This window comes from Mesorhizobium sp. M0664, from assembly GCF_040320565.1.
Classification (GTDB): domain Bacteria; phylum Pseudomonadota; class Alphaproteobacteria; order Rhizobiales; family Rhizobiaceae; genus Mesorhizobium.
The window spans coordinates 1-54,532 of sequence record NZ_JAMYPW010000025.1 but is presented as its reverse complement, the minus strand read 5'-3'; the positions used below and the strand labels follow the sequence as shown (position 1 = coordinate 54,532).

Here is a 54,532-nt window from a genome sequence, read left to right as displayed (position 1 = left end):
GGTGAAGGGCCTGGTGCTGAAGACCGAGTTTTTGAAAAAGGCGTGATCGCCTCGGCACCCTTCGCTTCGCTTCCATATCAGTGGCTCTCGAATCGCTCGTGTGAGTGAACCGCCCACGCGAGGAACTGGAGGAGCCGCGCCCTCCCCCTATGTTGCACTGCGTTAGATTTGTTGCATTGCAATATCGTCGCATCGGGTCGAGCCTCTGCGAGGTGGGCATTCCTTGCATGAGGTGATTGTGTCGGCATCATTTCGGCCTGACATCGAAGGGCTGCGCGCGCTGGCGGTGGCGGGTGTCATCGCCTTCCATTTTGGTCTGTCTGGCCTGCCCGGCGGCTTTGCCGGCGTCGACATCTTCTTCGTCATCTCCGGCTATCTGATCACCCGCCACCTGGTTACGGAAATTACCGAGACCGGGCGGCTGAACCTCTGGCGCTTCTACGCCCGGCGCGCCCGGCGCCTGTTGCCGGCGGCACTGTTCGTCATCCTCGCCACGCTGTTCGCGGGTTACTTCATCCTGTCGCCGGAGGAACAGGCGCTTTATTCGAAAGGCGCCATGTTCGCCTCCGCCTACATGATCAACCTTTGGCTGATCCGCTGGTCGTTCGACTATTTCGCCGCCGACGCCACCAACAACCCGTTCATCCACTTCTGGTCGCTCTCGGTCGAGGAACAGTTCTATTTGGCATGGCCGGCGCTGCTTCTTGCCGCCGCCTGGCTGCGTCCCGGCAAGCGCGCCGCTATAATCGTCATCGGCGTCGCCGGCGCGGCCTCCTTCGCCGCCTGCGCCTGGCTGACGGAAGTGTCGCAGCCCTGGGCCTTCTATTTCTCGCCGCTCAGGGCCTGGGAATTCGCCGCCGGCGGCCTCGCGACCATGGCGCCGGCAAAGATCTGGCGCGACCGGCCGCTGCTGGCCACGCTCCAGGCATGCCTCGGTCTGGCGCTGATCGCCTGGGCCTATCTGATGCTGGACGAAGACTCGCCATTTCCCGGGGTGAATGCGCTGGCGCCTGTTGTCGGCACCGTGCTGCTGCTGCTCAGCGGCAGCGGCGGCCGCAATCTGCCGAGCGCCCTGCTGGCGCTGCCGCCCATGCAATGGTTGGGCCGGCTGTCCTATTCGCTTTATCTCTGGCACTGGCCGGTCATCGTCTATGCGGCGATGGTGGTTCCCAGCCTGTCCATCCTGGACCGCCTTGCCTGCGCGGCGCTGACGCTGTTTCTGTCGATGTTCACCTATCATTTCATCGAGAACCCGATCCGCCGCAACGGCTGGCTGATGGCCGGAGCAGCGCGGGCGCTGGTGCCCGCCGTCGCGCTGACCGGCGCCGGCGTGGTCGCGGCCTATGGCAATGCGCGCTTTGCCGAGCACAATCTCAGCCCCGAACAGCACGTCATCGCCGACAGCGCCGCGCAGCTCTCCACTGTGCGCGCGAGCAATGGCGGCTGCGTGCTCGATTTCGAGACCGTCAAGCCAAAACCCTGCATGTTCGGCCGCAAGGATGCCCAGCGCTCGGTCGTGCTGTTCGGCGACTCGCATGCCGACCATTGGTCGACGCCGCTGATCAAGGCGGCCGAGAAGAACAATTTTCGCGTCGTCACCTTTCTCAAATCCTCCTGCCGGGCTTCGCGGGTGACGACCTGGAACTGGCGGCTGAAGCGCGACTACACCGAATGCGACCAATGGCGCGAGCAGTCGGTCAAGGACATCATCGCGCTCCACCCCCAACTGGTGGTGATCTCGGAGTTCTCGATCGGCAATGTGATGAAGGAATCGCCCGAGGAGTTGAGGCACGCCGATTGGCAAGCGCAGTGGCGGACGGGCCTCACCTGGACGCTTCAGGCCTTCAGCCAGGCCGGCATCAAGGTCGCGGTCATCAGGGACGTTCCCTACAATGCAAGCTACGCCGACAAGTGCGTGGCGCGGGCGCTGTGGCGGGGCCAGACGCCCGCGACATGCGACACGCCGAGGATCATGGCGGCAAACGACGACATCGCCACCATCGAGCGCGATATCGTGCGCTCGACACCGAACGCTGCTTACATCGACATGACCGACCGCTTTTGCGACCAGACCACCTGCCACGTCTTCATCGACGGCAAACTAGCCTTCCGCGACCGCCACCACCTGGCGACGCCCTTCGCCGAAACGCTGGAACCGGCGGTGGAGCGGGCGCTGTTTTCGGATGTGATGGCGGCGGCTGTAAAGTAACGGTTCCGGATCTTATCGGATCACGACCCAGCCCCTCGGCAAGGAACCATGCGGGGTCAGCTAAGGATGAGACCAGCCAGTAAAACGGTAAGGATAAGCGACAGCGGAACTGCAAGAAGGCAGCACAGCTCGAAAGTATTGGCTGGCCAAGAAGTCATTGGGCGCTTTTCCATATTGGCCTCCTCCCTCAACGGCCAGACCTGACGGCAGTTCCGCTTAGATGGTGCTCATCCCCACCACTCATCATGCAATTGGCGAAGCTCGTTCCGCTTCCTGGTCATCCATCGTGCACGCGCCAGATGTGTCGCCCACGCCCGGAAAGCCCTGTCCGGCTCCTGCTCCGGATCAATGTGCAGAACGATGCGGGCGACCTCACGCCAATCAGTCCCTTCAGCCGACGCGTCGAGCAGCCGGATATAAGTAAGCATGCGATCTTCGTCATAACCGGTCGGCACCGAAGACGTCGGCGCTGCGTTCGCGATATGAGAGTTTGGCTGCTTTGGCATTGCGACCTACCAGCAATGGCGCACCGTAGCAGCCTATAAAGAAGCCCGCGCCGTTTGATCGGAGGATGCGCCGATCGAGATTCGCCTCGACGGTCGGCAAATGGGGGCCTCAGGCGGAGTTCCCCGCCCAGCTGGGCTCACGCCTCACCACGTCGTGATCGGGTCGAGGCAATCTATCTATTTTAGTGGAACCTAATTTAGTCGACGCAATTATGCGTGCGTGAGAAAGCGTGAAATCCAGACCGTCACTGAAAGCCGGCTATCGCGGGATCAGTTGGCCGATGATCCAGTGATTGCAGTCGATTTGACGGAACGGATATTACAGGCGGCCGACAACGACAGAATTGTTTGCCTCGTCGTGGCAACGGAGGAGCTGGAAACCGACCGCATCGAGAAAACGGAACCTAAGGAGACCAGGATTGCCGCAAGCTTCGTCCGGGACTTTGAGGTAATGCTGCTTGTTCTTTATGCGGCCTACGCCCTCGCTGTGCTGGGTGCGACCGCGTTCGTTTTGCTTGAATTGGGCCATGTTCTGTAGGCAGACGTCGGCAAAAAACGGGACTGACGCGCGATTGCCGCTGTTTGATGAGAGGAGCGGCCACGCTGCGTCGACGATCCGACCCCGGCGCAGCCAGCGGCGTTTTCGCGCCAGCAGGCGCTAAACTTCGGGCTCGTCCGTTCGTTACATCTTGCCAATCTATGGAACGAGGCTGCCCCTCGGGGGTTTTTCTATTAGAGGGACGTTAAAGAAGGAGGTAGCTATGAAGAAGCTCCTGCTTGCCTCGGTGATCGCCATCGCATCGGCGGCTTCCGTGATCGGCCCGGCGAATGCCGGCGGCAGCGTCACAATCGGCATCGGCAACGGCTATGACGACGACGACTATTACTATCGCCACCATCGGTATTCCGATTACGACGATGAGTACGTCCCCCGTTACCGCTATGATGTCTATAACGAGGACTACGCGCCGCGCTACCGGTACCGGTACCACCGGCGCTGCCACACCGAAGTCATCAGGCACTGGCGTCATCACCACCGGATTATCGAAAGAATCCGTGTCTGCCGTCGTTGACGGATCGATCCGGCCGGTAGTGCCGGCCGGATCGGCGGGGCTTCTCACCTCGGCTTGCGCATCAGCATCATGCCGTAATGCACGGCCAATATGTCGAGCCCGATCTTGAGTAGTTTCACCACCACGTCGCGCGGCTCGCCGGCCTGTTCGGCCAGGCTCTTGACCGTTGCGTCGGCACAGCAGACCTTTTGCACGATGCCGGCGATCTCCCAGTGGGCAAGCGCCCTGGTGGCCTCGGCATGGTCGCGGCCGGCGGACAGGATGTGTTCGGCGACGCCGCTGCCGGTGCGGCCGCCGTCGACGCGCTCGGCCCAGGCCATCGGCTTGGCGGTTGCCTCGGACGAGTTGCGGAAATCCTGGCGGTAGCGCATGCCCGCCTCGCGCTGCTGGCGCGACAGCGAGGTGAGGCCGCTCAGCGGGTCGACGTTGCGCACCCGCACGATGCCGCCGGCCGCTGTGTGGCCGTCATTGGAGACCTCATAGAGGCGCGCTCCTTCCTGCGTCCCCTTCGCCAGCCGCTTGCGGCCGAACCGATCGTCCTTCAGTGCGAAATCATGGCCGATCTCCTTGCGGATGCGCACCTGCTCGGCCTCGCCTTTCGGCAATCTCGGTGGCCTGGCTTTGACCTTTTGGGCGGTTTTGGTGCTCATCGGCTCGGTCCTCCTGGGTTTTGGTCGTCGGGCTCTGGCTAACTTCCAGCCTCATTGCAGCGGGCTCAAATCGCTTCGGCCGGCAGCGTGCGCAGGAAGCGCGCAGCGTGATAGGCGCAGTAGCTTTTCGATGGGTTCGTGCGCATTCCGCAGCACAGCATGTCCAAACCTGGCCGGCTGCCGGGAGCGTCGTTTTCCGCATCCTCCTGCGGCGTCGTGTCGAGCGGCGCGCGGCAGCGCTCGAACAGGCAATCGATGAAGCGCATGGCGGCGAAATGCGGCTGGCGGCCGCTGGCGGCGATCGGGCGCGGCGCCGGCATTTCGAGCGGTGCGCCATCGGTCCCGGTGATCCGAGCCGGACCCGGCTGCCAGGCCGGCGGCGCCAGCCTGGCCGACAGCCTTGCCGGGCGGCAGCGTGGCTCGGCCTTCGGAGCCGACTCCGCCTGATCAGCAGTGCTGGATGGCTCAGGCGCCGAATTTCCGAGCCGGCCGCCAGAGCGTCCACCACACCAGCCCTTCGATCTGGCAAGGCCGATGATGCGCAAACGGGCGGTGCGGTGGACGATGCCGATGATGGCTGCACGCGAGGCCGGGCGGCCGCGCAGCGCGGTCAACCGGGTGGCGATCTTCGCGGCCGACAGTCCGCTCGTCAGCCAGTTCTCGATTTGTTCCAGTTCCAAGGCGGAATAGCGGGCGGCCATGATGTTTCATTCCCTGCAAAAATGGCTGTGTGCGGCGCCGGCTTTGCCGGCCTCAGGCTCGAAAGCCGGTCAGCCTTCGCGTGGTCTGCTGCGATCGAGCTTCATCTCGGCCGCCCTGCCTTGTTGCGCCGGACGCTGCCTTGCCCGTCCGCTTGTCGAAGGCGATGACCGTGCCGTCTTCGGTGCGGATGCAGGAAACCGCGGCTTCCGCATTGCCGGCCGGCAGGCAATTCGTGGCCGGAGCCGTGAGGGGAACGGCTCCGGCCGTTCCGGCCGCTTGCGCTGCCGGATCCGAGGCGCGAGCCTCGGGCATCGTCCCGGCCGGGGAGGAGGACAGCCGCGACGAAGGGGAAAGGGTTGGCACATGCATGGCCCCGGCGATCGGTTGCGCTACCGCCTCCAGGCGAGCGCTGCCGGCGCGCTGAACGGCGGATTCAAGGACCGAAAGCTGGCGAAGCGACTTGTGCATGCCTACATAAGAGCATAACTCAAATCATAATGCAAGCGATTCTTGCATAGACGAAACCGAATCTTATGCCTCAGATGGAGCCATGGCGAAAACTGCACTGTCGATCAAGGTCGGAGCGGCGATCCGCCGGGCGCGCAAGCAGCGCGGCCTGGTGATGCGTCACATTGCCGAGCACAACGACACCGACGTCGCTGCCGTCGGCAATTGGGAGACCGGGCGCAACCTGCCCAAGACCGAGAACCTTTTGAAGACCGCCGCTTTCCTGCGCGTCGACCCGGTGGCGCTCGGCAAGGGCGAGGTCGTTTTCCTCGAAGATGCCGGACCGGTCGCCGATGCCGAGATCGTCACCGATCCCGGCCCCCTGCCCGCCGGGCCGATGGACATCCAGCTTCTCGGTACCGCCGTCGGCGGCGACGATGGCGACTTCACCTTCAACGGCCAGCCGGCCGGCTATGTCCAGCGGCCGCCGGGGATCCGGCATCTGCGCAATGTGTTTGCGCTGCACGTGCTGAGCGATTCGATGGTGCCGCGCTACGAGCCCGGCGAGATGATCTATTGCGGCGGCCGCGAAGCGTTGCCCGGCGACCATGTGGTGATCGAGACCCTGCCCGAGGAGAACGAGCAAAACGGCAAGGCCTTCATCAAGAAGCTGGTCAAGCGCACCGCCGCCGAGCTGATCGTCGAACAGTACAACCCGCCCAAGACGCTGTCCTTCAACCGCTACGCCATCAAGAACGTCTTCCGCGTCATCCCGCTCAAGGAACTGCTGGGGTATTGAGGGCTTGTTGCCTTCTCCCCTTGTGGGAGAAGGTGGATCGGCGCACAGCGCCGAGCCGGATGAGGGGTGCTGGAAGGAACGCGGCGGAGGAAATGTAGAAGCGATTTTTAAGCACTTACGCCATCAAGGTAGCGATCCGTCCAACACCCCTCATCCGACCGAGCTTCGCTCGGCCACCTTCTCCCACAAGGGGAGAAGGGAAGAGCAGCACGCCCGCCCCCTCAAGCCCGCCTCGACTGCAGCTCTCGACCGTTGAGCAGGCGCGCCTCGGCGCGGGTCCGCTGCCGGTCGTCGATGAAGGCGGCCTGGATCGAGACGGCGGCGCCCGGCAGGCCGTCGGCCCGGCAGGCCTTGCAGATCAGGCGCCCCGAAAGTGCGGCCAGCGGTGTCTCCGGCCTCACCCCATGCCGCTTGAGTTCGGCCGGTTTCCACCACCTGTTGCGGCCGCAATCGATGCACTCGACGGCAATCGAGACAACATCCGCGATCGTCGCTTCCCTGCCCGCTAATGCCATAGCCATCCCCATCATTGTTCCTGCTTTGTTCACATCATTATCGGTTTTCGGGGCGGAGTCGAGTCGGTTCCGCTTGCACCAACGTGAAAGTTTCACTTGTTCAGGTACTTGAGTTATGCTTCTATCTCGTGCAGGGCTGGAAATCGGCGCGAGCAACAGAACCGCGGCCGCTCCGTCGGCCGGCAAGCAAGGGAGTGACGATGGACCTCGCCCAGTTCGCCCAGGCCTGCGGTTATGCCGGCCACAGCCCGGCCATGCTTGCTGCCTTCGCAGCCATCCGCCAGGACGGCATCCGCACGGCGCGCCAGGGCCATGGCCAGCGCAAGTCGGCGATCGACCGGATGAAGCCGAGCCGCGCTTTGTTCCTGGCGGCGATCCGCCCGGCGCAGTCGGCCGAGGAGGCGATCGAGGACGCCGCCCGCTTCCTGTCGATGTTCCGCAACATGCCGCGCTGGCGACAGGAAAGGCGCACCGCCGACTTCGCCCGCGCCAGGCAGCAACGCCTCTTCGCCCGCTTCTTCCGCCGCTACGGCCATCGCCTCTGGGCGCTCGAGGCGACCTGAAGGCGCGCGGGCCTCCCTTGCAAAACGGATGTTGCGATCGCCGACACCGCGCCGTATGTCTCCGCGCGATGAGCGAGATCGAATTCCGTCGCGCGCAGGCGCCCGACCTGCCGGCGATCGTTGCAATGCTTGCGGACGATGTGCTCGGCGCAGACCGGGAAGACCCGTCCACGCCGCTTGCGCCATCCTATCTCGATGCCTTCAGCGCAATCGATACCGATCCCAACCAGTTGCTGGCCGTCGCGGTCAACGCCGGGCAAGTGGTCGGAACGCTGCAGCTCAGCTTCCTTCCAGGCATTTCGAGAAAAGGCGCCTGGCGCGGCCAGATCGAAGGCGTTCGCGTCGCCCGGCAATGGCGCTCGCGCGGCGTCGGCAAGCTGATGATCGAATGGGCGATTGAAACATGCCGTTCGCGCAATTGCAGCTTCGTCCAGCTCACCACGGACAAAGGTCGACGGGAGGCCCACGCTTTTTACGAGCGCCTCGGCTTCACCGCCAGTCATCTCGGCTACAAGATGGCGCTGTAGATCAGCATTTCATCGCATTCAGCGCCGACCGCTCATCTTCGCTACCCACTCTGGATGGAGCATTGACAAGCCGGCCTTTCGCCCTGCTCCATCCGCCCATGATTTACGACCGAACCTGGCTTGAGAAAACCTTTCGCGCAAAGCCCCGGCAGAAGTTCCTGTTCTTCTGGGGCCATCAGCCGTCTAAGGACGGCCGAATAAGCACGTCGTGCTTCAGCCAGTGGTGGCATGCGCCTTTTACCGTCGATGGCTTGAGCTATCCGACTGCCGAACACTGGATGATGGCCGAGAAGGCACGACTGTTCGGTGATGCTCCGACGGCAACACAAATCCTCAGGGCGGCGAGCCCCAAGCAGGCAAAGCAGCTTGGCCGCCAGGTGAGCGGCTTCGATGGCACCAAATGGGATGCAGACAAATATCGCATCGTCACTGAAGGGAGCTTTCAGAAGTTCCGTCAGAACGCGGCGCTGCGCGAATATCTGTTGTCGACGCATGACCGGGTGCTGGTCGAGGCGAGCCCTGTCGACCGGGTGTGGGGTATCGGCCTTGCGGCGGATGACGAGAGGGCGGTGAACCCGCTGCTGTGGCGCGGCGAGAACCTGTTGGGATTCGCGCTGATGCAGGCGCGCGATCGGCTGCGCGGCTGAACATTTGCCGTGCGCTCGTCATCTGCGGCAGCCTCCGCGCTGCTTGACAATCCACCCACAATGTTCTCTTTATGTTCTCACCACAACTCGAGACAATGCGGCGTTCGAACCGCCGCGGGCGAACGGGCCGGATGGAAGCCAACATCCTCCACGCGGATCTGGATGCCTTCTATGCCTCGGTCGAACAGTTGCTCGACCCGGCCTTGCGCGGCAAGCCGATTGCCGTCGGCGGCGGGGTAGTGCTTGCCGCATCCTATGAAGCCAAGGCGTTCGGCGTGCGCGGCGGTATGCCGGGACGGCGGGCGCGGGAACTCTGCCCGCAACTCGTCTTCGTCGGCGGCCATTTCAAGGACTATCAGCGGCTGGGCGATGCGGCAATCAAGGTGCTCGGCGATTTCACGCCGGTGGTCGAGCGGATTTCGATCGACGAGGCCTTTGCCGACGTCGCCGGCTGCACCCATTTGTTCGGCTCGCCGGCCGAGATCGCCGGCAAGATCCGCCGCCGCGTGCGGGCCGAGCTCGGCCTGCCGATCTCGGTCGGCGTAGCCCGCACCAAGCATCTGGCCAAGATCGCCTCACAGGTCGCAAAACCGGACGGGCTGGTGGTGGTCGATCCGCGCCACGAGCTGGAATTCCTGCACCACCTGCCGGTCGAGCTGATGTGGGGCGTCGGCCCGGTCACCAGGCAGCGGCTGGCCGGCATCGGCGTCAACACCATCGGCGAGCTGGCGAAGACCAATGGTGGGGCGCTTGAGCGCCTGCTCGGGTCGGCGGCGGGAGAGAAACTCAACGCGCTGGCGTGGAACCGCGATCCGCGCAAGCTCGAGACGCAGCGCCGGGCGCGCTCGGCGGGTGCGCAGTCGGCGCTTGGCCGAAAACCGGCCGAGGAGCAGGTCTTCGTGCCGGCTTTGCTGCATCTGGCCGACAGGGTCGCCACAAGATTGCGGGCGAAATCCCGGCCCGGCCGTACAGTGACGGTTCGCGTCCGCTTTGCCGATTTGCGCTCGGTGACGCGCTCGATCACGCTCGATCAGCCGATTTCGGCGACCGCCATGCTGGCCGAGATCGCCGAGGCGCTGGTGCGCAAGGTGCTCATCGACCATCCGCACGAAAAGACAATCTCGCTGCTGGCGATCGCCGTATCGCATCTGGAGCAGCATGCCGGCCTGCAACTGGAACTGCCGCTCGGGCTCGACGACGATCGCCGCCGCCCCGGCACCAGCAAGGGCGCGGCGCGCTGGACCGCGGATCGCGCCGTCGACAAGATCCGCGACCGCTTCGGCTGGGAGGCGGTGGGCTACGCCTCGGTCGCGCTCGAGCTACAGCGGTCGGTTCCCGACGCGTTTCGCGAGCTGGCCGAAAAGGAATTGTGAGCCTCGATTACACTTTGGTTGCCAAGTCGCCGGAATGACGTTGAAGGCTGCGCCGTTGTGAATTTATCTTGGGACCAGTTCGTCGTGCACCGGTTTGGGTATCAACCAGACAGGGTAGCACCCGCTCGCAAATCCTTCCGCCCTCACTTCGAACGACAGGAGATCGGCATGGGACAGAACGCCGGATATTTCGCACTCATCGTTGCCGGATTGGTGACCAATGCAACGACGCTGGCCAAGCCGCTCAACCCGGACCGGGCGATTCCATCCCTGGGCGATATCAACTCGCCGCTGGCCAGCCCGCTGTTCAAGCAGGTCAAGGCCGGGCCGCTGGAGATAAAGCTTGAGGAAACCACGCTTGCCGATGTCGAAAAAGCCTTCGGCGGAGCGATGCACGATGAAGGTGACGCCGGAGATTCACGCCACTGGCTTTGCTATGCCGGCCCCGACGCCGGCGGATCGCCGTCGATCTTCTGGTTCGTATCCGGCGAGATGGGTGGCTCCGACCATGGTGTCCTGTCCGTCGCCCTGCAGCCGAACCCGGAAGGCAAGGTGCCGGAAGGATGCGCCGGCGCGCCTGCCAGCCTGACAGCTATTGAACTCGATACGCCCGGCGTCGGAGCGCCGCTGAGCGACGTGGCCGCGAAATTTGGCGCCGCCAAGCCCGATCGTTACGGCCATTTCGGCTTCGCCGCCTCTTATCCTGCTTCGTCTCCCGACCAGAAGGACGCCACGGTCACGCAGACGCTCACCTACACAGCCGGCAACGGCAGGATAACCGGCGTGGCGGTGACGCAAGTCACCACCAATTAGGGTGTCCCCGCTCGGTCGGCGAATGGTTCACGTGTGATTGATTCAGCCGCGCCCGAGCCGGGCGGCCTGCTTGCTGGCCACCTCGTTATGCAGATTGGTTCTGATGTGCCGCCCGGGCCCGCCTCCTCCTGCAAATGCGACATTCGAGGCGGCCCTGGTCGTCAGACCAAAAGCGTTGCGCCGCCCCAAGCGACCAGGGCGGTGCCGGCCGCACGGCCAACCCATGGGCCGGCAGGAAACACCGGTTCGACGAGAACCCGCGAAAGTCCGGAAATGACCCAGAAGCGGGCGTTCGGCAGCGATCAGAGCAGCAACGATTTTGGCAGGACCGGAAATCGGCATGGAATGCTGCAATCATCATCATGTCCCGTCCAAGTTGTGGACAGTTCCTTCTCAAAGGCGCACTCTTAGCGTGCGAAACGCGAGCTAACGTTTCGTGCAATGCTTCACATGCTTGACTTGCGTCGGTGATTGTCTGACCTACCCGGATACTTCCGGGTGGGCAGACCTCACATTGTGTCGCCTATCCGTGATCAGGCTACGGCTAAGGCACGTTGCAGCCCGTTCCGGATCAACTGGGAGGTAAACAACATGCCTGATTTTCAGCGCAGAGAACTTCTTGTTCAAGGAAGCGCGGCTCTTGCCGCAATTGCTGCTCTCTATACCTCGCGCCGGGCTTACGCTTTTCCAACACGGCCGAACGAGGAAGTTATTCGATGGCTGGATCAGCCGACCGAAAATCCCGATCCGGTGGGTATCCAGAAGCAGCTTGTCTGGGAGGACTTGGATAGCTGGATAACGCCAAACGACAAGTTCTTCAGCATCTCGCATTTCAACCGACCAACGATCGACGAGAAGACATGGTCGATGGAGATCGGAGGCCTGGTCAAGAAGCCCCTCGAGTTAACGCTCGCCGACATCAGGGCGCGACCGCGGCAGGAGGTCGTTTTCACGGTGGAATGCTCGGGCAACCACGGGTTTCCCTTTTTCACCGGCGGCATCGGCAATGCTCGCTGGGCAGGGACGCCGCTCGCCCCGATCCTTGAGGAAGCCGGCGTTCTGGAGAAGGGCATCGAGGTCGTCTTTTTCGGTACCGACACAGGCGAGATCCCGATACGCGACGTCAAGATGCAGCAGAACTTCGCTCGCAGCATGTCGCTCGCCGACGCGATGAACCCCGACAATCTCCTCTGCTATGAAATGAACGGGGCCGCCTTGCCGGCGCCCAATGGCTTCCCGGTACGGCTCATTGCGCCAGGCTGGTACGGGATCGCCAACGTCAAGTGGCTAAAGCGCATCGAGGTTCGCGATACGCGGTTCATGAGCCTTCTGATGGCCCGTGACTATGTCACCATCCGGGAGGAAGACCACAACGGCGAGACCGTATGGGCCGAGACGTCAGTCGGGCGAGCGCTGATAAAGTCCGCGCCTGCGAAGGTTACCCGGAAAGATTCAGATTACCGCATCGTTGGGGCAGCCTGGGGGGCGCCGATCGACCGGGTCGAAGTGCAAATCGATCAAGGGCCTTGGACACCAGCGACCATTGACCACAGTGAGGAGGCCGAACACGCTTGGAAAATATGGTCCCTGGCTTGGGCAAATCCCTCTCCTGGAGAACACACCGTGACCTCGCGCGCGGTCAGCACCACAGGACAAATTCAACCGGCGATGGACGATCCCTTGATAGCCAAGAAACACACATACTGGGAAAGCAATGGCCAAGTGACGCGCCGCGTGCGTATCGGCTAGAGGATTCTGCCGCCAAATGGAGTCATGTGGCGTCCGCATAAATGCGGCAAAACAGATAGTTAGAGCGAGTTACCGGTTCTAAGAGAACCGGAACCGCTCTAAGAACGTGCTGCCATGTGGCAATTGCGTTTAGGTCAAACAGCAGGAGGCTGCCTGATCGCCATTTCGCACCATTTCCAGCGCTCTCCTCACCCCTCCACGGCCCTGATCTCCGCGTCGACCAGGCACCAGGGCGCATAGCGGAAGTCGCGGATCTGGATGACCTGATCGTTCCGCCACTCGACCAGCATGAAGCCGCGCACCGCGCCGTCGGCCGCTTGCGGGTGGCGGATCAGGATCGCCGGCCTGTCGTCGACGAAGCCGAGCGACAATGTCCAGTCGCTGATACGGGCATAATTGCCGAAATAGGTCGACACCTCGGCCTTGCCGCGCAGGCGGACGCGGTTGACGACGTCGAGCCGCACGTCCTCGGCGATCAGTGCCCTGACCGCGTCGAAGTCGCGCGCGTTGAACAGGTCGACATAGCGCCGCAGCCGGCGCTCGTCATCGGCGTCGAGCCTCGGCGCAAGCGCCTGTTCGGGCTGCAGCGCCAGCAACTTGAGCTGCGCCCGCCCGCGATGCAGCGCGGCCTTGGTGGCGGCGAGCGTCGCGCCGGTGACTTCGCAGGTCTCATGCAGGCTGAGGCCGAGCACGTCGACCAGGATCACGGCGCTGCGCTGCGGCACCGAAAGCTGCATGAAGGAGCGCAGGCCGGTCTGGGCGGCGAGCCGGCTGTCGGCGCTGCCGGAGGGATCCTCGATGACGCTCATGTCGGCCTCGGTCATGCGCGACCTTTCCCGATTGCGCCGCCGCAGATGATCCTGCGCGGCATTGTGGGCTATGCGAAACAGCCATTGCTCGGGCCGTTCGACGATCGCACCCCCGTCGATCGCCTGCAGCGCCTTGATCAGGACCTCCTGGACGATGTCCTCGCCGTCGATCACCGAGCCGGCCATACGCGCGCAGTAGCGATGCAGCCTTGGCCGCAACCCGACGAGCAGCACCTCCAAAGTCGCCCTGTTCATTTTCGGCGTAGCTTCCCATTTCTGCGCGAGCGGCATGGCGGGCGCTACCCGGCTTTCTGATCCGCCAGCATACGATAGTTGCCGATGACTTTGACAGGCGATCGCATTGCCGGGGTCGAACGGCGCTGGGCGTGGTTTTCCGCAAATGCCTTGAAGGCGGCAAGCCCGGTCAGCGCCGACGAATCGCCGTCCTGGCCGACGATGTGGACGAACGAGCCGTCGTCCAGCTCGAGCACGAGATAACGCACCGTCGGCGGTGCCGCCTCGCCCAGCGCTTCAAATACTTTTTCGACCAGCACGCGGTTATCTGCCAGGTCGGCTTGGTTCACACCGTACCGAATGAGCGCGTAGTCCATCGTCGTCTCCTGACTGGTTGGTATGAACGAAGGACGACCGGCTGCGCTGAAAAGATTCTCCTTGCCGAAGAATCTTTTCGGTTGCCCGCATCGTCTTTCCCGCGTGGGCGGCTGCGCGGCAGCCATCAAGCAGGAGAGACGATCATGCATATCCAGTTTGCCGAGCTTCCGGTGTTCGAGCAGGACCGCGCCAAGGCGTTCTACACCAGGCATCTCGCCTGCCAGGTCATGGCCGACCAGAAGATGGGTGATGGCGGCTGGCGCTGGATCGAGCTGGCATTTCCGCATGCCGTGACGAACCTGCATTTTGTCAGGCGCGCCGACGACGCTCCCGGAGCGGAGCCCGTATTGGTGCTGGTCGACGAAAATGTCGGGGCAATGATCGCGGCGCTGAAGAAGGACGGCGTCGAGATCGTCACCGAGCCGCATGAGGCGCCGTGGCAGCCGGGCCGCACGGTGGCGGAGTTTCGCGACAGCGAAGGCAACCGCATGGTCCTCGCCAGCCGCTAAGCCACCGGAGCCCTCTGTCCGGCGGGGCGTCATACCTAAGTCCTACCTCCGGCCGGACCATCGGCCGTGCTTCCTACGTATTATTATTTCGTGACCGCTGCGCGCCGGAACCTTCCCTTGCATCGGGCGTTCGGGCGCTGTATCGCGATGCCTCATATTTAGGCAGGCGGAGGAAATACGAATAAGGGCGGGTGGCAAAACAAACATGGGCCGGGGAGGAGCATCTTACCATGTCGAACCGTAAAATCGGAATGTCCCACAGTTTGGGGCTGCGCGTCGCTGACCTCAAATCCAGAATGCAAAGTGCCCAGATTACCGAGCATGAGATCAAGACGTTTCAAAAGGTTGCCGCCATTATGGGCGGCGCCAAAGGCTCACTGCGCCTCGATGCGGACGATCTGATCGCCGCGTCCTTCCTTGTCGATCCCTTGGAAGATCTCCCGCTCTCCAGTTGAAGGCGCCGAACGCAGGTCGAAATCCTATCGGGTTTGAACCTGCGATTGCCGTCGGCGGAGCATCCGCCAGCCCAAGCCGCATGCGAGGATGACGTTGGCCAGCGCCAGGCCGGAAAGCGCGGCCAACGTCCCGTGCGGGCCGAAGCGCTCCAGCAGCAATGCGCCGGCCGAGGGTGCCGCCGCCTGGGCGATCAGGCTCGGCATGGCGAGGCGGCCCATCAGTTTCGCATAGCCGTTCGAGCCGACCAGCGCGAGCGGCAACGTCCCCCGCGCGATGGATTCCAGGCCGATCCCTGCGCCGTAGAAGCCCAGCGCCAGCGGGATGATCGGCATGCCGGCCCAGAGCGTCGAAACGCCGATCGCCACAAACGTAACCGAGGCAAACTTGGTGAAAATCGGATGGTGGTAGCGCGCGATCATCATCTCGATCGCGCGCGCCGCCACCTGTGATGGACCAACCAGCACGCCGAGCCCGACGGCTGCGGCAAGCGCCATGCCGCTGCCTTGCAGGATTGTGAGCAGATGCACCGATAGTGTCGACGAGATCACCGCTGCGAGTGTCAGGGTCGCGGCCAGAACGATCATGATCGACGGATCGGCTTGGTTGTCGAGAATGGGTGCCGCCTTCTTCACTCCCGGTTTGACTGCCGGTTGCGGCGGCTCCCGGGGCAGGATCACCAGATAGAGCGGCAGCGCAATTGCCAGCTGAAAGGCGGCGTAAACCAGGCAGGTGCCGCGCCAGCCGACCTCCCCCAGCAGCAAGGCTGAGATCGGCCAGCAGATGGTGCTCGCAAGGCCGCCGAACAGCGTCAGCATGGTGATGGCGGAGCGCGCGCCCTGGCCGTAGTGGCGGCCAAGCGTCGCGAAAGCGGCATCGTAGAGCCCTGCCCCCATGCCCAGGCCGATGACCAGCCAGGCCGCGATATAGGCCGCAAGATTAGGGGCAAGAGCCAGCCCGATCTGGCCGAGCCCGATGCATCCGGCGCTGAACGCCAGAACGTTGCGGCCGCCATGCCGCTCGATCGACGAGCCGACGCGCGGAGAGATCAATCCTGCCGTGAGCAAGCCGAGAGACAGGCCGCCGACAACCCATGCCAGCGGCCAGCCGGTATCGGAGGAGACTGCCGGCGCGATGACCGCGGGAAGATAGTAGGAAGACCCCCACGCCATGATCTGCGTCAGGCCAAGCGCGGTGATGATCGCGCCGCGGCTGCGCACGATGGCCGGCGAAGGCGGCGAAAGACTCATGCCGCGACGCTGCAGCCACAGCCGCCTTTGCCGACCGCCTTCGCCTTGGCGTCGGCGACACAGCAGGCGCTCGAAGCCGCCGGCGCCGGACCGCCGCAGCACCCCTTGTCGGCAATGCCGATCCGCGGCACGGTGCAGACGCCGGTCTCGGGCAGCACGAGCTGGACATTGTCGGCCGCCACCATGTCTCCGGCGATCGCCGCCGCGACCGAGCGGACCTGCTCATACCCGGTCAGCAGCAGGAAGGTCGGTGCGCGGCCATAGCTCTTGATGCCGACTGTGTAGAACCCTTGCTCTGGATGGCTGAGCTCACGGTGGCCGTGCGGCGGCACGTCGCCGCAGGAGTGCTCGTTGGGATCGATCAACGGTCCCAGTGCCTTGACGCTTTCCAGCCATGGATCGAGCTCGAGCCGAAGCTCACGGGTCAGCGACAGATCCGGGCGTTGCCCGGTCGCGGCGATGATGCGGTCGACCGGGCCAAGCGCCTGCAAACCGTCCCTGGTCTGGCCTTCGACGACCAGCCGGCCGTTGGCATCGCGGATCGAAACAGCCGCAAAGCCCGTCACCAGCCTGACGCCGCCGCTTTCCACCAGTTCGCGCACTTCGGCGCCGAGTTCGCCGCGTGCCGGCAATTGGTCGGCATCACCGCCACGGTAGATGCGCACCAGGTCGGTGCCGCGCGTTGTCCAGATGAAAGCGGTGCCGGCCTCCACATTTGCCAGCCTGGCGAGATCCAGCACCGCATTGGCGGCCGAATGGCCGGAGCCGGCGACCAGCGTCGTCTTCCCCGCATAAAGGCTGCGGTCGCGGCCGAGAATATCGGGGATGCCGTAGGCGATGCGGTCGGCAAATTCGGCCTCGCCTTCTGCAGGAATTCCGCCGGCGCCGAGCGGGTTCGGCATCTGCCAGGTTCCCGAAGCATCGATGACGGCACGTGCGCCGTCGCGCCTTGTACCATCGGCAGTCTCGACCGCCAGCATGAACGGCCGGTTCTCGCGTCCCTTGCTCAGCACCTTGTCGGCGCCCCAGCGCGAAATGCCGACGACCCGGGCGCCGGTTTCGATCGACGGCGACAATTGCGGAAGCTTTGCAAGCGGCTCGAGATAATCCGCGACGAGGTCGTCCGCGGTTGGGAATGCCTCGGGCTCAGGCATCCGCCAGCCATGCGCCTCGAGCAGGTTTCTGGCCGCCTGATCGACGCAATAGCGCCAGGGCGTGAACACACGGACATGGCGCCAATCCCTGAGATTGGATGCAACCGCATTGCCGGCTTCGTAGACTTTGACAGGAATGCCCCGCGCGATCAGGTGGACCGCTGCCGCCAGACCGACCGGCCCGGCGCCGATCACCGCAACGGGGAGTTTTTCGATCATCTCCATGTCTTCCATCCTTCCGGTAATTTCGAATTATAATGGCAAAAAAATCATGCCGCCGTTTTGGCGGCCGCTTCCGCCGATGCCGGCGCACAGGTGGCATCGGCGCAGCATTCGTCCGCGAGGTATCCGATGAGCCCGTTCATGGCGGGATAGTTGGCCCGGCAGATCAGCGTGGTCGCCTGGCGCTCCTGTGTCACCAGGCCGGTGTCGACCAGCCGCTTGAGGTGATGCGACAGCGTCGAGGCAGCGATGCCCAATCTGTCCTGGATACGCCCGACCGGCAGCCCCTCATCGCCCGCCCGCACCAGCGTCCGATAGAGCTGCAACCGCGTCGGGCTGCCGAGGGCTTCAAGTTGCGAGGCTGCTTTTTCGAGTTTCATGGAAATAAGCTATTTCCAGAATCGCTGCACGTCAAGAGAATTTCGACAAAGATCGAAATAAGACGATATCTAGCCGACGCGCTTGCCGCTGGCGTCGATGACCACCTCGCCGTCCTCCTTGGTGAACGGGCCGATATCCGGATTGGGCAGGATATCGAGCACGGCTTCGGAGGGTCGGGCGAGCATGGTGCCGAGCGGCGTCACCACGATCGGCCGGTTGATCAGGATCGGATGCGCCAGCATGAAATCGAGGATCTCGTCGTCGCTCCACTTCGGGTCGCCCAGGCCAAGTTCGGCATAGGGCGTGCCCTTTTCGCGCAGCAATTGGCGCGGCGTCATGCCCATCGCTGCGATCAGCTCGACGAGCTTTTCGCGCGACGGCGGATTTTTTAGATATTCGACCACCTCAGGCTCCTCGCCGGACTGCCTGATGATGGCCAGCGTGTTGCGCGAGGTGCCGCAATCGGGGTTGTGGTAGATGGTGACCGTCATTACGCGGCCTTCATCTGTCCGGCTGGTTTCGGTTGGGCGAGCAGCCACCCTGCCAAGGATCCCGGCAAAAGTGTTGGAGAACGCACGGGCGATGGCGACGGCCGGATTGGCGAAGGATGTCGATGCGGTGAATCAGTAGGCGGCGGTGATATAGAGCCCGACCAGCCAGGGGATCGAATCCGGACGGGAACGCAGGCCGGCGAGGATGGTGAAGACCAGCCCGAAGGCGGCGAACAGCTCCGCAATCCATTGCCCGCTTCCGGTCCGCACCGTCGCCGACACTTGCAGGATCGGCAATTCGAACATTGCATGCGCCAGGAATGTTCCAGCGATGCCGCCGGCAATCTGGGCGGCGACGTAAGCCAGCGCTGCGTTCGTTTCGATCTCGCGTCGAAGCGCGAATACCAGCGTCACCGCCGGGTTGAAGTGCGCTCCGGATATCGGCCCGAATATGGTGATGAGCACGACCAGGATCGCCCCGGTCGGCAAGGTGTTGCCGAGCAAGGTGAGTGCGACCTCGTTGGTCAGCTTATCGGCCATGATACCGGAACCGACCACGGTGGCGACCAGAAGAGCCGTGCCGAGGGCTTCGGCAACAAGGCGGCGGGGAAGATTGCCGGAGCTCATCTGGCTAGCAGTTGCAGGTCACAGCCTGGATGACAGGCTGGCAAAGTTCCGGCGCGCCATTGCAGCAATCCTCCATGAGATAGGCCAGCAGATCGCGAAACCTGGTCATGTCGGCGAAGTAGCGCACGCTGCGGCCCTCTCGTTCGGTCCGCACCAGGCCGGCATGCGACAGGATCTTGAGATGGGCCGACATCGTATTCGGGAACGCGGCGAGCCGTGAGGCGATCTCGCCCGCAGCCACGCCCTCGGCGCCGGCCCGCACCAAAAGGCGAAAAACGTCCAGCCGGGTCTCCTGGCCGAGCGCGGCAAGTGCCGAAAGGGCGAGCGTCTTGTCCATGTTTCCAGATTTCCAGAAATGGGGAATAGAGTCAACGCGCGAAGACTGTGTTGAGCAACGAAATCTCACCGAAGGCGGGGAAGTCCGTAGCGGCGGCAGCTAAGGCGACAGCTCGCGCAGGGCTGCGTTGGCGGCAACAAATTCGTAGGAGTTTTTGGGGCAATCGCTGGCGGCGAGCCGATAGAGCCGCAAAGCTTCATCGCTGTGCCCCTGCAGTCGGCTCAGCTCGGCGCTGAACATATTTGTCTCGCACAGGTTTCCGCGTTTCTTTATCGCATCAGGGTCGTCGGCTTCTGCAATTGTCGCGGCGAGAGTCTGCTCGCCAAGCAGCATTCGAACAGCCGGCGCCGGCCATCGCGTCATGTCGAGCTTCTTGGTCGCTTCCTGCAAATGCCCTGCTGCGCCATTGCGACGCTCGGCAAAAACGAGCCAGATCGCAACATACGCATCCTCTGGTTTGACTGTGGCGGCTTGCGCGAAATCGGCTTGGGCTTTCTCCATCGCACCGGAGTAGAAATGGACGATACCCCGGCCCAAATAGGCGTAGACAATCGTCGGATCGAGGCTGATTGCCTGGTCGTAATCTGCCGTTGCACGTACGTATTCGCCTTTTATCGACCAGACGAGACCTCTGCTGAGATAAGCATGGGCATATTTCGGATCGAGCCCAATTGCTTTGCCATAGTCCTCGAGGGCGCGGTCGTATTCGCCATTCTTGTCCCATATCCAGCCGCGCTTCCTGTAGGCACTGGCGTGTTTCGGGTCGAGCAGGATTGCCTGATCGAAGTCGGCAATCGCGCGGTCGTCATCGCCTTTGTGTGCCCAAGCCGTACCTCGATCGTCGTAAGCATTGGGGTCTTTCGAATCGAGGCCGATCGCCTGGTCAAAGTCGGCGATGGCGCGGTCATAGTCGCCTTTGTCAGCCCAAACGTTGCCTCTGTTGTAGAAGGCACTGGCGCGTTCCGGATCGAGACTGATCGCCTGGTCGGCGTCGGCGATGGCGCGGTCGTAGTCGCCCTTATATTTCCAGGCCCGGCTTCGATTGCCATAGGCACTGGCGTCTTTCGGGTCGAGGCTTATCGCTTGGTCGTAGTCGGCGATCGCACGATTGTAATCGCCTTTGATTGTCCAAGTCAGGCCTCTATCGAGGTAGGCACGGGCGTTCTTCGGATTGAGGCTGATTTCCTGATCGTAGTCGGCAATGGCATAATCAGAATCGCCTCTGAGTGACCAGGCCATGCCTCGATGATGATGGACTCCGGCGACATTCGGATCGAGGCTGATCGCCTGTCCGAAATCGGAAATGGCATGGTCATAGTCGCCCTTGAGTAGCCAGGCCATGCCCCGATTGTCGTAGGCGCTGGTTTCCTTCGGATCGAGGCTGATCGCCTGGTCATAATCGGCGATGGCACGGTCGTAGTCCCGCTTCCTTTTCCACACGAGACCTCGGTTGTTATAAGTTCGGCCATCGCGGGGATCGAGGCTGATCGCTTGGCCGAAATCGGCGATAGCGCGGTCGTTGTCGCCCTTGCGTGCCCAGGCCAGGCCCCGGTCGCCATAAGCTCCGGCATTCCGGGGCTCGAGACTGATGGCCTGATCGTAGTCGACAATAGCTCGGTCGTTGTCGCCTTTGTCGAGCCAGGCAGAGCCTCGGATGCGGTATGCATCGCTCTTCGGGTCGAGGCTGATCGCCTGGTCGAAATCGGCGATAGCGCGATCAGCGTCGCTCTTGAGTGCCCAGGTGATGCCTCGGTAGTAATAAGCACTGGCATCTTCCGGATCGAGGCTGATCGCCTTATCGAAATCGGCAATAGCGCGATCATAATCATTCTGCCTCGCCCAGGCGACGCCGCGCTTGAAATAGGCCGTCAAACGGCTGCTGGCGGGCTCCGTCACATCCTCTATCATGAGTGTACAAGCGGCAATTCGCCGAGCCGTATCGGCCTCGTCGTCCCCGACACAATCGCTGCTGGCAGCCAAAGCTGGGCCGCTCAGGGCAAACAAGACCACGAGCCCACGCAGCAGCGACCGACAAAAAGACCTATGCCATTTTCGAATCATCGGCTCACGGATCATGTCGTTTATTTGCATCGCAGTGCGCTTGATCAAGAAGGCCTTGATCTTTGCAACCCAACACTGCAACCATTCTTGGGTCAAGGTGAGACTTGATTTTTTTGACCTTTGCCAAACCGACACCCGCCCGTGACATTCGGCGGAGACAGCGGCGGCTCGCCTGGTCCAAATCAGCCAGGCACTGTGGCGGCGACCGCATCAGCGCGACCAAGGCCGGCAACCGCTTTTCTGACCCGCTGCAGATGCGCCTGACGTCCGGCGGCCGAGACGCTGTCCATCCGGTAGAGCGCCAGGAATTTGGTCCGGCACAGCGGATGGCAGACGGAGCGGAAGCCGCGCAGCAGGGTCCGCCGGCCGGGCTGTCCCATGATCCACGACATCAGCGGCGTGGCGCCACATGTGGTCATTGCCATCACCCGGCGTATGTGCCGCAATTTGGGCCGCGGGCCGCGTCGTGCCGTCGGCATCTCGAAAGCGAAGCCCGGCACCAGCACACGCTCCAGCCAGCCTTTCAGCATCGCCGGAAGGCCATACCACCAGGTCGGATAGATGAAGACGACCGCCTCCGCCCAGAGCAGCTCCTGCGCATGTTCGTGCACCGGTTGCAGGTTCGCCGCCTTGTCGTGGTAACCGCGCCATTCCTGCGTGCGCATGACCGGATCGAAGCCGGCCGCATAGAGGTCGAGCAGGTGGACCTGGTGGCCGCTTTCGGCAAGCGTCTCCAGCACTGTGTCGCGCACGGCGCCGTTGAAGCTGTCGGCGCAGGGATGGCAATGGACGACGAGGACCTTCATCTGGCGCTCAGACCTGTCGGTCGCGAGAGGATCGCGGAGGTGCATGCAAGCGTCGCATGCAAACAAGCCACCCGCAGACGTAGTCGATCAGCTGTTTTCATGCGAAGCCCCGCAGCCCCCATATCAAGACGCAACACCTCCGGTCGCGTCAAGGCCCGTTCGTGCGCAGACGTGGGCTTGCTGGGGCCAAAACCCTAACGGTGGATTCGGTTTTTCGATCAGCATTGTTCCAGAAAGCCGGCGCCCTAGCTTCACGGCGGGTCCAAAGCGTCAGGAGAAAAAGATGCAGACAGGAAAACTGAGCGGCAAGATCGCCTTGGTGACTGGCGCCTCCTCCGGCATCGGCGAGGCCACCGCCCTGGCGCTGGCGGCCGAGGGCGCCACGCTGGCGATTGCCGCGCGGCGCGCCGAGCGGCTGGACGATCTGGCGAAGCGGATCCGTGAGACCGGCAGCGCGGCACTGCCGATTGCCGTCGACGTCGCCGACGAAGCGCAAGCCACGGCGATGGTCGAGCGGGTCCAGCAGGAGTACGGCCGGCTCGACATGCTGCTTGCGGTTGCCGGGGTCGGCGTCGCCGCGCCGTTCCGCAACACGACGCCGGAAGAATACCGCCGGATGGTCGACGTCAACATCCTGGGCCTGCTTTATCCGATCCATGCGGCACTGCCGTCGATGCAGCGGCAAGGCGCCGGCCACATCGTCGTGGTCTCGTCCGGCACCGGCCGTTACATCCACCCTTCGGTGGTCTATTCCGGCACCAAGCACGCGGTGAGCGCGATGGCGGAATCGCTGCGCCGCGAGATCGGCAAGGATGGCATCCGCGTCACCTGCATCGAGCCTGGCGCCGTCAAGACCGAGTTCACCCAGAATATGCGTGCCGATGTGCGCCAGGCGGTCGAGCAAAGGCTGGACGACATGGAGCAGCTGGAAAGCGAGGATATCGCCGCCGCCATCCTGTATGCGGTGAGCCAGCCGCCACGGGTCAACGTCAACATCCTGACGCTCTATCCGACCGAGCAGGCGTGAGGGCCGCAAAGGTGGTACCCTGCGCCGCCCCCGCAGCCCTGCAGCGTCATCCGCCGGTCATCAGCGTGAACACAAGCTGCCGCAACTTGCCGCCCGGGCCGAAGTCGACCCGGTCGAAATCGCGGCTCGCCTGCCGTTGTGCCTGCGAGATTCCGGCGAGCCGTCTCGTCACTTCGATCCTGATCTTGCTGCAGCCACGGTCATCGGCGACGGTCAGGCCAATGGTGGCCGCCTCGATCTTGTGCACCATGTCGACGATGCTGGCGCCGTGCACCTTCTCGTGGGCGGCGAGGCCGGCTGCGAAAACCTCCCAGTTCTTCTGGATTGCGCCCGGCAGCCGCGCGGCCGGCTTCGGCAAGGTGTAGGTGATGATCAGCTTCGGTCGCGCCGACACCAGCACGCAGGCGTCGCCTTGCGGCTGGTAGTCCCTCACCCAGGTCAGCTTGAAATTGGTATGCGCGATGACGCGGCGCTCGCCGAGCAGCGGCCCGCGCCCGCCGATCGAGGCATAGAGCTCCGGCCCGGATTGCCCTGAGATGGCATAGGTCTCGACCTTCTCGACCGCCTGCCAGCCGGCATGCGCCGGCGATGTCGGCAGGAAGGCGAGCAGCAGGCAAAGGCGAACGGCTGTTTTCATGCAAGTCCTCGCAGCCGCTGCGCACGACGCAAACGATATGCAGTTCCCTTCCGTGGACATAGCCGGCGGCCGGCTATAGTGGGATGCTCGTATACAAGAATCCACAGACAACGCCATGTCGCCACGACCGAACCTTGCCCGGCAACGCCCTGCCCCCGCAGCCAATCCTCCCGGCGTCAGCCTCTGTCGCGCGCTGTCGAAGCTTGGCCTGTGCTCGCGCAAGCAGGCCGAGCTTCTGGTTGCCGAGGGGCGTGTGCGGGTCGCCGGCAAGATCGTGCGCAACGGCTCGATGCGCGTCGATCCAGGCCGCGATCGCATCGAGGTCGACGGCCGCCGCGTCGCCGCCGAGCGCAAGGTCTATCTGATGCTCAACAAGCCGCGCGGGCTGGTCACCACCCGCGACGACCCGCAGGACCGCGGCACCGTCTACGACTGCCTGGCAGGCCTCGACCTGCCTTTCGTCTCGCCGGTCGGCCGGCTCGACAAGGCGAGCGAAGGCCTGCTGTTGATGACCAACGACACGCGCTTCGCGCAGCGCCTGCTCGACCCCGCCTCGCACGTCGCCAAGACCTATCACGTGCAGATCGGTGCGCTGCCCGACGAGGCCATGCTGGCGCGGTTGCGCGCCGGCGCGACCGTCGACGGCGAATTGCTGACAGCCCGCTCGATCGAGCTGCTGCGCGGCGGCACCAGCACCGCCTGGCTGGAGATCGTGCTCGACGAGGGCCGCAACCGCCATATCCGCCGGCTGCTCGCCGCCCACGATATCGAGGTGCTGCGCCTGGTACGGATCGCGATCGGATCTCTGCAACTCGGCGACCTTGCCAAAGGCAAGGCACGCCATCTGAGCGCGGAAGAGCAGGCGCTGCTTCAGGCCTGAACTGCTGGCGGCGACTCGACAGTCAGCCAACTGCCAGTCGAAGCCCACGTGACGCAGCAAGCGGCGCGCGCGGACAAGGGTCGCTTTCGACTCCTGGCGGATATTCCTAACTGACCGCTCACACCGGTTCGACCGATATCAATCTCTGTCGGTATTACATTCCGTCAGCACACAACAGATCGCAGCCGGCGACATTGATTTCCTGCATAAATATCTTGAGCGATTCTTGGGCAGGCATGGGAAGCTGGCCAACCGACGGAACAAACAAATCGATCAGAGCCCGGCGATGGTCTGGAGAGATGCTCTGCGCGAGATAGGGACCATCTGCTCTCAGCGATTCAACAAGAACTATCTTGTTTCCCTCCTTCAGAGCCGGGTCAGCCAGAAAGATTGAGGCGCCACGAAACATTTTCTCTATGCCTCCTCGAGCTTTGGCTCCGTTGGCGCGCAACATTTCGGCAGCGTTAGGTTGGTGCGCTAGGAAATCATTGAAAGCTATCTGCGAAGCGGCAGCAGCCCGAATCAAAAGCGCGAATGTCTGCGTAGCTTCATCCTGCAGAGGCAATGGGCTATTTTGGCTATAGAGCGCGAGTAGCGACCCACTTCTGTCCATTACGAAAGACAGTGCTTCCAGGTCGCCCTCATCGTATGGCGGCGAACCTATCAAAGCCTCGCCGTCCCAAATCTTGTGCAGTAGATCCCAGTCCGTTGGATCTTCAAGATTTGGCAATTTGCCTTCAATCCGGCGCTGCTGCAAAAGTTCATCGAACTTGGCGAACAAATCCTTCGCATAAGCCGGGCCTGTTGGCGGAACATGGGCGTGCGCCCATGTGGCAAATAGGATTGCAAAAATCGAGCACGCCGAACGTTTCACGGCCGTTCCTTTACTTGACTACCTTCAGAGGGCGACGGCGTTGTGCAATCAAGGCCAGGCGATAGTCGATATTGTCGATCGGAGCGCCACGCTCCTTTGCTTCGAGCAGAAATTTGCGAGCCTCCTCGAACCTCAGCAAGCGCTTCTCATACAGAACCGCCAACGCCAACCGATGGCACCAGTCTGCTGGCTCCATTTCAATTGCGTGCAACAAGGCCTTTTCTGACTCGTCGTACCGGTCTGTCAATTCGCGAAGAAAAATACCGTATTGATTATAGGTCCAAGCTGAAACACCCGAGAGTCCGAACACCTTGTCGAACACCTTTTGAGCCTCTATGGGCGCGTCTGTTTCGAACGCCATCAGAGCGGCCAAATTCTCCCACACCTTAACATAGTCCGGCTTGAGTTTGATCGCGCGCTGATACGCCGTTTTGGCGTCGGCGAAACGGGCCAGATGATGATGATAAACAAAGCCGAGATTGAACCACGACCATGCGTGCTCCGGATCGATTTCAACGCACCGCAGCGCAAGTTTCTCAGCTTCATGGTAGCGGGCGAACCGGCGACGGAGCAGTCCCGACAATTTCCCTGTCGCCCAGCGGTAGCGTGGATCGATTTCTATTGCCCGGCGATAGGCCTTTTCAGCCGACAAATAGTTGCCGATTTCATCGAGCATTAGCCCAAACGATGCCCAGGCGAGGCAGGCATCTTCTGTGGTTGCATCGAGGCGGCATTGCTTGAATGACTGATAGCTGGATTCCGCTATCTCGCGCGCCGAGTTACCAATGCGATGCGTGTCGGCGACGCAATCCCAGATGATCGCGTTGCGCGGGTGCGCGGCTATTCCCCGTTGCAAGGCGGCCAAAGCCAGCTGCGGCGTTTCCATTTTGTCGCGCAGGAACAAGGCAAGCAGGATATAGTCCCGCCCGGTGTGCACCTCGCCCTCTGCGCGCGTAACGTTCTCGGCACATAAGTCAGGGAGATTGAGCTTCTTGAACTGCTGAGCGAAGAAAAGGCTCGTCTGCGCGCTACGGTGCGTATCGATTTTCCACCGCTCGTAGAAGGCATGGACGCTCGCTTCGCTCAAAGCCATAGTCGGCCCTTCGGCAACTCCGCAAAACCAGACAAAATTGTCGACAAATCGCCAAAGCTGTTCCCTGTCGGATACAGCATCAATTGCCCGCAAGAGAACCGACACCGCGGTGTCCAGGCTGCTTTCCTCGGCCTCCAGTTCGACAAGCCCTGTCCAGGGATCGAGGTTAGCGGGATCACGCTCTATCTTCGCAACCAACGTCTCGCGCGATTCAAATTGAAATGTAAGGGGTTCATCAGTTGTCATTGTCGGCAGAAGCCTTGGCTTTGCCGCACTGGGCCAGCACCTTGCCGATGGCGGCGGATGAGCCGGCAAGCGGAAAGCTGTTCTCGCCATATTTGCCCGAGGCGACCGTGACCTCGCCCTTGGAGCGCAGCAGGGCCAACAGCGGGTCGGTGCTGCTCAATTCCACGGTGAAGGTGTTGTACATTTCTTCGAGTTGAAGCGTCTTGGTCACCGCCTTGCCGCCGGCCTTGAACGCGAACGAAGCGATGCCGGGTTCCAGTTGCGGACCGCTGTCGCCCAAATCATAGCTCAGCGTCGGCTTGCCGAAACAGGCCAGCGTCAGCTGGGCGCCGCCATTCGATCCGCCGCAGACCGACGCCATCAGCACTTTGCCGCCCTCCTCTTCCTCCAGTTTCGCCGTCCAGCCGCACGGCGCGGCAAACGCCGGCTGCGCCGCTTGCAGGACGACCTGAGCGGCGACGCAACCCGCCACGACGAATTTCGCCAATCCGCTTCGCATGATCTTCCCTTCCCAAGTCATCGAACCATCGTCGGCCACGTGGCATCAGGACTATACAAAACAAATTGTCCCGTGGCATTACCGGCGACAGGGCGCTGTAGCAATTCAGGCGATTGATTTTCGATCGAGTGGAAGCGGCACCAGCACCGCCTGGCTGGAGATCGTGCTCGACGAGGGCCGCAACCGCCACATCCGCCGGCTGCTTGGCGCCTACGATATCGAGGTGCTGCGCCTGGTGCGGGTGGCGATCGGCCAATTGCAGCTCGGCGAGCTTGCCAAAGGCAAAGCACGCCATCTGAGCGCGGAAGAGCTGGCGCTACTTCAGGCCTGAAGTGCTGGCTCCAGGGGGCCTTCGCACCGAACGGGTGATTGACATTAACATTCCTGTTTCATATTTTCCTTTTATGAAACCGAAATGCGACAGCGCAATTGAAGGGCTGGTCCGACGCGAAGTGGCTCGGCAGCCGGAGAGAAAAGCATGAGCACGGCGTTGCGGGCGGTCCCCAGGTTCCTGGACGAATTGGGTACGTTTGGCGGCCTCAAGGGAACCGATATTGCAAACATCACCGACGTGTCCAAGGCCACGGTTTCGAGGTGGAAGGCCGGCGACATCAAGCCCCAGCCGCGCAGCGAGCTCATTCTATCGGACCTGCACTATATCGTCGGCCGTCTGCAGGAGTTCTACGAGCCAAGTGATATCCGCACCTGGCTTTACGCTCGCCACCCGCAATTGAACGGTGAAAGGGCGATAGATCTCATTCACGACGACCGTGCTCTCGACGTGCTCAAAGTCATCGATCGGCTTGAGAACGAGGTCTTTCTCTAGTTGGCGATCGCCGGGCGGAAACGACGCGATAGCCGGCTCATCGACGCTATCGAGGCAATAGTTCCGGTCGAATACTCCGGGACGGTTTGGCGTGTGGTGCGCCAGGGCCGCAGCCCGATCCAGTGCTCGAGCTCCGGTGGCCGTTGGGACGATGGAACGTTCGACGTGCTCTACACTTCGCAAGAGCGCGAAGGTGCCTTGAGCGAGATGAGATTCCACCTGACGCGGGGGCAGCCAGTGGTCCCTTCGCGCGTCAGATACAATCTCTTCGAGATCGATCTTGCTTTGGACCGGACGCTCAGACTGCTCGACCTGGCGGCCTTGCAGACCCTTGGCCTCGACACCGCGCGCTACGGGCAGCTTTCGTATCAGGAAAAGCACGCCGAATATCCGAGGTCGCAAGACATCGGCGAGGCCGCGCATTTCCTCGATTATGACGGTCTGATCGTGCCCAGCGCGCGATATGACTGCCTGAACGTCGTCGCGTTTTGTGATCGGCTGCCGGCCGGAGCGATGACGATCAGAACCGACCACGGGGAAATTGCCTGGGCTAGCGGCGGCCCCGCTGCCGTCCATCCCCCGCACGGGTGATGTGGCCAGCGGAAGTGGCGCGCTAACATTGCCTCCAAGTGTAGAGGGTCTAACGCGCAAGGGAGGATCCATGCGTATGCTCCGACTGATACCGACGCTGCTGGCGCTGCTGGCCGTCATGCCATTGAACGCTGAAGCGACCACGAAGAAGTACCCTAAGGGCCACGGCACAAATTGCGCCGAGAAGGACCAGGCGTGCCAGAAGAAATGCCAGGCTGTGCCGATCGACTACAACAGCGTCAAATCCATCCAGGGGCGCAACGAATGTCTGAATAATTGCACCATCGGCTACGATCAGTGTCTCGGGGCACCCGCCCGTATCCAGGAACAGACAATCCAGGAGGACGCCGCGCAATAGAAGCCCGCCAGAGATGGCTCCAATGCGCAAAACATAGGTGTGATCGAATGACGGCGACAGCCCGCCGGTCGCCTTCATGTGCGGCCGCCGACTTCGTCGACATGGCGCAGCATGTCGTCGGGATCTTCATAGACGCGGAACGTGCCCGATTGGCGGAGCTTCTACGGTGCCGTAGCCGCCGCTGAGCAGGCCGACATCCAGCAGGACCGTGCGATGCGTCACCCGCCGCGCGCCGCGTCATGGATTTCGGCAAAATCCAGCCCATATTCCTAGATGTGGAGCTTTGAGCGTGAAACTCGCGCGTGCGGTCCTGCTTGCCGCGGCTTTCGTGGCTGTTGCGGCCGTTTGTCCCTCTTCAGCAACCGGAGAGGCGGACGGCCGGGAGAAAATTGTGTTGCGCGTCGAGATAGACGGCGCCATCGGTCCGGCGAGTGCCAGGCAGCTCGAGGAAGCGCTGGCGGTGGCCGCGGACCGAAATGCCCAGGCTCTCATCCTGCAGATGGATACGCCCGGCGGGCTGGTCACCAGCATGCGCGAGATGATCGCCGGCATTCTCGCCTCGCCGGTTCCCGTCATCGGCTATGTCGCGCCGGCCGGCGGGCATGCGGCGAGCGCCGGAACCTACATCCTCTACGCCGCCCATCTGGCGGCGATGGCGCCCGGCACCAATCTGGGCGCGGCAACGCCGATCGAGATGGGCGGGCCGCTGCCATCGTTTCCCGGCGGCAAGAACGATGGCCCGGAGGCGGACAAGGACAAGAAGAACGCACCCGCGGGCGATGCGATGATCGCCAAGGCGACGAACGACGCCGTTGCCCTGATCCGCAGCCTGGCTGAATTGCGCGGGCGCAATGCCGAATGGGGAGAAAAGGCCGTGCGCGAGGCGGCCAGCCTGTCGGCCGGCGCGGCGCTGCAGCAGCATGTCATCGACTTCGTCGCCCGCGACACCACCGAACTGCTTCAACTGGCCGACGGCCGGACCGTCGAGATCGCCGGCAAAAAAGAGGCATTGGCGACGAAGGGGCTGCCGGTCGAAACGCTCGGGCCAGGCTGGCTCATCCGGCTTCTCGCCGTCATCACGGACCCGAATATTGCCGTCATCCTGATGCTGGTCGGCGTCTATGGCCTCGTCTTCGAATTCACGAGCCCGGGCGCGGTCGCGCCCGGCGTGATCGGCACGATTTGCCTTCTGCTCGGGCTCTATGCGCTCAATCTCTTGCCGATCAGCTATGCCGGCCTTGCCTTGATGCTGCTTGGCATCATCTTCCTGGTCGTCGAAGCCTTGAACCCGACTGTGGTCCTTGGGCTGGGAGGCGTGGCTGCGTTTCTGCTGGGCGCAGCCATGCTGCTCAGGATCGAGGGGCCCGGCTTCGAGATGTCGTGGGCCGTTATCGGCACCGCCGCCGTCCTGACGCTCGGCCTGGCGCTGTTGACCGGCAGCTATCTGTGGGCGGCCCGCAAGAACGTTCCGCGTGTTGGCGCACAGGCCATGCAAGGGCTGCCGGCGGAGGTCCTCGACTGGCAGGGCAGCGAGGGCCACGTGCTCGCCCGGGGCGAGCGCTGGCGGGCAAAAGCCGACGAACCGCTTGCAGTGGGCGACAGCGTCGAGGTGGCCGATGTCAGGGATCTCGTGCTGACGATACGGCGCCGCAATGTGAGAAGCGATGGAGCAAGGCAATGATCATCGGTTATGTGGCCTATCTGGCAGCAGCGCTCGTCGTGGTCATGTTCCTGTCCGCGGCCATTCGCATCCTGCGGGAATATGAGCGCGGCGTGGTCTTCACGCTCGGCCGCTTCACCGGAGTCAAGGGCCCCGGCCTTATCATCCTCATCCCTTTCGTGCAGCAGATGGTGAAGGTCGACCTGCGAGTGGTGGTCCAGGACGTCCCGCCGCAGGACGTGATCTCGCGCGACAACGTCTCGGTGAAGGTCAACGCGGTGCTGTATTTTCGTATCGTCGACGCCGAGCGGGCGGTGATCCAGGTTGAAGACTTCATGACCGCCACCAACCAGCTGGCACAGACCACGTTGCGCTCGGTGCTCGGCAAGCATGAGCTCGACGAAATGCTGGCCGAACGTGACAAGCTCAACAGCGATATCCAGGAGATTCTCGACCAGCGCACCGATGCCTGGGGCATCAAGGTCTCCGATGTCGAGATCAAGCATGTCGACCTCAACGAGAACATGGTCCGCGCCATCGCCAAGCAGGCCGAGGCGGAACGGCTGCGGCGTGCGAAAGTGATCAATGCCGACGGCGAACAGCAGGCGGCGGCAAAGCTCGTCGAGGCCGGCAAGATGCTGGCCGAAGCACCGCAGGCCATGCAGCTACGCTATTTCGAGGCTCTCCATGACATCGCCGGTGAGCGCTCGTCGACGGTCGTGTTTCCGGTGCCGATGGATCTGCTCGGTCATTTCATCAAGCAGGGTGGTGGAGGCGGCTGAGCGCGTAATCTTCCCCCTCGAGGGGGAGATGGCTGCGAAGCGGCCAGAGGAGGTCGTCTCACATAGATCGCCGACGCCTTCCCTACGAGAGACGGCGCTGACGCTCCACGCGCCGCGACCCACCCTCACCTCCGCCACGGCGGGACCGGCGCAAAGCGTTTGCCGATCCAGTCGGCGAAGGCACGTGTCTTGGCGGCTTGCCCCTTGGCCGAAGGCATGACGACATAGACGGCGCCCTCGTCGGCAAGCGTCCAGTCCTCCAGCACTGGCACCAGACGGCCGTCGGCGAGCTCGCGTCCGACCAGCCAATCCGTGCTCATCATCAGTCCGACGCCTTGCACGGCGGCTTCGACCAGCACCTCGGCGTCGTCGGTGACCAGCGGCCCGGAGACCTCGATACTGATGCGGCGACCCGAACTGTCGGTCATCTCCCAGGCCGGAAAGGTCTGGAAACCCGAGAAGCCCAGGCAGCTGTGTTCCAGCAGCGCCTCCGGCGCAGTCGGCGTGCCCCGGCGGGCGAGGTAGGACGGCGCGGCGCACAGCAGCCGCCGCCGTGTAGCGACCTTGCGCGCCACCAGCCGCGAATCCTCCAGCGCGCCGAGACGCACGGCGACATCGAAATTCTCGGCGACGAGATCGACGAAGCGGTTGGAGAACTCGGCCTCGATACGAACGTCGGGAAATTCGGCGAGAAACTGGGGCAGCAGCGGGCCGATCCACATGCGCCCGAACGAGCCGGGCAGCGCCAGCCGCAGCACGCCGCGCGGCCCGCCGCCGGCATGCGCCGACGCGACAGCCTCGGCCTCGTCGACCGCAGCCAGGATGGCGCGGACCCGGATGAGAAATTCCGAACCCGCCTCGGTCAGCGACACGCTTCGTGTCGTCCGGTGCAGCAGGCGCACGCCCAACCGCTCTTCCAGCGAGGCAAGGCGCCGCGACAGGATCGTCGCGTCGCGGCCGATGCGAGCAGCCGCCCTGGTGAAGGAGCGTGCTTCAGCGATTGCCGCGAAGGCGGCCATTTCGACCAATGCTGCCGGTTCGTGCGATTGCTGCATCAGGTGCAGAGCTCAAATGTAAAAGCCAAGGATTATATACCAATAGCGCAGCAGCTAGTTTCACTCAATCCCGGCCCGTCAATCGGCCATCAACCGGAGTGAGACATGAAAGCGATCGAACTGACTGCCCCGAGACTGGACGCGTTTCGCGCGGCCACCGTTCCCACGCCTGAACCGCAACGCGGCGAAGTGCTGATCCGCCTGCGCGCCGCAAGCCTCAATTTTGTCGATGTCGCGATAGCGAGCGGCAACTATCCAGGTCCGAGCTTTCCGCTCATTCCCGTCGTCGACGGCGCCGGCGAGATCGTCGGCATCGGCGAGGGCGTGTCGAGGCTCGCCATCAACGACCGCGTCATCGCCCATGCAAAACCGCGCTGGATCGGCGGCCGTCCGCGGCCTTATGAGACCAGAGAGATGCGCGGGCTGACACTGCCCGGCTCGCTCGCCGAATATGTCGCGCTGCCGGCCAATGCCGTCGTGCCGATGCCGGCGCATCTGTCCTTCGAAGCGGCAGCGACGCTGCCGATCGCCGGCACCACCGCGTGGAATGCGCTTCGCGCCGCCGATGCCGGGCCGGGGTCGGTCGTCGTCCTGCTCGGTACCGGCGGTGTCTCGATCCTGACCCTGCAGCTGGCCAAGGCAGCCGGCGCCACGGTCATCATCACCTCGTCGTCTGACGAAAAGCTGGCCCGCGCCAAGGCCTTGGGTGCGGATCATCTCATAAATTATCGTGAGACGCCGGACTGGGACGCCAAGGTGCTCGAGTTGACCGACGGCCTCGGCGCCGATCTGATCGTCGAAACCGGCGGCTCGGCCACCTTCGCCCGCTCCATCAATGCCGCGGCGCCCGGCGGCACGGTGTTCGCCATCGGCTTCGTCACCGGCGCCGAGGCCACCACGAACCTGCTGCCGATCATCATCAAGGCACTCAAGGTTGTGGGCAACAACACCGGTTCGGTATCCGATCTGTGCGACGCGGCGCGCGCCATCGGCGCCGCCCGTATCGATCCGGTCATCGACACTGTCTACAGCCAGCACCAGGCGACCGAGGCCTACGCCCACATGGCAGCCGGCGGCCGGCATTTCGGCAAGCTCGCGTTCAGTCTGTCGTGGTGAGCCTGAAAAAGGCAGAGCGTTGAAGCTGCCGATCTCCCCTCTCGTGGGGAGATCGGTCGTCACCTCGGCTTTTGACAATCGCCAATGCGCCGACAGTCCCAACCTCCGCCTAAATCAGCTTCTCCAGCGTGATCGGCAGGTCCCGCACCCTTTTCCCGGTGGCGTGGAATACCGCGTTGGCGATCGCCGGCGCCACGCCGACAATGCCCAGCTCGCCGACCCCCTTGCCGCCAAGCGCCGAGGAATGCGGATCGGGAATACCGACCGAGATCACCTCGATGTCGGGAATGTCGGCATTGGTGGCGATGAGATAGTCGGCGAAATTGTCGTTGACGATGCGCCCATGCCGGCGGTCGACGATGCCCTCCTCGAGCAGCGCCTGGCCGATGCCCATGATGATGCCGCCCTTCCATTGGCTTTCGGCGAGCTTGGGATTGTAGAGCCGGCCCGAATCCAGCGCCGACACCACGCGGGAGACGCGAACCGTGCCAAAGTCCTCGTCGACACGGACTTCGATGAAATGCGCGCACCAGCTGTGGCGGGAATAGTCGCCCTCGGTGTGTGGCAGCGCCATGGCTATGGTGGTGTAGTTCTTGTAGCGGTCCTCGACCGTCGAATTGGCCGGCATGGTGTCGCCCTTCGCCTCGATATGCTCGCGCCCGACGCTCCTGAGCAGTTCGGCGATGGAAACTTCAGGGCCGTTGCCGCGCGGCGAGGCGATGCGGCCATTGGCGACGACGAGCGTGTTGGCCTGCAGCGCATGGAACGGCGAAGCCGGATCGCTGATGGCGAGCCCGATCAGCTGGTCGAGCGCGGCACTCGCCGCCTTGTGGACGGCGCCGGTCATCACCCCGGCCAGCCGCGAACCGCCGGTGACGCCGGCACGGGCATAGCGGGAATCGCCAAGCTTGACGACGACGTTTTCCGCCGGCACGCCCACCACCTCGGCGGCGGTCTGCGCCAGGATCGTGTAGGTGCCCTGCCCCATGTCGATCGATGAGCTTTCGACCTCGACCGAGCCGTCGGCGAGAATGCGCACGACCGCCTCGCCATAGGCGCGCCGCACCGGATAGGTGCCTGCCGCGACACCCCAGCCGATCAGCTGGTTGCCGTCGCGCATCGAACGCGGCCGGGGGTTCCGCTTCGACCAGCCAAAGGCTTCGGCGCCGGCCGCGAAGGCCTCACGCAGCTGCCGTGTCGACCACGGCTTCTTCGCATGCGGATCCTGCTCGGCATAATTCCTGAGCCGGATTTCCAGCGGATCGATACCGACCTCATAGGCGAGCTCGTCGATGGCGCTTTCGATGCCGAAGGCGCTCGGGTTCTCGCCCGGCGCGCGCAATGCCCCCGGCACCACCGTGTTGACCCGCACGACGTTCTGCCGCGACGAGAAATTCGGCGTCGCGTACATGACCGAGGTGACCGAGCCGAGCGGCTCGACCCACATGCCGTCGACCGAGGTCTCGTTGACGCCGCGATGCACGATCGACTGGATCTGGCCCTCCGCGTTGGCGCCGAGCGCCACGGTCTGGCGCGTCGCCGCCCGTCCGCCATAGGCGGTGAAGGTCTGCGGCCTGGTGACCGCCAGCTTCACCGGCCGTCCCAGCATTTTCGCGGCGACTGCCGCTACAGCGCCGTAGCCATAGGCAAACGCCTTGGAGCCGAAGCCGCCGCCAATATAAGGCGAGACCAGTCGTACATTCTCGAACGGCACGCCGAACCATTCGGCATAGGTCCGCGCCATGCCGTCGAGCCATTGGCTCGGCTCCCAGACCGTCAGCTGGTCGCCCTGCCACTTTGCGATCAGGCCATGCGGCTCCATCGGCGCCTGGTATTCGCGCGGCGTGTTGTAGGCGTTGCAGATCCTGACCGGAGCCGAGGCGAACGCTGTCTCCGCCTCGCCCCATTCCTTGGTCATCGCATCGACGGGGATGCCGTCGCCGGCCTTTGGATCGCTGAGGTCGACGATCGCCGGCGCCTCGTCATAGGCGATCTTGACCAGCGCCGCGGCGGCGACCGCCTGCTCGAAACTCTCGGCCACCACCGCCGCGACATGCTGGCCGCTGAAGGTGATGTCGCGCGCCAGCGGGCAATAAGCGACGTCCGGCGGCGGCGTGCCCAGCCAGTCCGTTGCGGTTCTCAGCGGCAGGATATTGTCGGGCGTCAGCACCAGCAGCACGCCGGGCGACGCCTTGGCCGCGGCCGTGTCGATCGAACGCACCCGGCCGGCGGCAATGGTGCTCTCGACCAGCACCGCATGGGTAAGCCCCTCGAGCTGCTGCTCGACGGCGTATTTGGCGGCACCGGTGATCTTGGCCGGGCCGTCGACGCGCGACAGCCGGCCGCCGACCTGGTCGGCGAGGACGGCACCGTCCGAAGCGTCGCCGCGTTTGGCATCGCCGGGTCTTGTTCTCAACTCGTGAACGGTCATGCCGTTTCTCCCATTTTGAGGATGGCGCGGGCGACGACGCGCGGCGCCAGTTCGATCTTGTAGTGGTTGGCGCCATGGTCGACGGCGCCCTCGACGGCGAGCAGGCTGGCTTGCCTGACGACCTCCGGCTCGAGCACTTTGCCTTTCAGCGCCTCTTCGACGGCAAGGGCGCGCCATGGCTTGGTGGCGACGCCGCCAAGCGCGACGCGCAGATCGCGGATCGTCCTTCCGTCGGCCTCGAATTCGATGCCGACCGCGGCACTTGCCGCGGCGAATTCATAGGACTGGCGGTCGCGGACCTTGAGATAGGTCGAGCGGCGGGCGGCCGCCGAAGCGGGAATGCCGATCGCGGTGATCATCTCGCCCGGCTCGATCGCATGTTCCCTTTCGGGTGTGCTGCCCGGCAACAGGAAAAAATCATCGACGGCGATCTGACGGTCGCCGAGATGGACGATCGCGTCGAAGGCGACGAGTGCAACCGCCAGGTCGCCGGGATAGGTGGCGACGCAGGCCTCGCTGGTGCCGAGCACGGCATGGCCGCGGGTGACCCCGCCAATCGCCGAGCAGCCGCTGCCGGGCGAGCGCTTGTTGCAGGCGGGGAAATTTGCCGGATCGCGGAAATAGGGGCAGCGTGTACGCTGCATCAGATTGCCGCCGATCGTCGCCATGTTGCGCAGCTGCGCCGATGCCGCCTGCCACAATGCTTCCGAGACTGCGGGGAACCGGCTCTTGATATCGGCATGGTCGGCGACGCGGCTCATCCTGGCCAGCGCGCCGATCGTGGCGCCCCGGTCATCAACGGCAATCGTGTCCAGTCCTTTGAGATGGGTGATGTCGACCACGGTCTCGGGTTCGGCAACGCCGCATTTCGCGAGATCGACAAGCGTCGTGCCGCCGGCCAGAAGCATGGCGCCGGGAAGTGCTGCTGCCTCACGGGCTGCATCGACGGAGCCGGCGCGGAGATACGAAAAGTCCCTCATGACGCGGCCTCCATGGCCGCCTGGCGCACGGCGGCGACGATATGCGGATAGGCGCCGCAGCGGCAGAGATTGCCGGCCATGTATTCGCGGATCTCCTCATCCGAGCCGGCATGGCCTTCGCGAATGCAGGCGACCGCCGACATGATCTGGCCCGGCGTGCAATAGCCGCACTGGAAGGCATCCTGTTCGAGGAAGGCGGCCTGCACCGCATGCAGCGTGCCATCCTCCCCGGCAAGCCCTTCGATGGTGGTGATGTCCCTGCTTTCAGCCTGAGTGGCAAGCGTCAGGCAGGCCAGCACGCGCTGGCCGTCGATATGAACGGTGCAGGCGCCGCACTGGCCCTGGTCGCAGCCCTTCTTGGTGCCGGTCAGCCCGAGATGGTCGCGCAAGGCGTCGAGCAGGGTAACGCGCGGTTCGACCTCCAGCTCATGTCGATGTCCGTTGATTCGAAGTTGGATTGGAGTTCGGGTTTTGCTTGTCATGGGGCGTCTGGCTCCAGTTGCTTGACGCGGGAGGGGATGATCTGGTGCCCGGCCGGCGAGCGGCAAGGTCAGCTTATGGCTAGGTGAAGGCTATCTTCCCCTTGGGGGAAGTGCCCGGCAGGGCAGAGGGGGTCGGTTCGACTTGGCGCGAGCTCCGGGGCTGCGACTTGGGAGGTCGAAAGACGTGACATACCCGATCCCGTGATTACATGAGAAAGGCGCTCCACAATCGGAGGCGCCTCCGTTTGTTACCTAAGGGCCTGCTCCGCCCTGTTCAAGCCCCGGATCGAAAATGATCAAAATTGGAGGAAATTGGCAGGGCAGCCGGCCGTCATGTCTGGAGACAAAAAAGCACCACCGGCCCAAGCCGGTGGTGCTCTCTGAACTGTCTGTAGGGGCAGGACAGTCCAATGATCCTGAGGGGATCGTGCTCAACATGGGCTCATTTTTGCCCCACGGCATCGGCCGAACAGATGACGAGTGCCGGCCGCGAGGAAATATCCTCCGTCGTCATCCACCGGACGTCATCCACGGGCCGTGCACCGGAGGCGGGCAAGATGCCTCGCCTGCCGGAACGCCGGCCCAGATTCGATCCTGTGATTATGTTTACTTGCGATTATATTTGCCGGAGACGTAACGAAGGTGGAAGCGTCTGCGTTCTTGAAACGGGGCCTGCCTATCCGGGTATGCTTCGGATCAGCACTGGAGAAAAAATTGGCCGCGGAGCCGCCCGTCATTTCTGGAGACAAAACCGAAGCCGCCGTTGCAAAGCCGCTGCGCGCCGACGCGCAGCGCAACCGCGATGCTCTGGTCGAGGTCGCGGCAAAAGCCTTTGCCGCGCAAGGCGTCGATGCCTCGCTGGAGGAGATTGCGCGCCAGGCCGGCGTCGGCATCGGCACGCTCTACCGGCATTTCCCAACCCGCGAGCACCTGGTCGAGGTGGTTTATCGGCGCGAAGTGGAAGGACTGTGCCAGGCGGCCGACGAACTCGCCCGCGATCATGCGCCCGACATGGCGCTCGAACAATGGATGCAGCGCTTCGTCGACTACATCGCCACCAAGCGCGGGCTGTCGACAAGCCTGCGCATCCTGCTCACGACCAACTCAACCCTGTTCTCCGACGTTTCCGGCAGGGTGACGCTCGCCTTGCGGCGGCTGATCGATGCTGCGGTCGCCGACGGCTCGATCCGCGGCGATGTCGATGCCTCCGACGTGCTGCATGCGCTGGGCGGCATCTATTCGGCCCCGGACACCAAGGACTGGCGCGACCGCTCGCGCCGATTGGTGTCGCTGCTGATGGATGGGTTGCGGTTTGGAGCGGCCAAATCCGGCCCATCCAAGGAATAACGAATGCAGTGACTGTCCTTATTTCAGCGAGATGCTCATACCGCTGAGATCGGCATTGACTTGCAGGCCTACCTGCCTGCCCGTGAGTTCGAGTTGGGCACCCTTGTCATTGGTCATGACGATCACCTGGGCTCCTTTGCCGAGCGCGCCGCCACCGCCCGCTGCACCGTACACCCCCGTCACATCCCGGGCGCGGCGTATGTGGCGCACGGTACCTTTGAAATAGGTCTTGGAGGCGCCGAAGGCGAGGCCGCCCGAGATGCCGCCGACCGAGATGGGATATCGGCGACCATGGAAGGTCAGTGTGCCCTCGCCTCCGGAGCCGCCGATGAAGAAGGCCGCCTTGTAGACGGCGAAGCGGATCGTACCGCTGTCGGCATGCGCGACGCTGGCAAAGCTAACTGCCGCCGCAGCGATGACGGCAACTGCGACTGAACGAAATCTGGACGAAATCTTCATGATGAGAACTCCTCAAGATCGCCGCATGCCCAGCCGGCCGGGCACGTCGGCGTCGTATCAAAGTCATAGCTGAACAGTCTCGCCCGTCATTGGTTCCAAGCACGCGGCCTGAATCCGGCTGCGAGAAGACCGCCACGAAACGAGGCGGATGGCGAGCATAGTCCTGGCTGTAAGAACAGTGGCCGAATGGTGGGGATGATCGTAGGTGTTGAGGCGGAATGGTATTAGTCTGCGCTGTCTGGGGTTTCGGGAGCGCGGCAAAGCAATGGACTTCAACTCACGACATGGCTACCTGCTGATCGGTGGCCTGATCCTGGTCGGCGCCGGGCTCCTGGTCGTTTCGCTGATCGTCAATCTTCGCGTGGCGCACAGTGTGCGTGACGACGTACGCCATCGTGAAAAGCTGCTGGAATATTATCGCAATATCTTTTCGCAGCTGGGCGTGATCCTGATCGGGATTGGCGTGTCCCTGTTCATCTTCTTTTTCCAGCAGAATTATCAGGACCAGCGCAAACGCGAAACGGAGCTCCAGCAGGTTCTCGCCAAACTGGCGGCGCGTGTTGCCCGCGGCAGCGCTGTCGTGGAGGCCCTCGGCGAATTCGACGCGCTGCTGGATGATGGCGGTGCCTATGCCAGTCCGGAACACGGCGGTGACAACGCCGCTGTCAGCGCCCAGGGAACGGGGCTCGCCAAGCAGGTTTCGCAGATCCTTCTGGTCGAGCGCGACGTCGATGTTCAGGGGTTCGATATTCTCAATCTGTCACGCGATTTCGAAGCATCGTTCGTTGTCAACGAGCTCAACCCAACGCTATGGTTCAACATCGTCCGGGACGAGAGCGACATCAAATATGCCACTACCCAGATCGCTCTGGATTACAAGGACCTGCAGGATGCAATCGGCGGCGAGCCGATCGAGGTTGCGATCGCCAATCCCGAAAAGGAACGGAAGATCAAGCAGGAGGTGCTCGACGTCTTTTATGATGCCGACCTCCTGCGCCAGCGCAGCAGGCGGTTTCTCGCCCGCGCGTGCTGGCTTTTCAGCACGGGGCGCGGCTTCGTCAAGCTTGCACCGGCCAATGAAATCGAAGCCGATGCCAGATCGCACCAGGAATGGCTCGACCGGTCGAAACCCTTTCTGACGCAGTTGAAGTCAGGAAGCGGCGATTGCTTCAAACTGCTCCAGTTCGGCCCGGCGCCTTTGAGTTGAGAACGAGCCAAACACTCAACGACCAGGTTCGACCCCATTGCGGACGATCAGTCAAGCGCCACAAACGCGTATGACTTCATCAGATCAAGTGTTGTCTCGGCGCGTACAGAAAGGTTGTCTGGCACCTCGATCCGAACGAGTAAAATGTCTGTTCCTTGATCAATTCCGAACAAAGCGGCAATCGGTCGGGGACCATCGAAATGGCACGATGCCCATCGCTGTGGAGATGCATCTGTATCGGTTTCTTTGAGCTCGTCTTCGAGAATCCTACGCAATCCGACATCAAGGGCCTCGCCAGCCATGTGACCGAGTTCATCGATCAGCGGGTTCCAATTAACTAGCCAGACCCAATTCTGCACCCAGGCCACCTGCTGGTCTCCAATTTGGGACGAAAGCCGACTGGTCTCGTTAGTCGGTCTTTGCATGATTTGTCGAATCCGCTATCGGCGATTCCTACCATAATAAGCTTGACTGCTTTTTGACCATCTCGGCTGTTGGCGGCAGCCCGCTGATTGAATTTTGACCTAAAGCGGTTCAGCTTTTGATAGTCGCTGACCCGCTCCAAATATCTGTTTTTACGCAATTATGGACGGAAAGCCGCTCCGGACTTTCCTGGAAGTGCTCTAATCTCCCACGCGTTGCAGCGTGCCGAGATGATTGTCGTCGAGAAATTCGACGGTGATGGCCGACGCCTTGCCGTCGGGGCCGACGGCAAAGCTGACGGCCGAGGGCCTGTCCGGCATCTCGGCATCGGGGAAGGTCACGAAGAGGTCGCGGTCGAAATGCTTCAGCGAATAGGACCGCGCGCCGGCAGGCCCGACCTTGAGGACAAGAGTGTCTCCTTCGCCCGATACAATAGCATCGCCGAAGAAATCGTTGAAGTAACGGCCTGCATAGGCACTAGCCGGCTCGGCTGGACTTGCTGGAGAGGGCGGCGCGGCATAGGTGGCCTTGGCCGCCGCAATCACCGGGCCGAACATGCTCGCATAGATATTATTCCATGCCTTTACCTTATCCTTCCCCAGCGTTCCGTCGAAAACGAGATCGGCGAAGCTGTCGGACAGCCCCTCCGGCACGCCTGTCGGAAAGGCGTTGGCGACGACGACGATGCCAAGCTTCTCCTCGGGGAAGAGCATCACCAGGCTGCGTGCGCCGGTGCTGAAGGCGCCCGCGTGACCCCAGATCAGCCCGTGCCGGCCGAATTCAATATTCCAGCCGAGGCCGTAGAAGGCCTCGCCTCCGGAGACGGGATTCTTGCCGCGAGCCGTCAAGGGAATATGTGTCTGTTCCAGCGCATCGGCGGCAATGAGTCTCTTGCCGGCATAGACCCCGTTGCCGAGCACAAGGCGCATCCATTGCGAGAGGTCGCGTGCGGTGGAGCTGACGCCGCCTGCTGGCGCCTGCGCATCCGGATAGCGCTGGACCTTCGCGATCCAGGCGCCATCGATTTTGGCGTGGAGCTCGGCGCGGTTGGCGTGCTTGATGAAGTCCGAATGACGGGAGCTGGTCGAGGCCATTCCAAGCGGACGGTAGAGCTTCTCTTCGGCGACCTCTTCCCATGATTTACCCGTCGGCTTCGCGGCCGCGACCGCACCCTCGGTCAGTCCGAAATTGCTGTAGGAATAGCCCGCACGAAAGCTCGATGACGGCGACGCGAACCGCAGCCGGCGCAGGATCTCCGCGCGGTCATAGCCGATGTCCTCGAGGTCGTCGCCGGCGGTGCCGGGAAGCCCGCTGCGGTGCGCAAACAGGTCGCGGACCGTGAGTTCGCTGGTCGGATAGGGCTGAGCGAGCCGGAAAGCCGGATCGAGGTCGGCGATCTTGGAATCCCACGAAGCGATCCCGTCGCTGACCAGCGCCGCCACGACGGTGGCGGAGACCGGCTTGGAGAGCGAGGCAATCTGGAAGACCGTGTCAGCATCGACGATCTCCGGTTTTCCGGCTTCGCGATGCCCGAACCCCTTGAGGAAGATCACCTCGTCGCCGTGCACGGCGCCGATGGCCAGACCGGGCACGCTACCATCCGCGACGACGCCTTCGGCAAGCAATTCGAGCTTCGCAATGGCCGCGGCGACCCGGTCGGGCGTAATGGTGTCGGCCGACGCCGCCTTCGGCGAAAGCACCATGATTGCGATGACGGCCAACCTCCAACGGAGGTGGTTCCGGTTTGTGAATAGCCGCACGCTCAGCCCCCTCCGCCTCACCGGCGTGCACTATTGCAGCCTGACGCAGGGGAGGCCAGCCCCAAGGATCGCTTCCATCGACGGATGTTCGCTTCGCACCAGTCGAAATTCAGACAGCCGCGCCTGAGCTACGAAGCAGCGCGCAGGCGAAGGCGCCGCCTGCTGGCGCGGGCCTTCTCCGCCACCGCGGCGGTGATCTCGACCACGCCGTCTTCACGCGGTCTGGCGTTGGTGGCCTTGTGGAGCCGCTCATAGGGCAACAGTTCCTTGACCCGGGCTTGAAGCGACGCGACTTCGGCTCGCAGATCCTCGCATTCCTGCCGCTGGACGTCGAACTGTATCTGTTCGGATGCCTGCTGCAGGGAAAGCTGCGAAAAATTCGCGCTGACCGCGGAAAGGTTCATCTTGTCGTGTTCGCTCTCCTTCGTGAGAGCGGACAATTTTTGCTCGACAATTTGCTTTTCGGCCACCGCGTCGCTCGCTTGAGCCTTGAGCCTGGCGATCTCGGTGACGGCTTCGCTGTTGTGGTTGGAGGCGGCTTCCAGCCGCGATCGAAGGTCCTCGATTTCAGAACGCAAGCCGGTCATCTCCGCGACACTGCGTGCAAGCTCGGCTTCCCTGTCACCGTCCCTGAGGCGGGCCGCTTCCGTTATTTCCGATAGCTTCGTCTGCGCCATATCGAGCGATTTCTGCAGCCGCATTTCCTCTTTCTCGCTCTTGCCAAGCGCGGCCAGCAGTTCGGAAACCTGCGCGGCGTCATTGGCATGGACGGTCGAGAGTTCGTCCAGCCTGTGCCGCGCCTCGGCCTCCCGTTTCAGCGCCTTGTCGAGATCGATCGACAGACTGACATGCTTCTCCCGCAGCATCTCGTTCTCGCGCGAGCGTCTGTTGGCCTCGACCGCTCTGGCCGAGAGCGTTTTGACAAGCTCGCCGAACTCGGCCTCGCGTTTTGCGCTCGCATTGCCTGCGACGACGAGTTCCAGCCTTGCCGCAGCCAGCGCGCCGCGAAGTGCTTCCTTGTCCTCGACCAGGCTCGCCTCGTGCTGCTGCAGGGCCTCGATAGCGCTGTCGCGCTCGCGCTGCTTTCTGGTTGCATCGTGGAGCTGTTCGGACAGCACCCTTTGCTGCGCGGTCAGGCCGGTATTTGCCAGCTCCAATTCGTTGGCGCGAAGAATGTCGCCGTGAAGCAGTTTCAGGAATTCGCCCGTCAGATGATGCGAGGTCGCGATCTCCGACAGTTTCGCATTGATCTCCCCCAGATACTCCTGCGCGTCGTGAAAGAGCCCATCGACCGCATTTAAGGCAGCCAGCCGGGTTTGCGTATGGGGGGACAGCCGTCGTGCGGTCTCGAAGGCGTCCGCATTGGCTTCGAGCTGCGAGCTGTCATCCGTTGTCGCGAGATTCTCATCCGATACCGTCTCATCCGGCACAGTGACGTCGTTCAACGGCGACTGATCGTCCACATTGAGACATTCGCTAAACGCATCCGCCAAATCGGTTTCGAGCTCCTTGAACGCTCTCTCCACTGTCTCGGCACGCTTGATCAAACCTTTGAAATTCATGACCGAATATCCCTCTCGTGCAGCGCCGGCAAGGAGCGGATTTTCAATACTTGACCCTCGCCTCCCCCGAATGCGGGTTCATCTCCTGACGTGCGCTCTGGCCGACGCACGCTAGGGACAGGCTTGGCCACTGTCCTCGTGTGTTTGAATGACGCAAACCGTGTTCTGCCGCGCTCCATACCCGAGGCGTTGGCACCGCTCGCAAAATGCCTGCTCATTTCACCCGAAACGGATATGAAGCGGCGCAAGCCTGAGGATCGCCTGGTGATTGTCTTAAGGACCGGCCGAGCCCTCGGTGTTCTGCAGCAGCTACAAGGTCACGGCCTAAGACGACGCGTGTCACTGCCGGGAGGCCTGACCTAATAAATGCCTGACCTAATAAATGATTGTGTTGAATACGTTTCGCTGATTAGCTGCTGTGCATAGACCAGGGACAAGACCGATAAAATGTTGTCCCGGGAGGACCGCGATGCCGGTGCTTGAGGTTCGCCACGTCTCCAAGAATTTCGGGGCTATCCAGGCCCTGACCGACGTCAGCTTCCAGGTGGAGCGAGGCGAAGTCGTTGGTCTGATGGGGGACAACGGCGCCGGCAAGTCGACGATAGTCAAGACTGTGGCCGGGAATTTTCCTCCGAGCGACGGCGAAATTGTAGTCGAGGGCGAGGTGTGCCACTTCCACCAGCCCGTGCAGGCCCGCGCCAAGGGGATCGAAGTTGTTTATCAGGACCTGGCGCTCGCCGATAATCTGACGGCCGCGCAGAACGTCTTTCTGGGGCGCGAGATCAAGAAGGGCTTCTGGCCGATCAGGATTCTTGACAAGCAGGCGATGATCGATCGCTCGGCAGCGCTGTTCAAGGAACTCAAATCGGAAACCCGGCCGCGCGACCTCGTCAGGAAGATGTCGGGTGGGCAGCGCCAGGCGGTCGCCATCGCGCGGACCCGGCTTTCAAATGCCAAGCTGGTGCTGATGGACGAACCAACGGCCGCCATCTCAGTGCGCCAGGTGGCGGAAGTACTCGAACTGATCCGACGCCTCAAAGCACAAGGAGTCGGCGTCATGCTGATCAGTCACCGAATGCCTGACGTGTTCGCCGTGGCAGATCGCATTATCGTCCTCAGGCGGGGCTCGAAAGTTGCCGACAAGCCAGCCGACAAAACATCGCCCGAGGAAATCACCGGACTGATAACGGGGGCCATCCGTGGCGAATAGTGTTCAGGAGTCAGTTGGCGTTCAGGGCTCAGTCGAAGAACATGGCAGGCCGGCCATGTCGGATTTCGTCCCGACCAAGGAAAAAACAGTTCTCCAACGTGTGATTTCAAGTCAGCCCTTCTGGGTGATGATCGCGCTCATCGCGCTCGTCATGTTGATGACTGCGATGGAGCCGAGCTTCGGCACCTCTGAAAACGTCGCCAATGTGACGCGCAATTTCGCACCTTTCGGCATCATGGCACTTGGCATGACGATCGTCATCATCACCGGCGGTATCGATCTGTCGGTCGGCTCCGTCATGGGTCTCGTGGTCATCGTCGCCGGCCTGTTCCTCACCTGGCATTATCCCTGGTACGTCGCCTTCGCCATGGGCCTTTTCTCCGGTCTGGCCTGTGGCGCGGTCAACGGATTCTTTGTCGCCTATGTCGGGATGCCGTCCTTTGTGGTCACCCTCGGCATGCTGTCCGTCGCGCGCTCGCTGGCGGTCGTATTCTCGGCCAACCAGATGCTCTACCAGTTCGGGCCCGATGCTCCGATTGTGAAGGCAATCGGTCAGTGGAAATGGCCGCGGCATGGTCCGAACGACTGGGCACCGCATTGGATACCAGAACTGTCGTCACAGTTCTGGACCATGGTGATCCTGGCCCTGATTGTCGGCTTCGTATTCAACTTCACAGCCTGGGCCCGGCATCTCTTCGCCATCGGCGGCAATGAGGAGGCGGCACGGCTCACCGGCGTTCCGGTCAACTGGATTAAATTCGAGGCCTATGTCTTCTCGGCTTTCACCGCCGCGCTCGCCTCGCTCCTGCTCCTCGGCTATAACGGTTCGGCTATAAATGCCATGGGCCAGGGCTACGAACTGCGCGTTATCGCCGCGACAGTCATTGGCGGCGCCAGCCTCATGGGCGGCGCCGGCACGGCCTTCGGTGCGATCATCGGTTCGGCCTTCCTCGAGGTGATCAGGAATGCGCTGCTGATGGCCGGCATCGATTCAAACTGGCAGGGTGCCTTCGTCGGCGCCTTCATCGTTCTTGCGGTTCTCTTGGGCATGCAAACGGGCGGCAAATCGATTCTCGCCGCGTCGCTGGCAGTCTTGATGCCCAAAAAACGCCGCTAGAAACCCGCCGGCGGGAGGCTTGCGGGACATCACACCAAGGAGGAGAACGTCACATGAAAAAACATCTGCTGACGGCCGCCGTCGCGCTTGGCGCAATGGTGCTTGCCGTTTCCGGCGCCCAGGCGAAATACACCTTCGCCCTGGTGCCGAAGAACATGAACAATCCTTTCTTCGACCAGGCACGCGACGGCTGCAAGAAAGCCGAGGCCGAATCCAATGGCGCCGTGGAGTGCATGTATATCGGCCCCGGCGAGCATGGCGGCGGCGACGAGCAGGTACAGATCGTACAGGATCTCGTGGCCAAGAAGGTGGACGGCATCGCCGTGTCACCATCGAACGCCGCGGCGATGGCGGTTGCGCTGCAGGCCGCCAAGGAAGCCGGCATCCCGGTCCTCACCTGGGACTCCGATCTCCTGCCCGAAAACAAGGATCTGCGCGTTGCCTATATCGGCACGCACAATTATGAGATCGGCGAGAACCTCGCCAAGCTTGTCATGCAGATCAAGCCCAAAGGCGGCACGATCTGCATCCAGTCCGGCGGCGCCGCGGCGGCCAACCACAACGAGCGCATGCAGGGCATTCGCGATACACTTTCGGGCACCAAATCGGCGGCCTCGCCCGGGGATCGGCTGACGGGCCAGAACGGCTGGACCGAAATCGAAGGCTGTCCGCTCTACACCAACGATGATTTCCCGCTTTCGGTGCAACAGTTCGAGGATATCATGGCGAAAAACCCGAACCTCGACGCATTCGTCCCAACCGGTGGCTTCCCGCAGTTCATCCCCGACGCCAACCGCGCCGCGGTCGCACCGTACAAGGACAAGATCGCCTCGAAAGCCCTGGCCCTTGTCGTTGCCGACACGCTTCCGGTACAGATCGACCAGATGAAGGAAGGTTTCTCCCTTGGCCAGGTCGGTCAGCGGCCGTTCGAGATGGGCTACAAGACGATGATGGCGCTGAAGGACATGAAGGAGGGCAAGGCTCCGCCGGCCGACCCGACCTACACGGGCCTCGATGTCTGCACTCCGGAGACAGCCGACACCTGCGTCGCCAAATAGCGCTTTTGGGCGGGAGGAAACTCCCGCCCTTTTCATAGGGGATCTCAATGCCGGAATTGTTCTCGCTCAAGGGCCGTGTCGCATTGGTCACGGGTGCCTCGCGTGGTCTTGGTTTTGCCATGGCCAAGGCACTTGCCGAAAACGGTGCGACGGTGATCGTCAATGCCCGCGACGTGGCCGCCCTTTCCGTGGCGGCCGAAAGGATCGGTGCAGAAGCCCTGCCGTTCGATGTCACCGACGCGGCGATCTCAAGGGCGTCGCTCGAAGGAATCGTCGAACGCCACGGCCGCCTCGACATTCTGGTCAACAACGCCGGCATCCAGCATCGGAAACCGCTGGTCGAATGGCAGGACGAGGATTTCAACCATGTGGTTGCCGTCAATCTGTCGGCTTGCTTCCGCATGATGCGCGACGCGGTGCGCCTGATGCTGCCAAACAAGTTCGGGCGCATAATAAACACCGGATCGGTCGCAGCGATCCTTGGCCGCCCCACCATTCACGCCTATGTGGCGGCAAAGGCGGGCCTGCACGGGCTGACACGCTCCACTGCCGCTGAGCTGGGCCGTCACGGCATCACCGTCAACGCCATCGCCCCCGGCTATTTCGCCACCGAGCTCAACACCGCACTTATGCACGACGAGGCCTTCACCAAATGGGTCGAGGCACGAACCCCCGCGGGCCGCTGGGCCCAGCCTGAGGAGCTCGGCGGAGCCGTGGTGTTTCTCGCCTCCGACGCTGCCGCTTACGTCAACGGGCACGTGCTGGCGGTTGACGGCGGGCTATCGGTTTCCCTGTGATTTCAACCGGCGACACCGTGCCGGGAGGGCGTGCCTGCTAGCCGCCTGAAATGACGACTTGATGCATGCGCTGCTGGCCCGGTCCCCTGCGCGGACGCCGACGCCACACGATTGGATGCCGCGCCGCATTGCAGCCGCCGACTTTCGATTCGCAACAGGTTATTTCGACGTCTGGCGGCATCGATGCTTGATGCCGCCAATATTTCATTCCACACACCGGTCACAATGAGAGACGACATACGGGATCAGCGCCGGGTATTCGGGTGGGCCTTGCCTGCCTCCGCGGTCGTGCATTTGCTCGCCGCCGCGCTTCTTTTGTCCGCACTGCCGCTGTCGCCCCCGCAGCCGCAGAAGGAGCAGCCCATCGCAGTTGATATCGTGCCGCCGCCTAAACCGCCGGAAAAAACCAAACCTCCGTCCCCCGCTGAACCGCCCAAGCCGGAAAAGCAGCCGGAAGCCAAGGTCGAGACGCCGACGAGCCGTGAGGTCACCGCGCAGAGACCTGTCTTCCAATTCGGTGAGAAGGACGCCGGTCCTCGCAAGTCTCTGGACGGCAACAGTGCGGAGGATGGTTCGGAACAACCGCCAGCGCCGCAAGTTCCCAGTAGCCAGGATCTTGCACAGCCACCTGCCGTGACAGCGGTTGAGGGGAAAGACCAGGCTCCGTCGCCTGGCGCATCACCGCCGCCGAAGCCCAAGCCAGCGGATGTCGCCAAAGTGCAAAGGCCCTTGAAGCTTCAGGAAGCGAAGAGATTGTTCTCAAAATCAGCAACCGGTGATCCGGTAGCGACAACCGCGATGAAAAATGTGCCGCGCGCCGTGCGGATCGGTCAGCTCTGCAACACGGAACTCGCACAGCAATTGGTGCACGCGTCGCCCCCCTATTTCCCAAACAGCCTGCTTGAGTATCGGCTGAAGGCCGGCACGGTCATGAACGTCGCCAGTGCGCCGTTCCCTGCAAACGGGCAGTGGTACGATCTGAGCTTTCGCTGCGAGGTCGATCCGGACGCGATGAGAGTCGTGTCGTTTGCCTTTCGTGTTGGAAATCCGGTGCCGCGCAGCGAATGGAAGCGCCGCGGATTGCCCGCCGAATAGGTGGTCGAGGCCACGGAGGCTGGCTGGCCGGCGCCATCAAATCCGGCCGGCGATGTCTTCGCGCGCTCCGGGCTGCCGAACCAACACGCGCCAAAAGTGGCTTTCGTCAGCGGCCGCCGAAGTCTAGCATACGGCTTTGGGAGGAGGCTTCGATGACTTCAAGTTTCAACGTTCATCATGCTGCCGGCTATGAGCAGCTCATGGGCCGCTGGAGCCAAAGACTCGCGCCGCTGTTCATCGACTTCGTGGGGCTTGCCGACGGCGAAAAGATCCTCGACGTCGGTTGCGGTACCGGCAGCCTGACCTTCGCGCTCGTCAAGGCCGCTGACCTCGGCGAGGTCGCGGCGATCGACTTTTCGGCCGTTTTCGTCGAGGAGGCAATCCGACGCAACACCGATCCGCGGATAAAAATCCGTCAGGCGGATGCCTGCGCCCTGCCCTTTGAGGATGGCGCGTTCGACCGTGCCCTAGCCCTGCTCGTGCTCCATTTCGTGCCCGAAGCCGGCAAGGCAGTCGCCGAGATGCGCCGCGTCGTGCGGCCGGGCGGCGTCGTCGCGGCGACGGTATGGGACCATCTCGGCGGCATGCCGGGGATGCGCATGATGATCGACACGGTGGCGGTGCTCAGTGAAGGCGGACGCCAGCTGCGTGCCCGCTATTGCACGCAGCCGATGATGCAGCCGGGTGAAATGAAACGGACCTTTGTCGAACAGGGTCTCCGCGACGTTACGGAAACCCAGTTGATGATCCGCATGGACTACCAAAATTTCGGTGATTACTGGGCGCCGATTGCCGCCGGCGAAGGGCCGCTCGGCAAGTATGTGGCCGCGCTCGATCCGGAAGAGCGGGCGCGCACCGACGCCGCCATGCGCGACGCCTATGAGGCCGGCCGGCCCGACGGCCCGAGGTCCTTTGCCAATGTCGCCTGGGCCTGCCGCGGTGCCGTTGCCTGACGTTGGCGCTAATGCACGCCGCGAAAAAGCGCGTCGCATGAGGCCGATCGAATGCGACGCGCTTTAGCCGATCCCGTAAACCAGCCCGACGCGGCCGTCCGAAAGCTGTTCGACCTTGCGCAGTTCGAGCCCACGACGATTTTTCGCCGTTCCAAACAGCGCCTTTCCGTCACCGGCGAGCAGCGGATAGACGATCAGCCTGAGTTCATCGACCAGCCCGGCATCGATAAGGCTCGCGGTAATTCGGGCGCCGCCCATAAGGTAGATGTCCTTGCCGGGCTGCTGTTTCAGCGCAGCGATATCCTCGAAATTCCGCACGAAGCGCGTCTTTGGCCAGGCCGCCGAAGTCATTGTGTTCGACAGCACATAATGCGGCGTCTGCGCGGCGAAGCTGGCCCATTCGAGCTCGGCCGGCTTCGGTAACTTGCCGGTCATCGGCAGCGGCTTGTCGGGCTCGTTCTGGATGGCGCTCCAGTAGCGCTCGTAGCCGGCATACATGACGCTGCCAAGCAGGCAAGCGTCGATTTGCGGCGTCAGGCCGTATTCGTCCGACCACGCGTCGACCCAATCGGCATAACCCTCGGGCCCCTCCATCTTGCCGTCGACGGAAATCTTCATTCCAGCGATCAATTTGCGCATGACTTCCTCCATCAGGCTTGCGGGATGCAAGCACGTTTCATCGTTTCAGCGTTGCTTCGTGTTGCTGGCGGCGACCTCAGGGATGGCCGCCGCGAGTTACATCAGGCCGGCAGGCGGCGGTCGTATTCTTCCCGCAGGCGGCTCCAGCCGTCCCAGAACGAGGTCGGCGTCTTGCCCGCCAGGCGGGCGGCCAGCAGGTCGAGGTGTATGTGCCAGCCGGCCGTGATGTTGAGCTGGATTGCACGTTCCGGCAGGCGGCGATGAACGACGGTGAGCAGCACATCGTTACCCTTCGCCTCCAGCAGGAAGGAGACGCCGCCGGTGTTTCCCCAGGTGATGGAAAGCTTGCGCGGCGGATCGAGTTCGGTGATCCGGCCCTCCATCCGATGCTCTTCGGGAAAGCCCGCGGGGCGCTGGCCAGGCGGGTCCGTCAGCTCGTCGTTACGCCAGACCAATTCGAACGAGCTGCCGGCCTTCATTTCCATCTGGCCCGCGGCCATCCATTGCCGGCGCAAGTCACTCTCGGTGAGATAGGCCCAGACGCGCTCGATGGGGCCGGGCAAGAGGCGCTGGATGGTGAATGTGGCGGGCTCGCTCAGCTCGCCATAGGCGTCGATGGTTCTCATCTGGTTCATTGCTCGTCTCCTTCTTTCGGGTTGGGCGATTTCCTGGACTCATCCTGGGCTTTGCGTGCGTCCTCTTCGCGAAGAAGGCGTTCGAGAACATCGAGACGACCGGTCCAGAAGCGCTCGTAGAAGCTGAGCCACTGATGGGCGCTGGCCAGCGGTCCAGGGGCTAGTCGGCACAGATGCGTGCGGCCCCTCACCTCTCGACGAATAAGCCCTGCGTTCTCCAGCGCCTTGATGTGCTTGGAGGCCGCCGCGAGCGACATCGCGAAGGGTTCCGCCAGCTGGCTTACCGTTTTCTCGCCATCGGCGAGATCGCGAAGCATGTGCCGCCGGGTGGCGTCGCCAAGGGCGTGAAAAACCGCGTCCATCTGGGGTGTCTCTAATTCAACCATGTAGTTGAATATAGACGCACGCTTTGAGATAGTCAACCGTTTGGTTGAATAATTTTTGTGAAGCGCCGCGGGGCCGTTTGCGCCATCGAGCGTGTCGACGTGACGGGAGATACGGACGCGCCCCGCGACAGTAAGGGCGAGGCCCTTATTTGCCGTTGAAGAAACTGTGGATCGCGGCTTCCAGCTTTTCGATAAGCTGAGAGTTGTGGCAGCTGCCAGCCCAGATCAGGGCGTTTAGCCTCATCTCTTTGTTGATAAAGCTCACTTTCCCAGAATCCAGCAGGTATTCCGCGATCTCGTAGTGCCGCCCCTTGATAGCCTCGATGAGCGCGTTGTTTCTCCCCGTCTTGTCGGTCAGATTTACTTCCGCGCCATTCTCCACGAGCAACTTGACGACTTCGAGATGCCCGTTCTTCGCCGCCTCGATAAGAGCCGTTCTGCCGTAGTAGTCAGCTCGCGCGTTGATCTCTATTTGGGGGTGTCTCACGAGGACTGCGATACACGCGTAATGTCCCTTGGCCGACGCAAGGCTCAAGGGCGTGCTCTTCCACTTGTTTCTGGCATTCACGTCGATTTCCGGGTCTTCGATCAGCGCCTCCACCACAGCTGTGCGGCCATTGAGGGCTGAAAGGTGAAGTGCAGACCAGCCGCCGTCGTCCGACTGATTGATGTCGGCGCCAGCCGCCAATTCCGATCGAACCGCCTCCGCATCGCCTTGTTCTGCCGCGACCAGCAGGGGCGACCAGTCTCTTGCCCCTTCGGCTTCCAAGCTGTTGGTCAACGCAGTCGCCTCCTCGGATAGTCCACAGAATACCACAGAATCCGCGATAGTGGGGTCGTCCTGTATAGAGTTCCCTGGAGTCCGTGGGTCACAGAGAGCTGTCGGCCCGAAGCGGAGGATCAGCGCTTCACGTCCGTCTCCTCACATTCTCCTGATATCGACTGGCTTTGGCGGCCATTCAGACTAGATAGAGCCTGCGCCGGGCGGAACGATGCAGAAGGACCTGAACATGCCTGAACAGATTACCCTGAATAGACCTGAACAAATCAGATTGAACGACGGCTCCGCCATTCCGCAAATCGGCCTCGGCGTGTGGCAGGTCGATCCAGCCATCACCGCCAAGGTGGTGCGCTGGGGAATCGAGGCCGGCTACAGGCTGATCGACACCGCCGAAGGCTATCAGAACGAGGAAGGTGTCGGGCAGGCGATCCGCTCGGCCGGCGTGCCGAGAAGCGAGTTGTTCATCACCTCGAAACTGCGCAACGGCGCGCATCAGCGCGACGCCACCTTGCGCGCCTTCGACGAGACGATGAGCAAGCTCGGCATCGAACAGATCGACCTGTTCCTGATCCACTGGCCGGTGCCCAGCCAGGACAGATATGTCGAGGCCTGGAAGACGCTGATCGAACTCAGGCAATCAGGCCGGATCAAGTCGATCGGCGTTTCGAACTTCAACCAGGACCACCTCGAACGGATCATCGGCGAGACCGGCGTCACGCCGACCGTCAACCAGATCGAGCTCCACCCCCGCTTCCAGCAGCGTGACAAACGTGAATTCCACGACAGGCACAACATCCGCATCGAGAGCTGGAGCCCACTGGGCAGCGGCCGGCTGTTGAGCGATCCGACGCTTGAAAGCATCGCCAGGAAACACGGCAAGTCGGTGGCGCAGACGATCGTCAGGTGGCACCTTCAGGAAGGGCTGATCGTCATTCCAAAGTCGATCCACCAGGACCGCATCGCCGCCAATTTCGATGTCTTCGATTTCGAGTTGGAAGCGAAGGACCTCGAGCTTATCCGGGGCATGGATTCGCCCGACGGCCGCACCGGCCCGAACCCCGCCACGGCCGCATTCCTGTTCTAACGAGGCGGGCCAACCGGGACGTTGGCATTCCTTCACACCCCCCTCTGTCCTACCGGACATCTCCCCTTCAAGGGCAGGGGAATCGCATATGGCGATTTTGGGGTTGAGTTTAGGCTGAGAAAGGATTCTTTGGAGAGGCAGTTGAGCGAAGGAGCGACTGCCATTTCCTGCCTTGAGAGCTACTTTGGCGCGGTGCC

General features: G+C 62.7%; 60 protein-coding genes and 3 pseudogenes (1 of these 63 cut by a window edge). 31 read left to right on the top strand and 32 right to left on the bottom strand.

Annotated elements, in window-relative coordinates; all coding sequences use genetic code 11:
- Positions 1–46: the 3' end of an alkylphosphonate utilization protein gene (locus NKI39_RS21225; RefSeq protein ID WP_023675660.1), read on the top strand. 176 nt of this gene lie to the left of the window's left edge; only the last 46 of its 222 coding nucleotides appear in the window; the start codon falls outside the window, past its left edge; it ends in the stop codon at positions 44–46.
- A 192-nt stretch (positions 47–238) separates the two neighbouring features.
- Entirely contained in the window at positions 239–2,209 is a 1,971-nt protein-coding gene (locus NKI39_RS21220) for an acyltransferase family protein (RefSeq protein WP_352501221.1), read from the top strand.
- Between the two features lie 227 nt (positions 2,210–2,436).
- Here NKI39_RS21220 and NKI39_RS21215 read toward each other — a convergent pair whose 3' ends face one another.
- Positions 2,437–2,715, bottom strand: a complete 279-nt coding sequence (locus NKI39_RS21215; RefSeq protein WP_352457314.1) for a hypothetical protein — start codon at positions 2,713–2,715, stop codon at positions 2,437–2,439.
- 220 nt (positions 2,716–2,935) lie between these two features.
- Between NKI39_RS21215 and NKI39_RS21210 the strand changes: the two genes are divergently transcribed.
- Both NKI39_RS21210 and NKI39_RS21205 read left to right on the top strand, forming a co-directional pair.
- Complete coding sequence (locus tag NKI39_RS21210) at positions 2,936–3,253, top strand: hypothetical protein (protein ID WP_352501222.1); 318 nt, start codon at positions 2,936–2,938, stop codon at positions 3,251–3,253.
- A 223-nt stretch (positions 3,254–3,476) separates the two neighbouring features.
- Positions 3,477–3,788, top strand: coding sequence for a hypothetical protein (locus NKI39_RS21205; RefSeq protein ID WP_352467934.1), 312 nt, complete (start codon positions 3,477–3,479; stop codon positions 3,786–3,788).
- Between the two features lie 44 nt (positions 3,789–3,832).
- Here NKI39_RS21205 and NKI39_RS21200 read toward each other — a convergent pair whose 3' ends face one another.
- From NKI39_RS21200 to NKI39_RS21190, 3 genes are all read right to left on the bottom strand, one after another.
- Positions 3,833–4,438 (bottom strand): DUF6456 domain-containing protein, encoded by a 606-nt coding sequence (locus NKI39_RS21200; RefSeq protein WP_352834145.1) that lies wholly within the window; start codon positions 4,436–4,438, stop codon positions 3,833–3,835.
- Between the two features lie 65 nt (positions 4,439–4,503).
- On the bottom strand, positions 4,504–5,139 hold the full coding sequence (locus NKI39_RS21195) for a high mobility group family protein (RefSeq protein ID WP_352834143.1): 636 nt from the start codon (positions 5,137–5,139) through the stop codon (positions 4,504–4,506).
- A 52-nt stretch (positions 5,140–5,191) separates the two neighbouring features.
- A complete protein-coding gene (locus NKI39_RS21190; RefSeq protein WP_352834141.1) occupies positions 5,192–5,452 on the bottom strand; it encodes a hypothetical protein in 261 nt (86 codons plus the stop codon).
- Positions 5,453–5,690: 238 nt separating this feature from the next.
- Here NKI39_RS21190 and NKI39_RS21185 point away from each other — a divergent pair, with 238 nt between their 5' ends.
- Entirely contained in the window at positions 5,691–6,386 is a 696-nt protein-coding gene (locus NKI39_RS21185; RefSeq protein ID WP_352457320.1) for an XRE family transcriptional regulator, read from the top strand.
- Between the two features lie 221 nt (positions 6,387–6,607).
- Here NKI39_RS21185 and NKI39_RS21180 read toward each other — a convergent pair whose 3' ends face one another.
- Complete coding sequence (locus NKI39_RS21180; RefSeq protein ID WP_352638087.1) at positions 6,608–6,907, bottom strand: hypothetical protein; 300 nt, start codon at positions 6,905–6,907, stop codon at positions 6,608–6,610.
- A gap of 194 nt (positions 6,908–7,101) precedes the next feature.
- On the opposite strand from NKI39_RS21180, the gene NKI39_RS21175 reads away from it, so the two are divergent.
- The 6 genes from NKI39_RS21175 (at position 7,102) to NKI39_RS21150 (ending at position 12,573) form a co-directional block, all read left to right on the top strand.
- Positions 7,102–7,464 (top strand): hypothetical protein, encoded by a 363-nt coding sequence (locus NKI39_RS21175; RefSeq protein WP_352834138.1) that lies wholly within the window; start codon positions 7,102–7,104, stop codon positions 7,462–7,464.
- 68 nt (positions 7,465–7,532) lie between these two features.
- Positions 7,533–7,991, top strand: a complete 459-nt coding sequence (locus tag NKI39_RS21170) for a GNAT family N-acetyltransferase (protein WP_352472143.1) — start codon at positions 7,533–7,535, stop codon at positions 7,989–7,991.
- A gap of 98 nt (positions 7,992–8,089) precedes the next feature.
- Positions 8,090–8,638 carry a riboflavin biosynthesis intermediates N-glycosidase gene (gene ybiA, locus NKI39_RS21165; protein WP_352834135.1) on the top strand — a complete coding sequence of 183 codons (549 nt, stop codon included), beginning with the start codon at positions 8,090–8,092 and terminating at the stop codon, positions 8,636–8,638.
- A gap of 131 nt (positions 8,639–8,769) precedes the next feature.
- On the top strand, positions 8,770–10,011 hold the full coding sequence (gene dinB, locus NKI39_RS21160) for a DNA polymerase IV (RefSeq protein WP_352834132.1): 1,242 nt from the start codon (positions 8,770–8,772) through the stop codon (positions 10,009–10,011).
- 168 nt (positions 10,012–10,179) lie between these two features.
- Positions 10,180–10,824, top strand: coding sequence for a hypothetical protein (locus NKI39_RS21155; RefSeq protein ID WP_352453494.1), 645 nt, complete (start codon positions 10,180–10,182; stop codon positions 10,822–10,824).
- Positions 10,825–11,415: 591 nt separating this feature from the next.
- Entirely contained in the window at positions 11,416–12,573 is a 1,158-nt protein-coding gene (locus NKI39_RS21150) for a sulfite oxidase (protein ID WP_352472151.1), read from the top strand.
- Positions 12,574–12,761: 188 nt separating this feature from the next.
- On the opposite strand, the gene NKI39_RS21145 is transcribed toward NKI39_RS21150, so the two are convergent.
- Together NKI39_RS21145 and NKI39_RS21140 are read right to left on the bottom strand one after the other, a co-directional pair.
- Entirely contained in the window at positions 12,762–13,637 is an 876-nt protein-coding gene (locus NKI39_RS21145; protein WP_352834129.1) for a sigma-70 family RNA polymerase sigma factor, read from the bottom strand.
- 44 nt (positions 13,638–13,681) lie between these two features.
- Positions 13,682–13,993 (bottom strand): hypothetical protein, encoded by a 312-nt coding sequence (locus NKI39_RS21140; RefSeq protein WP_352834127.1) that lies wholly within the window; start codon positions 13,991–13,993, stop codon positions 13,682–13,684.
- Positions 13,994–14,137: 144 nt separating this feature from the next.
- On the opposite strand from NKI39_RS21140, the gene NKI39_RS21135 reads away from it, so the two are divergent.
- A complete protein-coding gene (locus tag NKI39_RS21135; protein WP_352472157.1) occupies positions 14,138–14,503 on the top strand; it encodes a VOC family protein in 366 nt (121 codons plus the stop codon).
- 230 nt (positions 14,504–14,733) lie between these two features.
- Complete coding sequence (locus NKI39_RS21130; protein ID WP_031213090.1) at positions 14,734–14,958, top strand: hypothetical protein; 225 nt, start codon at positions 14,734–14,736, stop codon at positions 14,956–14,958.
- 24 nt (positions 14,959–14,982) lie between these two features.
- On the opposite strand, the gene NKI39_RS21125 is transcribed toward NKI39_RS21130, so the two are convergent.
- The 8 genes and pseudogenes from NKI39_RS21125 to NKI39_RS21090 all read right to left on the bottom strand — a co-directional run bounded on the left by NKI39_RS21125 (position 14,983) and on the right by NKI39_RS21090 (position 22,285).
- Complete coding sequence (locus tag NKI39_RS21125) at positions 14,983–16,206, bottom strand: MFS transporter (RefSeq protein WP_352834124.1); 1,224 nt, start codon at positions 16,204–16,206, stop codon at positions 14,983–14,985.
- Complete coding sequence (locus NKI39_RS21120; protein ID WP_502898588.1) at positions 16,203–17,579, bottom strand: NAD(P)-binding domain-containing protein; 1,377 nt, start codon at positions 17,577–17,579, stop codon at positions 16,203–16,205. Before NKI39_RS21120 ends, NKI39_RS21125 begins: the two co-directional genes overlap by 4 nt.
- Positions 17,580–17,629: 50 nt before the next feature.
- On the bottom strand, positions 17,630–17,962 hold the full coding sequence (locus NKI39_RS21115) for an ArsR/SmtB family transcription factor (RefSeq protein WP_352490030.1): 333 nt from the start codon (positions 17,960–17,962) through the stop codon (positions 17,630–17,632).
- A gap of 69 nt (positions 17,963–18,031) precedes the next feature.
- Positions 18,032–18,454 (bottom strand): arsenate reductase (glutaredoxin), encoded by a 423-nt coding sequence (gene arsC / locus NKI39_RS21110; protein ID WP_352834119.1) that lies wholly within the window; start codon positions 18,452–18,454, stop codon positions 18,032–18,034.
- Positions 18,454–19,081 (bottom strand): annotated as a pseudogene (locus NKI39_RS21105) (aquaporin). Before NKI39_RS21105 ends, arsC begins: the two are co-directional and overlap by 1 nt.
- A gap of 4 nt (positions 19,082–19,085) precedes the next feature.
- A complete protein-coding gene (locus NKI39_RS21100) occupies positions 19,086–19,418 on the bottom strand; it encodes an ArsR/SmtB family transcription factor (RefSeq protein ID WP_352457336.1) in 333 nt (110 codons plus the stop codon).
- Between the two features lie 99 nt (positions 19,419–19,517).
- Complete coding sequence (locus NKI39_RS21095; RefSeq protein ID WP_352834116.1) at positions 19,518–21,527, bottom strand: tetratricopeptide repeat protein; 2,010 nt, start codon at positions 21,525–21,527, stop codon at positions 19,518–19,520.
- Positions 21,528–21,661: 134 nt separating this feature from the next.
- Positions 21,662–22,285, bottom strand: coding sequence for an NAD(P)H-dependent oxidoreductase (locus tag NKI39_RS21090; RefSeq protein ID WP_352472165.1), 624 nt, complete (start codon positions 22,283–22,285; stop codon positions 21,662–21,664).
- Positions 22,286–22,568: 283 nt separating this feature from the next.
- On the opposite strand from NKI39_RS21090, the gene NKI39_RS21085 reads away from it, so the two are divergent.
- Entirely contained in the window at positions 22,569–23,312 is a 744-nt protein-coding gene (locus NKI39_RS21085; protein ID WP_352834112.1) for an SDR family oxidoreductase, read from the top strand.
- 46 nt (positions 23,313–23,358) lie between these two features.
- Here the strand turns inward: NKI39_RS21085 and NKI39_RS21080 are convergent, their stop codons facing one another.
- Positions 23,359–23,949, bottom strand: a complete 591-nt coding sequence (locus NKI39_RS21080; RefSeq protein WP_352834109.1) for a DUF922 domain-containing Zn-dependent protease — start codon at positions 23,947–23,949, stop codon at positions 23,359–23,361.
- Positions 23,950–24,064: 115 nt separating this feature from the next.
- On the opposite strand from NKI39_RS21080, the gene NKI39_RS21075 reads away from it, so the two are divergent.
- Positions 24,065–24,829 (top strand): pseudouridine synthase, encoded by a 765-nt coding sequence (locus NKI39_RS21075; protein WP_352834106.1) that lies wholly within the window; start codon positions 24,065–24,067, stop codon positions 24,827–24,829.
- Between the two features lie 154 nt (positions 24,830–24,983).
- Here the strand turns inward: NKI39_RS21075 and NKI39_RS21070 are convergent, their stop codons facing one another.
- The 3 genes from NKI39_RS21070 to NKI39_RS21060 are packed head-to-tail and all read right to left on the bottom strand — an operon-like array spanning position 24,984 to position 27,541.
- On the bottom strand, positions 24,984–25,703 hold the full coding sequence (locus tag NKI39_RS21070) for a hypothetical protein (RefSeq protein WP_352834103.1): 720 nt from the start codon (positions 25,701–25,703) through the stop codon (positions 24,984–24,986).
- Positions 25,704–25,713: 10 nt separating this feature from the next.
- Positions 25,714–27,042: a tetratricopeptide repeat protein gene (locus NKI39_RS21065; RefSeq protein WP_352834100.1), complete on the bottom strand. Its 1,329-nt coding sequence runs from the start codon at positions 27,040–27,042 to the stop codon at positions 25,714–25,716.
- Positions 27,032–27,541, bottom strand: a complete 510-nt coding sequence (locus NKI39_RS21060; RefSeq protein WP_352834098.1) for a hypothetical protein — start codon at positions 27,539–27,541, stop codon at positions 27,032–27,034. Before NKI39_RS21060 ends, NKI39_RS21065 begins: the two co-directional genes overlap by 11 nt.
- Positions 27,542–27,674: 133 nt before the next feature.
- Between NKI39_RS21060 and NKI39_RS21055 the strand changes: the two are divergent.
- The 4 genes and pseudogenes from NKI39_RS21055 to NKI39_RS21040 all read left to right on the top strand — a co-directional run.
- A pseudogene (locus tag NKI39_RS21055) lies at positions 27,675–27,872 on the top strand (pseudouridine synthase); the annotation flags it as partial.
- 147 nt (positions 27,873–28,019) lie between these two features.
- The gene (locus NKI39_RS21050; RefSeq protein WP_023680350.1) at positions 28,020–28,367 is read left to right on the top strand and encodes an antitoxin Xre/MbcA/ParS toxin-binding domain-containing protein; all 348 of its coding nucleotides are present in this window, start codon (positions 28,020–28,022) and stop codon (positions 28,365–28,367) included.
- Positions 28,368–28,958 carry an RES family NAD+ phosphorylase gene (locus NKI39_RS21045; protein WP_352472172.1) on the top strand — a complete coding sequence of 197 codons (591 nt, stop codon included), beginning with the start codon at positions 28,368–28,370 and terminating at the stop codon, positions 28,956–28,958. It abuts the gene before it with no gap.
- A 70-nt stretch (positions 28,959–29,028) separates the two neighbouring features.
- Positions 29,029–29,316: a hypothetical protein gene (locus NKI39_RS21040; protein WP_352494411.1), complete on the top strand. Its 288-nt coding sequence runs from the start codon at positions 29,029–29,031 to the stop codon at positions 29,314–29,316.
- A 74-nt stretch (positions 29,317–29,390) separates the two neighbouring features.
- Here the strand turns inward: NKI39_RS21040 and NKI39_RS21035 are convergent.
- A pseudogene (locus tag NKI39_RS21035) lies at positions 29,391–29,517 on the bottom strand (HAD family hydrolase); the annotation flags it as partial.
- Between the two features lie 88 nt (positions 29,518–29,605).
- Between NKI39_RS21035 and NKI39_RS21030 the strand changes: the two are divergent.
- Together NKI39_RS21030 and NKI39_RS21025 are read left to right on the top strand one after the other, a co-directional pair.
- Positions 29,606–30,997 (top strand): NfeD family protein, encoded by a 1,392-nt coding sequence (locus NKI39_RS21030; RefSeq protein WP_352834096.1) that lies wholly within the window; start codon positions 29,606–29,608, stop codon positions 30,995–30,997.
- Positions 30,994–31,758 carry a slipin family protein gene (locus NKI39_RS21025; protein ID WP_352822324.1) on the top strand — a complete coding sequence of 255 codons (765 nt, stop codon included), beginning with the start codon at positions 30,994–30,996 and terminating at the stop codon, positions 31,756–31,758. The genes NKI39_RS21030 and NKI39_RS21025 overlap by 4 nt, the downstream gene beginning before the upstream one ends.
- 125 nt (positions 31,759–31,883) lie before the next feature.
- Here the strand turns inward: NKI39_RS21025 and NKI39_RS21020 are convergent, their stop codons facing one another.
- Positions 31,884–32,813 carry a LysR family transcriptional regulator gene (locus NKI39_RS21020; RefSeq protein WP_352685278.1) on the bottom strand — a complete coding sequence of 310 codons (930 nt, stop codon included), beginning with the start codon at positions 32,811–32,813 and terminating at the stop codon, positions 31,884–31,886.
- Between the two features lie 105 nt (positions 32,814–32,918).
- Between NKI39_RS21020 and NKI39_RS21015 the strand changes: the two genes are divergently transcribed.
- Positions 32,919–33,929, top strand: coding sequence for a zinc-dependent alcohol dehydrogenase family protein (locus tag NKI39_RS21015; protein WP_352541190.1), 1,011 nt, complete (start codon positions 32,919–32,921; stop codon positions 33,927–33,929).
- A gap of 109 nt (positions 33,930–34,038) precedes the next feature.
- Here the strand turns inward: NKI39_RS21015 and NKI39_RS21010 are convergent, their stop codons facing one another.
- Genes NKI39_RS21010 through NKI39_RS21000 form a run of 3 tightly spaced genes read right to left on the bottom strand, consistent with a single transcriptional unit; the run spans position 34,039 to position 37,822 of the window.
- Positions 34,039–36,360, bottom strand: coding sequence for a xanthine dehydrogenase family protein molybdopterin-binding subunit (locus NKI39_RS21010; RefSeq protein ID WP_352834093.1), 2,322 nt, complete (start codon positions 36,358–36,360; stop codon positions 34,039–34,041).
- Positions 36,357–37,340, bottom strand: coding sequence for an FAD binding domain-containing protein (locus NKI39_RS21005; RefSeq protein ID WP_352834090.1), 984 nt, complete (start codon positions 37,338–37,340; stop codon positions 36,357–36,359). Before NKI39_RS21005 ends, NKI39_RS21010 begins: the two co-directional genes overlap by 4 nt.
- The gene (locus tag NKI39_RS21000; protein ID WP_352451438.1) at positions 37,337–37,822 is read right to left on the bottom strand and encodes a (2Fe-2S)-binding protein; all 486 of its coding nucleotides are present in this window, start codon (positions 37,820–37,822) and stop codon (positions 37,337–37,339) included. Before NKI39_RS21000 ends, NKI39_RS21005 begins: the two co-directional genes overlap by 4 nt.
- Positions 37,823–38,536: 714 nt before the next feature.
- Between NKI39_RS21000 and NKI39_RS20995 the strand changes: the two genes are divergently transcribed.
- Positions 38,537–39,169 (top strand): TetR/AcrR family transcriptional regulator, encoded by a 633-nt coding sequence (locus NKI39_RS20995; protein ID WP_023677324.1) that lies wholly within the window; start codon positions 38,537–38,539, stop codon positions 39,167–39,169.
- 18 nt (positions 39,170–39,187) lie between these two features.
- Here the strand turns inward: NKI39_RS20995 and NKI39_RS20990 are convergent, their stop codons facing one another.
- A complete protein-coding gene (locus tag NKI39_RS20990) occupies positions 39,188–39,628 on the bottom strand; it encodes a lipid-binding SYLF domain-containing protein (RefSeq protein ID WP_352451439.1) in 441 nt (146 codons plus the stop codon).
- A 265-nt stretch (positions 39,629–39,893) separates the two neighbouring features.
- Here NKI39_RS20990 and NKI39_RS20985 point away from each other — a divergent pair, with 265 nt between their 5' ends.
- On the top strand, positions 39,894–40,835 hold the full coding sequence (locus NKI39_RS20985) for a hypothetical protein (RefSeq protein WP_352834087.1): 942 nt from the start codon (positions 39,894–39,896) through the stop codon (positions 40,833–40,835).
- Between the two features lie 47 nt (positions 40,836–40,882).
- Here NKI39_RS20985 and NKI39_RS20980 read toward each other — a convergent pair whose 3' ends face one another.
- The 3 genes from NKI39_RS20980 to NKI39_RS20970 form a co-directional block, all read right to left on the bottom strand.
- Positions 40,883–41,203, bottom strand: coding sequence for a hypothetical protein (locus NKI39_RS20980; protein ID WP_352501252.1), 321 nt, complete (start codon positions 41,201–41,203; stop codon positions 40,883–40,885).
- Positions 41,204–41,458: 255 nt separating this feature from the next.
- Positions 41,459–42,961, bottom strand: a complete 1,503-nt coding sequence (locus tag NKI39_RS20975) for a serine hydrolase (RefSeq protein ID WP_352834184.1) — start codon at positions 42,959–42,961, stop codon at positions 41,459–41,461.
- Between the two features lie 185 nt (positions 42,962–43,146).
- The gene (locus tag NKI39_RS20970; RefSeq protein ID WP_352472183.1) at positions 43,147–44,580 is read right to left on the bottom strand and encodes a coiled-coil domain-containing protein; all 1,434 of its coding nucleotides are present in this window, start codon (positions 44,578–44,580) and stop codon (positions 43,147–43,149) included.
- Positions 44,581–45,049: 469 nt separating this feature from the next.
- Between NKI39_RS20970 and NKI39_RS20965 the strand changes: the two genes are divergently transcribed.
- From NKI39_RS20965 to NKI39_RS20940, 6 genes are all read left to right on the top strand, one after another.
- Positions 45,050–45,790, top strand: a complete 741-nt coding sequence (locus tag NKI39_RS20965) for an ATP-binding cassette domain-containing protein (protein WP_254819718.1) — start codon at positions 45,050–45,052, stop codon at positions 45,788–45,790.
- A 55-nt stretch (positions 45,791–45,845) separates the two neighbouring features.
- Positions 45,846–46,907: an ABC transporter permease gene (locus tag NKI39_RS20960; protein ID WP_352489990.1), complete on the top strand. Its 1,062-nt coding sequence runs from the start codon at positions 45,846–45,848 to the stop codon at positions 46,905–46,907.
- 53 nt (positions 46,908–46,960) lie between these two features.
- Positions 46,961–47,965 carry a sugar-binding protein gene (locus NKI39_RS20955; protein ID WP_352489989.1) on the top strand — a complete coding sequence of 335 codons (1,005 nt, stop codon included), beginning with the start codon at positions 46,961–46,963 and terminating at the stop codon, positions 47,963–47,965.
- 47 nt (positions 47,966–48,012) lie between these two features.
- Positions 48,013–48,762 carry a glucose 1-dehydrogenase gene (locus NKI39_RS20950; RefSeq protein ID WP_352489988.1) on the top strand — a complete coding sequence of 250 codons (750 nt, stop codon included), beginning with the start codon at positions 48,013–48,015 and terminating at the stop codon, positions 48,760–48,762.
- A 183-nt stretch (positions 48,763–48,945) separates the two neighbouring features.
- The gene (locus tag NKI39_RS20945; protein ID WP_352834084.1) at positions 48,946–49,857 is read left to right on the top strand and encodes a DUF930 domain-containing protein; all 912 of its coding nucleotides are present in this window, start codon (positions 48,946–48,948) and stop codon (positions 49,855–49,857) included.
- Between the two features lie 152 nt (positions 49,858–50,009).
- Positions 50,010–50,810, top strand: coding sequence for a class I SAM-dependent methyltransferase (locus tag NKI39_RS20940; protein WP_352834081.1), 801 nt, complete (start codon positions 50,010–50,012; stop codon positions 50,808–50,810).
- Positions 50,811–50,873: 63 nt separating this feature from the next.
- Here NKI39_RS20940 and NKI39_RS20935 read toward each other — a convergent pair whose 3' ends face one another.
- From NKI39_RS20935 to NKI39_RS20920, 4 genes are all read right to left on the bottom strand, one after another.
- Positions 50,874–51,449: a dihydrofolate reductase family protein gene (locus tag NKI39_RS20935; protein WP_352451449.1), complete on the bottom strand. Its 576-nt coding sequence runs from the start codon at positions 51,447–51,449 to the stop codon at positions 50,874–50,876.
- 101 nt (positions 51,450–51,550) lie between these two features.
- Positions 51,551–52,084 carry an SRPBCC family protein gene (locus NKI39_RS20930; protein WP_352472189.1) on the bottom strand — a complete coding sequence of 178 codons (534 nt, stop codon included), beginning with the start codon at positions 52,082–52,084 and terminating at the stop codon, positions 51,551–51,553.
- Positions 52,081–52,470: an ArsR/SmtB family transcription factor gene (locus NKI39_RS20925; RefSeq protein WP_352569142.1), complete on the bottom strand. Its 390-nt coding sequence runs from the start codon at positions 52,468–52,470 to the stop codon at positions 52,081–52,083. Before NKI39_RS20925 ends, NKI39_RS20930 begins: the two co-directional genes overlap by 4 nt.
- A 145-nt stretch (positions 52,471–52,615) precedes the next feature.
- A complete protein-coding gene (locus NKI39_RS20920; protein ID WP_352834078.1) occupies positions 52,616–53,251 on the bottom strand; it encodes an ankyrin repeat domain-containing protein in 636 nt (211 codons plus the stop codon).
- Between the two features lie 229 nt (positions 53,252–53,480).
- On the opposite strand from NKI39_RS20920, the gene NKI39_RS20915 reads away from it, so the two are divergent.
- On the top strand, positions 53,481–54,335 hold the full coding sequence (locus NKI39_RS20915; RefSeq protein WP_352774375.1) for an aldo/keto reductase: 855 nt from the start codon (positions 53,481–53,483) through the stop codon (positions 54,333–54,335).
- The last annotated feature ends 197 nt before the right edge of the window (positions 54,336–54,532 follow it).

Bases quoted from the DNA above. Each gene is read 5' to 3' on its own strand.
- NKI39_RS20940 (WP_352834081.1), top strand. From the start codon at position 50,010: ATGACTTCAAGTTTCAACGTTCATCATGCTGCCGGCTATGAGCAGCTC.
- NKI39_RS21010 (WP_352834093.1), bottom strand. From the start codon at position 36,360: ATGACCGTTCACGAGTTGAGAACAAGACCCGGCGATGCCAAACGCGGC.
- NKI39_RS21180 (WP_352638087.1), bottom strand. From the start codon at position 6,907: ATGGCTATGGCATTAGCGGGCAGGGAAGCGACGATCGCGGATGTTGTC.
- NKI39_RS21185 (WP_352457320.1), top strand. From the start codon at position 5,691: ATGGCGAAAACTGCACTGTCGATCAAGGTCGGAGCGGCGATCCGCCGG.
- NKI39_RS21155 (WP_352453494.1), top strand. From the start codon at position 10,180: ATGGGACAGAACGCCGGATATTTCGCACTCATCGTTGCCGGATTGGTG.
- NKI39_RS21195 (WP_352834143.1), bottom strand. From the start codon at position 5,139: ATGGCCGCCCGCTATTCCGCCTTGGAACTGGAACAAATCGAGAACTGG.
- NKI39_RS20945 (WP_352834084.1), top strand. From the start codon at position 48,946: ATGCTTGATGCCGCCAATATTTCATTCCACACACCGGTCACAATGAGA.
- NKI39_RS20960 (WP_352489990.1), top strand. From the start codon at position 45,846: ATGTCGGATTTCGTCCCGACCAAGGAAAAAACAGTTCTCCAACGTGTG.
- NKI39_RS20935 (WP_352451449.1), bottom strand. From the start codon at position 51,449: ATGCGCAAATTGATCGCTGGAATGAAGATTTCCGTCGACGGCAAGATG.
- arsC (WP_352834119.1), bottom strand. From the start codon at position 18,454: ATGACGGTCACCATCTACCACAACCCCGATTGCGGCACCTCGCGCAAC.
- NKI39_RS21135 (WP_352472157.1), top strand. From the start codon at position 14,138: ATGCATATCCAGTTTGCCGAGCTTCCGGTGTTCGAGCAGGACCGCGCC.
- NKI39_RS21065 (WP_352834100.1), bottom strand. From the start codon at position 27,042: ATGACAACTGATGAACCCCTTACATTTCAATTTGAATCGCGCGAGACG.
- NKI39_RS21150 (WP_352472151.1), top strand. From the start codon at position 11,416: ATGCCTGATTTTCAGCGCAGAGAACTTCTTGTTCAAGGAAGCGCGGCT.
- ybiA (WP_352834135.1), top strand. From the start codon at position 8,090: ATGATTTACGACCGAACCTGGCTTGAGAAAACCTTTCGCGCAAAGCCC.
- NKI39_RS21005 (WP_352834090.1), bottom strand. From the start codon at position 37,340: ATGAGGGACTTTTCGTATCTCCGCGCCGGCTCCGTCGATGCAGCCCGT.
- NKI39_RS21190 (WP_352834141.1), bottom strand. From the start codon at position 5,452: ATGCCCGAGGCTCGCGCCTCGGATCCGGCAGCGCAAGCGGCCGGAACG.
- NKI39_RS21085 (WP_352834112.1), top strand. From the start codon at position 22,569: ATGCAGACAGGAAAACTGAGCGGCAAGATCGCCTTGGTGACTGGCGCC.
- NKI39_RS21125 (WP_352834124.1), bottom strand. From the start codon at position 16,206: ATGAGTCTTTCGCCGCCTTCGCCGGCCATCGTGCGCAGCCGCGGCGCG.
- NKI39_RS21090 (WP_352472165.1), bottom strand. From the start codon at position 22,285: ATGAAGGTCCTCGTCGTCCATTGCCATCCCTGCGCCGACAGCTTCAAC.
- NKI39_RS21050 (WP_023680350.1), top strand. From the start codon at position 28,020: ATGAGCACGGCGTTGCGGGCGGTCCCCAGGTTCCTGGACGAATTGGGT.
- NKI39_RS21060 (WP_352834098.1), bottom strand. From the start codon at position 27,541: ATGCGAAGCGGATTGGCGAAATTCGTCGTGGCGGGTTGCGTCGCCGCT.
- dinB (WP_352834132.1), top strand. From the start codon at position 8,770: ATGGAAGCCAACATCCTCCACGCGGATCTGGATGCCTTCTATGCCTCG.
- NKI39_RS20970 (WP_352472183.1), bottom strand. From the start codon at position 44,580: ATGAATTTCAAAGGTTTGATCAAGCGTGCCGAGACAGTGGAGAGAGCG.
- NKI39_RS21020 (WP_352685278.1), bottom strand. From the start codon at position 32,813: ATGCAGCAATCGCACGAACCGGCAGCATTGGTCGAAATGGCCGCCTTC.
- NKI39_RS20985 (WP_352834087.1), top strand. From the start codon at position 39,894: ATGGACTTCAACTCACGACATGGCTACCTGCTGATCGGTGGCCTGATC.
- NKI39_RS21140 (WP_352834127.1), bottom strand. From the start codon at position 13,993: ATGGACTACGCGCTCATTCGGTACGGTGTGAACCAAGCCGACCTGGCA.
- NKI39_RS21000 (WP_352451438.1), bottom strand. From the start codon at position 37,822: ATGACAAGCAAAACCCGAACTCCAATCCAACTTCGAATCAACGGACAT.
- NKI39_RS21215 (WP_352457314.1), bottom strand. From the start codon at position 2,715: ATGCCAAAGCAGCCAAACTCTCATATCGCGAACGCAGCGCCGACGTCT.
- NKI39_RS21040 (WP_352494411.1), top strand. From the start codon at position 29,029: ATGCGTATGCTCCGACTGATACCGACGCTGCTGGCGCTGCTGGCCGTC.
- NKI39_RS21015 (WP_352541190.1), top strand. From the start codon at position 32,919: ATGAAAGCGATCGAACTGACTGCCCCGAGACTGGACGCGTTTCGCGCG.
- NKI39_RS20930 (WP_352472189.1), bottom strand. From the start codon at position 52,084: ATGAACCAGATGAGAACCATCGACGCCTATGGCGAGCTGAGCGAGCCC.
- NKI39_RS21080 (WP_352834109.1), bottom strand. From the start codon at position 23,949: ATGAAAACAGCCGTTCGCCTTTGCCTGCTGCTCGCCTTCCTGCCGACA.
- NKI39_RS21075 (WP_352834106.1), top strand. From the start codon at position 24,065: ATGTCGCCACGACCGAACCTTGCCCGGCAACGCCCTGCCCCCGCAGCC.
- NKI39_RS21145 (WP_352834129.1), bottom strand. From the start codon at position 13,637: ATGAACAGGGCGACTTTGGAGGTGCTGCTCGTCGGGTTGCGGCCAAGG.
- NKI39_RS20990 (WP_352451439.1), bottom strand. From the start codon at position 39,628: ATGAAGATTTCGTCCAGATTTCGTTCAGTCGCAGTTGCCGTCATCGCT.
- NKI39_RS20950 (WP_352489988.1), top strand. From the start codon at position 48,013: ATGCCGGAATTGTTCTCGCTCAAGGGCCGTGTCGCATTGGTCACGGGT.
- NKI39_RS21175 (WP_352834138.1), top strand. From the start codon at position 7,102: ATGGACCTCGCCCAGTTCGCCCAGGCCTGCGGTTATGCCGGCCACAGC.
- NKI39_RS21200 (WP_352834145.1), bottom strand. From the start codon at position 4,438: ATGAGCACCAAAACCGCCCAAAAGGTCAAAGCCAGGCCACCGAGATTG.
- NKI39_RS21120 (WP_502898588.1), bottom strand. From the start codon at position 17,579: ATGATCGAAAAACTCCCCGTTGCGGTGATCGGCGCCGGGCCGGTCGGT.
- NKI39_RS21130 (WP_031213090.1), top strand. From the start codon at position 14,734: ATGTCGAACCGTAAAATCGGAATGTCCCACAGTTTGGGGCTGCGCGTC.
- NKI39_RS20915 (WP_352774375.1), top strand. From the start codon at position 53,481: ATGCCTGAACAGATTACCCTGAATAGACCTGAACAAATCAGATTGAAC.
- NKI39_RS21025 (WP_352822324.1), top strand. From the start codon at position 30,994: ATGATCATCGGTTATGTGGCCTATCTGGCAGCAGCGCTCGTCGTGGTC.
- NKI39_RS21205 (WP_352467934.1), top strand. From the start codon at position 3,477: ATGAAGAAGCTCCTGCTTGCCTCGGTGATCGCCATCGCATCGGCGGCT.
- NKI39_RS20965 (WP_254819718.1), top strand. From the start codon at position 45,050: ATGCCGGTGCTTGAGGTTCGCCACGTCTCCAAGAATTTCGGGGCTATC.
- NKI39_RS21170 (WP_352472143.1), top strand. From the start codon at position 7,533: ATGAGCGAGATCGAATTCCGTCGCGCGCAGGCGCCCGACCTGCCGGCG.
- NKI39_RS20975 (WP_352834184.1), bottom strand. From the start codon at position 42,961: ATGGTGCTTTCGCCGAAGGCGGCGTCGGCCGACACCATTACGCCCGAC.
- NKI39_RS21115 (WP_352490030.1), bottom strand. From the start codon at position 17,962: ATGAAACTCGAAAAAGCAGCCTCGCAACTTGAAGCCCTCGGCAGCCCG.
- NKI39_RS20955 (WP_352489989.1), top strand. From the start codon at position 46,961: ATGAAAAAACATCTGCTGACGGCCGCCGTCGCGCTTGGCGCAATGGTG.
- NKI39_RS21100 (WP_352457336.1), bottom strand. From the start codon at position 19,418: ATGGACAAGACGCTCGCCCTTTCGGCACTTGCCGCGCTCGGCCAGGAG.
- NKI39_RS20925 (WP_352569142.1), bottom strand. From the start codon at position 52,470: ATGGTTGAATTAGAGACACCCCAGATGGACGCGGTTTTTCACGCCCTT.